At 61.4% G+C, this 57,252-nt stretch carries 50 protein-coding genes and 1 tRNA gene (2 of these 51 only partly in view); 21 read left to right on the forward strand and 30 right to left on the reverse strand.

The window, feature by feature from the left end; genetic code table 11:
* Window positions 1-59 carry the final stretch of a FadR/GntR family transcriptional regulator gene (locus ACO08A_RS04510; RefSeq protein ID WP_319385971.1) on the forward strand. The gene continues 718 nt to the left of window position 1, outside the view, so only the last 59 of its 777 coding nucleotides appear in the window; the start codon falls outside the window, past its left edge; its stop codon occupies window positions 57-59.
* Window positions 60-78: 19 nt separating this feature from the next.
* Window positions 79-1,215, forward strand: a complete 1,137-nt coding sequence (locus ACO08A_RS04515; protein ID WP_422040018.1) for an alpha-hydroxy acid oxidase — start codon at window positions 79-81, stop codon at window positions 1,213-1,215.
* A 9-nt stretch (window positions 1,216-1,224) separates the two neighbouring features.
* Here the strand turns inward: ACO08A_RS04515 and ACO08A_RS04520 are convergent, their stop codons facing one another.
* A complete protein-coding gene (locus ACO08A_RS04520; RefSeq protein ID WP_422040019.1) occupies window positions 1,225-1,923 on the reverse strand; it encodes a type 1 glutamine amidotransferase in 699 nt (232 codons plus the stop codon).
* 415 nt (window positions 1,924-2,338) lie between these two features.
* Between ACO08A_RS04520 and ACO08A_RS04525 the strand changes: the two genes are divergently transcribed.
* Complete coding sequence (locus ACO08A_RS04525; RefSeq protein WP_422040020.1) at window positions 2,339-3,256, forward strand: DMT family transporter; 918 nt, start codon at window positions 2,339-2,341, stop codon at window positions 3,254-3,256.
* A 12-nt stretch (window positions 3,257-3,268) separates the two neighbouring features.
* On the opposite strand, the gene ACO08A_RS04530 is transcribed toward ACO08A_RS04525, so the two are convergent.
* Window positions 3,269-4,159 (reverse strand): LysR substrate-binding domain-containing protein, encoded by an 891-nt coding sequence (locus ACO08A_RS04530; RefSeq protein ID WP_421981551.1) that lies wholly within the window; start codon window positions 4,157-4,159, stop codon window positions 3,269-3,271.
* Between the two features lie 166 nt (window positions 4,160-4,325).
* Window positions 4,326-5,201, reverse strand: a complete 876-nt coding sequence (locus ACO08A_RS04535; protein WP_319385966.1) for a LysR substrate-binding domain-containing protein — start codon at window positions 5,199-5,201, stop codon at window positions 4,326-4,328.
* 265 nt (window positions 5,202-5,466) lie between these two features.
* Between ACO08A_RS04535 and ACO08A_RS04540 the strand changes: the two genes are divergently transcribed.
* Entirely contained in the window at window positions 5,467-5,787 is a 321-nt protein-coding gene (locus ACO08A_RS04540; RefSeq protein ID WP_422040021.1) for a DUF1127 domain-containing protein, read from the forward strand.
* A gap of 83 nt (window positions 5,788-5,870) precedes the next feature.
* Here ACO08A_RS04540 and ACO08A_RS04545 read toward each other — a convergent pair whose 3' ends face one another.
* From ACO08A_RS04545 to ACO08A_RS04560, 4 genes are all read right to left on the reverse strand, one after another.
* The gene (locus ACO08A_RS04545) at window positions 5,871-6,632 is read right to left on the reverse strand and encodes a hypothetical protein (RefSeq protein WP_422040022.1); all 762 of its coding nucleotides are present in this window, start codon (window positions 6,630-6,632) and stop codon (window positions 5,871-5,873) included.
* Window positions 6,633-6,775: 143 nt separating this feature from the next.
* Window positions 6,776-8,149 (reverse strand): glutamate--cysteine ligase, encoded by a 1,374-nt coding sequence (locus ACO08A_RS04550; protein WP_422040023.1) that lies wholly within the window; start codon window positions 8,147-8,149, stop codon window positions 6,776-6,778.
* 159 nt (window positions 8,150-8,308) lie between these two features.
* Complete coding sequence (locus ACO08A_RS04555; protein ID WP_422040024.1) at window positions 8,309-10,075, reverse strand: adenylate/guanylate cyclase domain-containing protein; 1,767 nt, start codon at window positions 10,073-10,075, stop codon at window positions 8,309-8,311.
* Window positions 10,076-10,077: 2 nt separating this feature from the next.
* Window positions 10,078-10,836, reverse strand: coding sequence for a 16S rRNA (uracil(1498)-N(3))-methyltransferase (locus ACO08A_RS04560; RefSeq protein WP_422040025.1), 759 nt, complete (start codon window positions 10,834-10,836; stop codon window positions 10,078-10,080).
* A gap of 198 nt (window positions 10,837-11,034) precedes the next feature.
* Between ACO08A_RS04560 and ACO08A_RS04565 the strand changes: the two genes are divergently transcribed.
* From ACO08A_RS04565 to ACO08A_RS04575, 3 genes are all read left to right on the forward strand, one after another.
* Window positions 11,035-12,735 (forward strand): SulP family inorganic anion transporter, encoded by a 1,701-nt coding sequence (locus tag ACO08A_RS04565; RefSeq protein ID WP_422040026.1) that lies wholly within the window; start codon window positions 11,035-11,037, stop codon window positions 12,733-12,735.
* 50 nt (window positions 12,736-12,785) lie between these two features.
* Complete coding sequence (gene xseA, locus ACO08A_RS04570) at window positions 12,786-14,360, forward strand: exodeoxyribonuclease VII large subunit (protein ID WP_422040027.1); 1,575 nt, start codon at window positions 12,786-12,788, stop codon at window positions 14,358-14,360.
* Between the two features lie 173 nt (window positions 14,361-14,533).
* On the forward strand, window positions 14,534-15,148 hold the full coding sequence (locus ACO08A_RS04575; protein WP_422040028.1) for a DUF805 domain-containing protein: 615 nt from the start codon (window positions 14,534-14,536) through the stop codon (window positions 15,146-15,148).
* A gap of 174 nt (window positions 15,149-15,322) precedes the next feature.
* Here the strand turns inward: ACO08A_RS04575 and ACO08A_RS04580 are convergent, their stop codons facing one another.
* Window positions 15,323-15,766, reverse strand: coding sequence for a hypothetical protein (locus ACO08A_RS04580; RefSeq protein ID WP_422040029.1), 444 nt, complete (start codon window positions 15,764-15,766; stop codon window positions 15,323-15,325).
* 38 nt (window positions 15,767-15,804) lie between these two features.
* Window positions 15,805-16,173: an antibiotic biosynthesis monooxygenase family protein gene (locus ACO08A_RS04585; protein ID WP_422040030.1), complete on the reverse strand. Its 369-nt coding sequence runs from the start codon at window positions 16,171-16,173 to the stop codon at window positions 15,805-15,807.
* 101 nt (window positions 16,174-16,274) lie between these two features.
* Between ACO08A_RS04585 and ACO08A_RS04590 the strand changes: the two genes are divergently transcribed.
* Window positions 16,275-16,721, forward strand: coding sequence for a MarR family winged helix-turn-helix transcriptional regulator (locus tag ACO08A_RS04590; protein ID WP_422040031.1), 447 nt, complete (start codon window positions 16,275-16,277; stop codon window positions 16,719-16,721).
* Window positions 16,722-16,957: 236 nt separating this feature from the next.
* Here the strand turns inward: ACO08A_RS04590 and ACO08A_RS04595 are convergent, their stop codons facing one another.
* From ACO08A_RS04595 to ACO08A_RS04615, 5 genes are all read right to left on the reverse strand, one after another.
* On the reverse strand, window positions 16,958-18,328 hold the full coding sequence (locus tag ACO08A_RS04595; protein WP_421981543.1) for a TRAP transporter large permease: 1,371 nt from the start codon (window positions 18,326-18,328) through the stop codon (window positions 16,958-16,960).
* Window positions 18,325-18,969 (reverse strand): TRAP transporter small permease subunit, encoded by a 645-nt coding sequence (locus ACO08A_RS04600; RefSeq protein WP_422040032.1) that lies wholly within the window; start codon window positions 18,967-18,969, stop codon window positions 18,325-18,327. The genes ACO08A_RS04595 and ACO08A_RS04600 overlap by 4 nt, the downstream gene beginning before the upstream one ends.
* Before the next feature lie 80 nt (window positions 18,970-19,049).
* Window positions 19,050-20,066, reverse strand: coding sequence for a C4-dicarboxylate TRAP transporter substrate-binding protein (locus ACO08A_RS04605; protein ID WP_422040033.1), 1,017 nt, complete (start codon window positions 20,064-20,066; stop codon window positions 19,050-19,052).
* Between the two features lie 228 nt (window positions 20,067-20,294).
* A complete protein-coding gene (locus ACO08A_RS04610) occupies window positions 20,295-21,692 on the reverse strand; it encodes a sigma-54-dependent transcriptional regulator (protein ID WP_422040034.1) in 1,398 nt (465 codons plus the stop codon).
* Window positions 21,689-23,476 (reverse strand): sensor histidine kinase, encoded by a 1,788-nt coding sequence (locus tag ACO08A_RS04615; RefSeq protein ID WP_422040035.1) that lies wholly within the window; start codon window positions 23,474-23,476, stop codon window positions 21,689-21,691. Before ACO08A_RS04615 ends, ACO08A_RS04610 begins: the two co-directional genes overlap by 4 nt.
* Window positions 23,477-23,638: 162 nt before the next feature.
* Here ACO08A_RS04615 and ACO08A_RS04620 point away from each other — a divergent pair, with 162 nt between their 5' ends.
* From ACO08A_RS04620 to ACO08A_RS04630, 3 genes are all read left to right on the forward strand, one after another.
* Window positions 23,639-24,472, forward strand: a complete 834-nt coding sequence (locus tag ACO08A_RS04620) for a universal stress protein (protein ID WP_422040036.1) — start codon at window positions 23,639-23,641, stop codon at window positions 24,470-24,472.
* A gap of 118 nt (window positions 24,473-24,590) precedes the next feature.
* Window positions 24,591-27,320 carry a bifunctional acetate--CoA ligase family protein/GNAT family N-acetyltransferase gene (locus tag ACO08A_RS04625; protein ID WP_422040037.1) on the forward strand — a complete coding sequence of 910 codons (2,730 nt, stop codon included), beginning with the start codon at window positions 24,591-24,593 and terminating at the stop codon, window positions 27,318-27,320.
* Window positions 27,321-27,393: 73 nt separating this feature from the next.
* Window positions 27,394-28,938: an MFS transporter gene (locus ACO08A_RS04630; RefSeq protein ID WP_422040038.1), complete on the forward strand. Its 1,545-nt coding sequence runs from the start codon at window positions 27,394-27,396 to the stop codon at window positions 28,936-28,938.
* Window positions 28,939-28,950: 12 nt separating this feature from the next.
* Here ACO08A_RS04630 and ACO08A_RS04635 read toward each other — a convergent pair whose 3' ends face one another.
* Together ACO08A_RS04635 and ACO08A_RS04640 are read right to left on the reverse strand one after the other, a co-directional pair.
* The gene (locus ACO08A_RS04635) at window positions 28,951-30,618 is read right to left on the reverse strand and encodes a thiamine pyrophosphate-binding protein (RefSeq protein ID WP_422040039.1); all 1,668 of its coding nucleotides are present in this window, start codon (window positions 30,616-30,618) and stop codon (window positions 28,951-28,953) included.
* 398 nt (window positions 30,619-31,016) lie between these two features.
* Window positions 31,017-31,397: a hypothetical protein gene (locus tag ACO08A_RS04640; protein ID WP_422040040.1), complete on the reverse strand. Its 381-nt coding sequence runs from the start codon at window positions 31,395-31,397 to the stop codon at window positions 31,017-31,019.
* A gap of 123 nt (window positions 31,398-31,520) precedes the next feature.
* On the opposite strand from ACO08A_RS04640, the gene ACO08A_RS04645 reads away from it, so the two are divergent.
* Window positions 31,521-33,059, forward strand: a complete 1,539-nt coding sequence (locus ACO08A_RS04645) for an AAA family ATPase (RefSeq protein ID WP_422040041.1) — start codon at window positions 31,521-31,523, stop codon at window positions 33,057-33,059.
* Between the two features lie 11 nt (window positions 33,060-33,070).
* On the opposite strand, the gene ACO08A_RS04650 is transcribed toward ACO08A_RS04645, so the two are convergent.
* From ACO08A_RS04650 to ACO08A_RS04660, 3 genes are all read right to left on the reverse strand, one after another.
* On the reverse strand, window positions 33,071-33,391 hold the full coding sequence (locus ACO08A_RS04650) for an AzlD family protein (protein ID WP_422040042.1): 321 nt from the start codon (window positions 33,389-33,391) through the stop codon (window positions 33,071-33,073).
* Window positions 33,384-34,085, reverse strand: coding sequence for an AzlC family ABC transporter permease (locus tag ACO08A_RS04655; RefSeq protein WP_421981530.1), 702 nt, complete (start codon window positions 34,083-34,085; stop codon window positions 33,384-33,386). Before ACO08A_RS04655 ends, ACO08A_RS04650 begins: the two co-directional genes overlap by 8 nt.
* Before the next feature lie 158 nt (window positions 34,086-34,243).
* Window positions 34,244-35,071 carry a sulfite exporter TauE/SafE family protein gene (locus ACO08A_RS04660; protein ID WP_421981529.1) on the reverse strand — a complete coding sequence of 276 codons (828 nt, stop codon included), beginning with the start codon at window positions 35,069-35,071 and terminating at the stop codon, window positions 34,244-34,246.
* Between the two features lie 180 nt (window positions 35,072-35,251).
* Here ACO08A_RS04660 and ACO08A_RS04665 point away from each other — a divergent pair, with 180 nt between their 5' ends.
* The 3 genes from ACO08A_RS04665 (at window position 35,252) to ACO08A_RS04675 (ending at window position 37,093) form a co-directional block, all read left to right on the forward strand.
* On the forward strand, window positions 35,252-35,818 hold the full coding sequence (locus ACO08A_RS04665; protein ID WP_422040043.1) for a DUF3291 domain-containing protein: 567 nt from the start codon (window positions 35,252-35,254) through the stop codon (window positions 35,816-35,818).
* A gap of 125 nt (window positions 35,819-35,943) precedes the next feature.
* Complete coding sequence (locus ACO08A_RS04670; protein ID WP_422040044.1) at window positions 35,944-36,648, forward strand: pirin family protein; 705 nt, start codon at window positions 35,944-35,946, stop codon at window positions 36,646-36,648.
* Window positions 36,649-36,787: 139 nt separating this feature from the next.
* Window positions 36,788-37,093: a GNAT family N-acetyltransferase gene (locus ACO08A_RS04675; protein ID WP_422040045.1), complete on the forward strand. Its 306-nt coding sequence runs from the start codon at window positions 36,788-36,790 to the stop codon at window positions 37,091-37,093.
* 55 nt (window positions 37,094-37,148) lie between these two features.
* Here the strand turns inward: ACO08A_RS04675 and ACO08A_RS04680 are convergent, their stop codons facing one another.
* Window positions 37,149-37,631: a hypothetical protein gene (locus ACO08A_RS04680; RefSeq protein ID WP_422040046.1), complete on the reverse strand. Its 483-nt coding sequence runs from the start codon at window positions 37,629-37,631 to the stop codon at window positions 37,149-37,151.
* A gap of 187 nt (window positions 37,632-37,818) precedes the next feature.
* On the opposite strand from ACO08A_RS04680, the gene ACO08A_RS04685 reads away from it, so the two are divergent.
* Window positions 37,819-38,013 carry a hypothetical protein gene (locus ACO08A_RS04685; protein WP_422040047.1) on the forward strand — a complete coding sequence of 65 codons (195 nt, stop codon included), beginning with the start codon at window positions 37,819-37,821 and terminating at the stop codon, window positions 38,011-38,013.
* A 113-nt stretch (window positions 38,014-38,126) separates the two neighbouring features.
* On the opposite strand, the gene ACO08A_RS04690 is transcribed toward ACO08A_RS04685, so the two are convergent.
* The 3 genes from ACO08A_RS04690 to ACO08A_RS04700 form a co-directional block, all read right to left on the reverse strand.
* Window positions 38,127-38,203: transfer RNA gene (locus ACO08A_RS04690), tRNA-His, on the reverse strand.
* A 184-nt stretch (window positions 38,204-38,387) separates the two neighbouring features.
* Window positions 38,388-38,903, reverse strand: a complete 516-nt coding sequence (locus ACO08A_RS04695; protein ID WP_422040048.1) for a phasin — start codon at window positions 38,901-38,903, stop codon at window positions 38,388-38,390.
* Window positions 38,904-39,261: 358 nt separating this feature from the next.
* The gene (locus ACO08A_RS04700) at window positions 39,262-39,648 is read right to left on the reverse strand and encodes a phasin (RefSeq protein WP_421981521.1); all 387 of its coding nucleotides are present in this window, start codon (window positions 39,646-39,648) and stop codon (window positions 39,262-39,264) included.
* Window positions 39,649-39,905: 257 nt separating this feature from the next.
* Here ACO08A_RS04700 and ACO08A_RS04705 point away from each other — a divergent pair, with 257 nt between their 5' ends.
* From ACO08A_RS04705 to ftsH, 4 genes are all read left to right on the forward strand, one after another.
* Window positions 39,906-44,801: an ATP-binding protein gene (locus ACO08A_RS04705; RefSeq protein ID WP_422040049.1), complete on the forward strand. Its 4,896-nt coding sequence runs from the start codon at window positions 39,906-39,908 to the stop codon at window positions 44,799-44,801.
* 353 nt (window positions 44,802-45,154) lie between these two features.
* Complete coding sequence (locus tag ACO08A_RS04710; protein WP_422040050.1) at window positions 45,155-46,198, forward strand: Fe(3+) ABC transporter substrate-binding protein; 1,044 nt, start codon at window positions 45,155-45,157, stop codon at window positions 46,196-46,198.
* A gap of 110 nt (window positions 46,199-46,308) precedes the next feature.
* The gene (locus ACO08A_RS04715; RefSeq protein ID WP_422040051.1) at window positions 46,309-47,994 is read left to right on the forward strand and encodes an ABC transporter permease; all 1,686 of its coding nucleotides are present in this window, start codon (window positions 46,309-46,311) and stop codon (window positions 47,992-47,994) included.
* An 88-nt stretch (window positions 47,995-48,082) separates the two neighbouring features.
* Window positions 48,083-49,909 (forward strand): ATP-dependent zinc metalloprotease FtsH, encoded by a 1,827-nt coding sequence (gene ftsH / locus ACO08A_RS04720; RefSeq protein WP_422040052.1) that lies wholly within the window; start codon window positions 48,083-48,085, stop codon window positions 49,907-49,909.
* A gap of 107 nt (window positions 49,910-50,016) precedes the next feature.
* Here ftsH and ACO08A_RS04725 read toward each other — a convergent pair whose 3' ends face one another.
* Window positions 50,017-50,643, reverse strand: coding sequence for a CoA transferase subunit B (locus ACO08A_RS04725; RefSeq protein WP_422040053.1), 627 nt, complete (start codon window positions 50,641-50,643; stop codon window positions 50,017-50,019).
* Window positions 50,644-50,655: 12 nt separating this feature from the next.
* On the reverse strand, window positions 50,656-51,351 hold the full coding sequence (locus ACO08A_RS04730) for a CoA transferase subunit A (RefSeq protein ID WP_422040054.1): 696 nt from the start codon (window positions 51,349-51,351) through the stop codon (window positions 50,656-50,658).
* Window positions 51,352-51,729: 378 nt separating this feature from the next.
* Here ACO08A_RS04730 and ACO08A_RS04735 point away from each other — a divergent pair, with 378 nt between their 5' ends.
* Entirely contained in the window at window positions 51,730-51,975 is a 246-nt protein-coding gene (locus ACO08A_RS04735; protein WP_306141131.1) for a DUF6460 domain-containing protein, read from the forward strand.
* A gap of 9 nt (window positions 51,976-51,984) precedes the next feature.
* On the opposite strand, the gene ACO08A_RS04740 is transcribed toward ACO08A_RS04735, so the two are convergent.
* The 5 genes from ACO08A_RS04740 to ACO08A_RS04760 all read right to left on the reverse strand — a co-directional run.
* Window positions 51,985-52,809, reverse strand: a complete 825-nt coding sequence (locus tag ACO08A_RS04740) for an ABC transporter permease (RefSeq protein ID WP_422040055.1) — start codon at window positions 52,807-52,809, stop codon at window positions 51,985-51,987.
* Window positions 52,806-53,735 carry an ABC transporter permease subunit gene (locus ACO08A_RS04745; RefSeq protein ID WP_422040056.1) on the reverse strand — a complete coding sequence of 310 codons (930 nt, stop codon included), beginning with the start codon at window positions 53,733-53,735 and terminating at the stop codon, window positions 52,806-52,808. The genes ACO08A_RS04740 and ACO08A_RS04745 overlap by 4 nt, the downstream gene beginning before the upstream one ends.
* Before the next feature lie 9 nt (window positions 53,736-53,744).
* Window positions 53,745-54,887, reverse strand: a complete 1,143-nt coding sequence (locus ACO08A_RS04750; protein ID WP_422041714.1) for an ABC transporter ATP-binding protein — start codon at window positions 54,885-54,887, stop codon at window positions 53,745-53,747.
* Window positions 54,888-54,982: 95 nt separating this feature from the next.
* Complete coding sequence (locus ACO08A_RS04755; protein WP_422040057.1) at window positions 54,983-56,077, reverse strand: polyamine ABC transporter substrate-binding protein; 1,095 nt, start codon at window positions 56,075-56,077, stop codon at window positions 54,983-54,985.
* Between the two features lie 149 nt (window positions 56,078-56,226).
* A protein-coding gene (locus ACO08A_RS04760) for a glutamine synthetase family protein (protein WP_422040058.1) crosses the window boundary here: on the reverse strand, window positions 56,227-57,252 show its 3' portion. The gene runs 363 nt beyond the window's last position; the window shows 1,026 of its 1,389 coding nt (coding positions 364-1,389); its start codon lies off the right edge, out of view; it ends in the stop codon at window positions 56,227-56,229.

The following is a 57,252-nucleotide window of genomic DNA, read 5'->3' on the forward strand; positions in this document are numbered from 1 at the left end:
GTGAACGGCTGGCTGAACTCAGGCGCGTCAAACCCCTCAAGAAATCTGCAAGATCCTGACAATCCGGGAGGATGAACCATGACAATCGTAACCGATGTTGCCGACATGCAGGCGCTGGCGAAACGCCGCGTCCCGAAGATGTTCTATGACTATGCGGACACCGGCTCCTGGACGCAAAGCACCTACCATGCGAACGAGGCCGCGCTGCAGCGCCAGAAGCTGCGTCAGCGCGTCGCGCGCAATATCGACAACAGGTCGGTCAAGAGCACCATGACCGGACAGGATGTTTCCATGCCGGTCGCGCTTGCCCCGGTCGGCCTGACCGGCATGCAACATGCGGATGGGGAAATCCTGGCGGCACAGGCAGCAGAAGAATTCGGCGTTCCCTTCACGCTGTCGACCATGAGCGTGTGCTCGATCGAGGATGTGGCCGAACACACGAAGAACCCGTTCTGGTTCCAACTCTATGTCATGCGCGACCGGGGGTTTTCCGAAAGCCTGATGCAACGGGCGAAGGCCGCCGACTGTTCGGCCCTCGTGCTGACGCTCGATCTGCAGGTTCTCGGACAGCGACACCAGGATATCAAGAACGGCCTGAGCACGCCTCCGAAGCCGAAACCGCATGTTCTGCTTGATCTTGCCTTCAAGCCGCGCTGGTGCCTGAACATGCTGCAGACCAAACGGCGTGAATTCGGCAACATTACCGGCCATGTCTCCGGCGTCGACGACATGACTTCCCTTGCGGAATGGACCGCGAGCCAGTTCGACCCGACCCTCGACTGGTCGTCCGTGGAGTGGGTCAAGAAGCACTGGGACCGCAAGCTGATCCTCAAGGGCATCAATGATGTGGAGGACGCCAAGACCGCCGCTGAAATCGGTGCCGACGCAATCGTGGTGTCGAACCATGGCGGCCGCCAGCTCGATGGTGCCCTTGCCTCCTATGACGTCCTCGGCGATATCGTCGACGCCGTCGGTGACAAGATCGAAGTCCAGTTCGACGGCGGCATACGTTCAGGACAGGACGTTTTCCGCGCGGTCGCGATGGGCGCCCACGGCACCTATATCGGCCGTGCCTTTATCTATGGCCTCGGCGCGATGGGCAAACCGGGCGTCACCAAGGTTCTGGAGATGATCCACAAGGAGCTCGACGTGACCATGGGTCTGTGCGGGGAGACCGACATCAAGGACGTCGGCCGGCACAACCTGGTTCTCTAGTCTCTGCGATCAAAGGAGCGCGAGCCATGCTTCGGTAAGAGCTGCTCCGATCCGGTCCGCCTCGCCGGCGTTCAGCCTCGCTTCTTGCTCCATGCGCTCCGGCCAGTCTGGCGTATGGGGCAGGATCTCGTCCGCGAGGTGATGCGACCAGCCGGTGACGTCCTCAAGTGCGGCTTCGAAGTGAAACTGGATGGCATAGGTCGCACGCCCCATGCGGAATGCCTGGATGGGCGTCATCGCGCTGCTTGCCAGATGTACCGCACCCTCGGGCAGCGACACGGTGTCAGTGTGCCAGTGGAACAGCGGTCCGCCCTCCCCCAGCATCCTGAGCACCGGATCGTTCCGCCCCGCCGCCGTGGGTGACACCTGATGCCAGCCGAACTCGATCGGCCGCGCCAGAATGTTGTCCGCGCCGAACGCCCGGCCGATCAGCTGGCAGCCGAGACAGATGCCGAGCACCGGACGGTTTGCCTCATGAAAGCGCCTGATCAGCGCGCATACGTCCGGCAAGAACGGGTACTGCGCATCGGCGAGGGCATCCTGCCCGCCTCCGAGCACCACCAGGCCGCTGTGGTGTCCGGCACTGTCCGGCACGGTCTCTCCCGCGTAGGCCCTGACGACCCGGTATGCGATCCCCATGGCGTCCGCCTTCCTGCCGAACGCCGCAAGATCGGCCTTCGGATAGTTCTCAATCACGAGCAGAGGCATCTTCTGAAACAGCTCCGTACGGGGCGTCCGCGTTCGAATCGACAAGACGTTATACCAACCTCAATAAGTAAGAACCTGTTCGATGGTTTTTTTCAGGTTCGCCGGCAAGGAGCGGTGCGCGGGCCGGCCTGGGTGTCCGGTCAAGCGACGCGACGCAGGCCGGCGGGCCTGAAAAACCACCGGAGGCCGCGCCATGAGAGTGTGCCGCCGCGTTGCGCATCTTGGCCGATGCCCCACATCGCGCTGCGACACGCTCCTTACGGAACACTCTCATGTCACGGTCGAACAGATTCTTACTTCTTAAGGTTGGTATTAATCATCTGCAGCTGTGATGAAAACATCAAAAACAATCATTTGCGCTGAACCGGGTGCCACGCCAGATTCCAGACAAGAATTTTCAGGACATGGTGTTTTCATGAGCGTCGCTTCTTCCGCGATCAGCCGCGACCCGAACGGCTTTACGGCCACTGACTATGGTCTTTATGCCGTGACGGTGCTCGCCTGGGGTTTCAGCTGGATCGCCATGAAAAGCCAGGTCGCGACCGTTGTTCCGGAAGTGTCCGTGTTCTGGCGGTTTGTTCTTGCCGCATCGATCATGATGGTCTGGGTCAAGTTCCGGGGGCACACACTTTCCTTCGGTTGGCGCGAGCACATCAGGTTCGCGGGCCTCGGCGCGCTTCTTTTCTCGACCAACTTCACGCTGTTCTACTACGGTGCCATGCAGATACCCTCCGGTCTTCTCGCGGTCATCTTCTCAACGGCATCGATCTTCAACCTGTTCCTGAGCCTGGTCCTGTTCGGTCAGCGCCCGAATCTGCTTGCCCTCGCCGCGGGCTTTCTGGGCTTTGCCGGAATTGCGTTCATGTTCTGGCCGAAATTCGCGGATGCCGAGTTCAACACACACGCCGCCGTGGGACTGGGCATGTGTATCGCGGGTACCTTGTCCTTCTGCTTCGGCAACATGGTGTCTGCGGACACGCAGAAAGAGGGCATCGCCGTTGCGCCGGCCACCGCCTGGGGAATGGTCTATGGGGCTTGTTTTCTGGGCTTGTTTTCGGCGCTTCGCGGCCAGAGCTTTGCCGTTGAGTGGTCCTATTCCTATTTCGGCGGGCTGGTGTTTCTCGCGATTGTCTCGTCCGTGATCGCCTTTGCGTCCTACCTGACGCTGCTCGGCCGGATCGGCTCCGCCCGTGCGGGCTACGCCACGGTCATGTTTCCCGTCGTGGCGCTCACGCTGTCGACGATCTTCGAGGGCTATCAGTGGACCGCCATTGCGGCGCTTGGCCTCGTCTGCGTGCTGGGCGGCAACATCATGATGCTCAAGGCGCGCTGAGGCGCTCCAGGATTATTCCGCAGCAAGCTGGGCGGCGGAGGTGCCGACATTTCCGATTGCCGCGATCAGGTGATTGCACAGGGTATCGTGCATCGCTTCACGCGCTGCGTCCGAGCGCAACAGCGCAATGTCGCAAGAGGGGAGCGTCGGGAAACCGTCCCGTTCATCCAGAATACGCATTCCATCCCGGATCGCGCTTTCCGGGAACACGGTCACGGCCAGTCCGGCCTGAACCGCGCCGACCAGAGCGGCAGCGCTGGAACTCGTGTAAGAAACGCGGTAACGCCTGCCCGCCCGGTCCAGGGCATCCATGGACATGCGCCGCCAGCCGCAGGAGGCTGGCCCCAGCGCAAGGCGGACAGTGTCCTGCGTGTGCGCGCAATGCTGCGTGGACGTCACCCAGTAGAGCGGTTCGCGGCGAATGATCTCGCCCCTGAGATCCATTGTGTCGCTCGACGTGGTGATCGCCACGTCCAGCGTGCCCTCGCGGATGGACTCGGTCAGTTTGCTGCTGCCCGAGCACTCGACCTGTACCTCGATCGACGGGTTCAACCTGTTGAACGCCGCCAGCACCTGGGGCAGGAGGCGGTCCGCGTAGTCATCCGGCACGCCGAGTTTCACGTGGCCGACTTCCTTCTTGCCGTTGAAAGCAGACAGGGTCTCGTCGTTGAGCAGGATCATCCGGCGGGCGAACTCGACCAGGCGCTGACCGTCTTCCGTCAGGCGCGACTGGCGGCCGTCCTTGATGAAAATCGGTTGGCCGACGCGTTCCTCCAGCCGCCGCATCTGCATCGAGACGGCCGACTGGGTCTTGTGAACGGCTTCACCGGCCTTGGTGAAGCTGCCCAGCTCGGCAATCGCTAAAAACGTGCGGAGCTGATCAATGTCCAACGCGTGATTCATCGGAATACTCCGCGGTTCAACCACATATCAAGCGGATGATTTGAGATTCGAATTGATTTGGCAAAGATACATCAAAATTTCTTACATTACAAACGGAATTTCCGCGCCTCAACTTAGGCAGAATTCATTTAAGATACTGAATTAATTTTATTTTCTGAACTACACGTTACTCGGCCGCGTGGGGCACCGACAGGTTGTCGAGCGACGAAACAATGTGCTCCACGAGGGCATCGGTCACGCGCGAGCTGTTATGCCAGGAACGCATGATGCCGATTTCACAATCCGGCAGTTTCGGAAAACCGTCGGCTTCCGTCAGCACACGCATGCCGGACCGAAGGGCACTTTCCGGCAGAACGGATATGGCGAGACCTGCCAGCACGGCAGCGCCGACCGCCGTCGAATTCCAGCTCGAATACAGAAGACGGTGCTCGCGCATCTGGTCGCCGAGCGCATTGATCGCGGCTTTGCGCCAATCGCAGGTCGCACGGCCAAGCGCCAGCGGCAGCGGCGATTCGTTTTCTATGGCGTGACGTGCGGACGCAACCCACAGGAGCGGTTCGCGCCTGACGAGGTCGACGTGTTTGCGCCCCTTCTTCTGGACGTGGGTGATGATCGCAACGTCCAGTTCGCCCTCGCCGATCATGTCGGCCAGATTGGGGGTCGGCGCACACACGACGCTAACCTCCGCCTTGGGATTGGACCTTGAGAACCGCGCCAGGATTTCAGGCAGGAACCGATCCGCATAATCGTCGGGAGTGCCGAGACGTACGAGGCCGGCAAGTTCGGTGTCGTCGAACGCGGCAAGGGTTTCGTCGTTCAGCTGCACCAGCCGCCGCGCATAGTGAAGCAGGCGTTCTCCGTGCTCGGTCAACCGGGACTGCCGCCCCACCCTGACAAACAAGGGTTTGCCGATCCGTTCTTCCAGCCGCCGCATCTGCATCGAAACGGCAGACTGGGTCTTGTGCACGTTTTCCGCGGCCCTGGTGAAACTGCCGCTCTCGGCAATGGCAACGAATGTCCGCAGCTGATCAAGATCGAGCATTAGCCCCCCAATGATAAGAGATCGTCATGTTTATCATGACATCCATTCGAAGGTGAAATGATTATTCTCCCAGACCCCATCACGCGGCGGATCTCCGGCGCGACCTGCTCACATCACACATTCTGATCTATTCCATCACAAACATTCGTTGGATTTATGTTTGTGGAATTGGCATCTTGAGGATGTTCCTCAAACAAGGATCGCCACAACTGGCGCGGAACAAGCTGCCGACACTTCCGTCGGCCGCTCACAGGAGACTTTTGCCATGACGCATTTCGCAAGCATCCCCTTCGTCGCTCTTCTCGGGCAGATGGCTGCCCGTGCATGGCGTGTGTTTAACAACCGGCGCCACGTGAACGAACTCACGCACTGGTCCGACGAACAACTCAAGGACATTGGCCTGACGCGGAGCGACGTTCGACGCGCGTTGGCCGAACCGTTCTATCGAGACCCGACATCTGTTTTGAGCACCACAACGACATTCGGCGGCGCTTTCAATCTCAGCGCAGCCAATAGCGTTCTGGAGAAACAGCCCCTTATCCTGATCGACGGACACAAGGGAAAACCAGGACAGATCGCCGCCTGAGTTCTTTCTGCGTCCCCGGATTTGCAGCCCCTGTCGGCAAGCCTTGCTGACGAAAACTGACCCGCCCCCCGGCGGGTCTTTTTTTATTTGTTCTCGTCGAGATCCCGGGCTGCTTTTTCAAAGAAACTGTCGAAGGCCCTGAACTGGTTCGACTGGAAGTCGCGTCCGGCCGCCATCCAGCTCGAGACCATTTCGTCGAATTCCGACGCCTGCTCCTCGGCTACGTCGTCGTCTTCTTCGGGGAGATCTTCTTCCGGCTCCGGGTCCGCGACGTGTTCGGCCGGTTGGCTGACAACGCTTGCCGGTTGCAGGAAGGATCCCCAGAACGCCGTCATCGCATCGGCATAGCCCTGCATGTAGTCGACCGGCGTCGGCTGCGGTTTCGGGCGCCCCCGGGCAAATCCGCGCAGATAGGCATCCAGCAGGTTCCGTGCCTCGCCTTGCAGGAACGGGCGCGCGACTTGTCCCATCGCGAGCGTTGCGGCAACGGGCATCATCTCTTGTATCGCATCGCTCTGAAGGCCGGTCAGACCCGAGATCTGCGCGGCCAGCGCGTTCTGGACGGCCTCCGGACCGAAGAACGGCGTCAGCGCGGTCCCGGACGCGTTCTGCATGAAGCTGGAAAAGGGCGAATCATCGCCGGTTCCGAATGACGAGGGCACACCGGGGAACTCGGCAAAGCCGGGCACGGCGCTGCCGAAATAGCGGAAGCCGTTCAGGGCCGCCGGCAAGAGCTGCTCCATGACCTTGCTCAGATCATCGTTCGACCATCCGAAGCGTTCCCTGACATCTTCGGACAAGGAAAAAACGTCAAATGGAGGCATCCCCATATCGCTGCCAATCATGGCATTGCTCCCCTCGGACCCGGGCAAGGCCTTGAGACAAAAGGCCGTCCCCAAGAAGAGTGGCCTTTTCGGGAGGTCAGGTCAATTGATGCCTTTCGCCAGACCGGATGAACGAACAGATTTCGTTTGCCGGCAGCGTCCGTTCAATAGGCGTATTCGCGGAAAACCTGGGTGATATCACCGTTCCAGGAGCCTTCGTAGCGCTGCAGGAGGATGTCGGCGGGGCACATGCCAGCCGCCAGGCCCTCTTCCAGGGGTGCCAGGTGAACGCGCTCGTCGAGATCACCGTCACTCAACCGGTTCCGCCGCTTCAAACCTTCCATCGACAGCGCGAGAACCTGCTTGGCGACATCGAGAACGGTGCCACTGCGGAAAGGCGTCTGCAGCGCGGTCCTCGGAACGCCGGCGCGCAACGCCGCACGTTCTTCCTGCGTCCAGTCCCGAACCAGTTCCCAGGCCTGATCGAGCACGCCATCGTCATAAAACAGACCGACCCAGAGCGCAGGAAGCGCGCAGATACGGCGCCACGGGCCGCCGTCGGCGCCGCGCATCTCGATGTATTTCTTGAGCCGGACATCCGGAAACAATGTCGACAGGTGGTTGTTCCAGTCGCCAAGGCTCGGCGTGGCGTCCGGCACCCGCCCCTCCAGAGCCCCGTTCATGAACTGGCGGAAGGTGGTATCGGTCACGTCGTAATAGGTGGTGCCGCGCTTGACGAAATACATCGGAATGTCGAGCGCCCACTCGACATAGCGTTCGAAGCCGAAACCGTCGTCGAACGCGAAGGGCATATCGCCGGTCCGGTCCTGGTCGGTATCGGTCCATATCTGCGCGCGGAAGGACTTGAAGCCGTTGGGCCGGCCGTCCGTGAACGGGGAATTTGCGAACATCGCGGTGGCAATCGGCTGCAAGGCCAGCCCGATGCGCATCTTGCGCACCATGTCGGCCTCGGACGAGAAGTCGAGATTCACCTGGATGGTCGAGGTCCGGTACATCATGTCGAGGCCGAGAGTGCCGACCTTCGGCATGTAGTTGGTCATGATGTCGTAGCGCGACTTCGGCATGCGCGGAACGTCTTCCCGCGTCCAGGTCGGCGTCATGCCGATCCCGAGAAAGCCGACACCCATGGGCTCGGCGATCTGGCGGACATGCGCCAGGTGCTGATTGGCCTCACGGCACGTCTGGTGAAGGTTCTCAAGCGGTGCGCCGGACAGCTCGAACTGGCCACCCGGTTCAATGGAGATCGCGCCGCCGCCCTCGTTGTCCGCAAGACCGATGATCTTGCCGGCGTCCTCGATCCGCTCCCACTCGAGCAGCCGTTCCATGCCCTCCAGAACCGCCTCGACACCATTGGCGCCTTCATAGGGAATCGGCGAGAGCTGCTCCAGGCAGAAACCGAATTTCTCGTGCTCGGTGCCGATCCGGAAACTGTCTTCCGGTTTGCATCCCGCCTCAAGGGTCGCTGCCAGATCGGCAACAGTTTCAATCGGCGTGGTATCGACCGTATCGCGGGCCATGAGGCAGTCCTAAATGTCTGCGCGGGTTACCGGGAGGAATTCGAAATCGACCTGGATACCGCATTGATCCGGCGCGTTTTTCGCTAAACGCCCTCGAGCTTGGGTGATTTAGGAGGCTTCATGGAAGAATGCAAGCAATGAAACCCGATCCCGGTTGCTTCACGCGATTCTGAACACGGTCAGCGGTTCGTCCCGGCCACGCAGCTTTACCTTTCCAAGGCTCATGCCGCCGTAACCTTCCGGAATCTGCGCGACTGTCTCGCCACTCGCCAGGGCGATCACGCGGGCGCTTGCATCGACTTCCTTGCCGTGTTCCTGGAGCCTGGCGGCAACATTCACGGCATCACCGATGACAGTGTAGTTCATGCGGGCGGTCGTTCCGATGTCCCCGACGACCACCTTGCCGGTATGCACGCCGATCCTGACCCGCATGTCCTCACTGCCGGAGGCATTGATCCGTTCGGCCAGCTTGGCAACGGCGCGGATCGCCATCGCAGCATGATCCGGCTGATCGGACGGAGCGCCCCAGAACGCCATGACGCCGTCGCCGAGGAACTTGTCGATCGTTCCGTCACTTTCGGCGATCGCCTCGGACACCGTCTCGAAATATGTGTTGAGATAGTTGGCGGTCTCCTCCGGCGTCAGATGGGAAGCCTTTCCGGTAAATCCTGCCAGATCGGCGAAGACGATCGTCATCTCCCGCAGCTCGATGTTGCGCGAACGCGTCATGCCTTCCTCGATCAGACGGGACACAAGCTCGCGGGGCACATATTTCGCAAACGCGTTCAACGCGCCGACGGAGCCGTTGAAGGCCTGGTTGACGTCATCCAGTTCGGCAAGACGGGAGCGCGGCAGACGCTGCGCTTCGTCGAAATTAAGTTGCCGGAGTTCGGCAGCCGACATGGCCAGGCGTGTCAGCGGTCGGCCCAGCATGCGGCCAACCAGGAAAGACAGGATCGCGCCAACGATCAAGACGCCGAGAGCCACGTAGAGCACGACCCAAGTCTGGTCGAGAACCGCTCCGAATTCATCTGCCCGGTAGAGCGTGCCGACGATCCAGCCGCTGGCCGGTCCGCTCGTGACCTCGCCGTATATGGCGGTGTACATGCCCCCGTCAGCCGGAAACAGTCTGCCCTCAATGCCTTCACCGAGCTCTCGCCCGCGCGGCTGATCGTGCCAGAGCAGGCGGAGCGGTGTGCCGCTCAGGCCGCCAAGATCCGGAAGGACCGCGCCGGGAGACGCGGCAAACCGTTCCTCCGGCACACCGTCAACCGCGATTGCCCTGTCCGGACCGGCGAGGAGAAAGATCCGCTGCCGCTCATCCCAGGACATTTCGCGCGCCAGCCGGGCAAAAACCGTTTGCGGAAAATATCCGAGAAGGATCTGGCCGTTTCCAAGGTCGATTTCCAGTTCCCGGACCGCGGTTGAAAAGCCTTGCCGGTATTTGAACTCCGACCAGTTGGCCTCCGGCAACCGGTCGGCGGGCGCCTCGTCCAGGACTGCGCGGCCGAGATCAAGCTTCACACCCTCGGGAAGCAGTTCCAGATACGGCGTCAGGTCGGAGGACGTCATCCGGCGTCCCGACTGTGCGGCATGACTCGCGATCGATTGGAACAGGTGTTCCTGGCGCGTGAAGAAATTGTGCAGGACTTCCTCGTGCCCCTTCAGCACGGCACGCGCCTGTTCGTTCAGGAGCCGTTTGGCGATGTTGCGGTCGGAGGATGCCAGAAACGCGATGATGATACCGCACAAGACCACGAGGGAAACGGAGAAGACGAGACCCAGAGCGATGCCGACGGGCAGGCGAAACGGTTTGGCCGCCGCAGATGGTTCCGACTGCGCAGCGATGTCCCCTTGCAGATGTTCCGTCAGCCCGCCGGCGCCGTTGTCGGCTTTTTTGTCCGGCAGGCGCCTCTCCGGCCCCATTTCTATCTCCAGTCACCCACCGTCGCCTGAATGATCGTCAAGGCCGCGACGGCGGCGGTATCCGCCCGCAGGATACGCGGGCCAAGCGGGATCGCGGTCACGAAGTCGAGGGCCCGGAGCTGCGCTCTCTCGTCTTCGGAAAAGCCTCCCTCGGGACCTACTATAACAGCAAGCGGCTGGGGCCCCGCCTCTTTCATCTGCGCGAGCGTCAACAGCGGATTGTGCGTTCCCGCCGCCTCGTCACAGAACAGAAGGCGCCGGTCCGGGTGCATGTCGGGCCATTCGGCCAGCACCTCCCTGAGCGGCTGGGGACCGACAACTTCGGGGATGGAAAGGACACCGCACTGCTCGGCAGCTTCAATGACATTGGCTTCCATGCGTTCCAGGTTGATGCGGCTCGACTGGGTGTGCTGCGTCATGACCGGCTGCAGGCTGCCGACGCCCATTTCGACTGCCTTTTGCACCATGTAGTCCAGCCGCGCATGCTTGAGCGGTGCGAACAGATAGATCAGGTCATTGTGCGCAGTCTGTTCGCGCGTGCGCTCCATGATCTGAAAGGCGCATTCGCGGCGGCCGCTGCTGGAAATCTTCGCCAGCCACTCGCCGTCGTTGCCGTTGAACACCAGGATGTAATCGCCATCCTTCATCCGCAGCACGTTGATCAGATAGTTCGCCTGACCCCGGTCGGCCTCGATCCGGGCTCCTTCAGCGAGAATGTGCCTCAAGAACAGCCGCTGCATCTTGAACTCGTATTTTCCCATTGTTTTTAGTACGCCCTCGAATGTGAGTGTTTCAAGGCGGAAGATCCAGCCGGGAGCGAACTGCACATATTTCGATTGGAAGGACAGGGAAGCAGGGATACGATTTTCACAAAGCGCAGGGGGACGCGCGGCTTTAGCTCCTTGTCTTTCAGAACGTATCGCACCCTGCCCTTCATGCGCGCAGCCCGGATCGATTGCATGGACTTGAAAGTGACCAACTGGTGCCTCGCAGGCCTGCTTCCGCTCAGGACATCACGATTGATCCCCGAAATTCTGGCAGGTCTCACGCTTGCGACGATCGCGATCCCGGAAGTCATGGGGTACACGAAGATTTCCGGGACACCCGTGATAACCGGTCTCTACACGCTGCTGGTGCCCATGGCCCTGTTCGCGCTGTTCGGATCTTCGCGCCATCTCGTCGTCGGCGCCGATTCGGCTACGGCCGCGATCCTTGCGACGGCCATTGCAGGAATGGCCGCGACAGGCAGCGCAGACTATGTCGCCCTTGCGGGCCTGCTGGCACTCATGGTTGGCGTTCTCCTGATGGTCGCGAGTGCTGCACGGCTCGGCTTCATGGCCGATTTCCTGTCGCGAACCGTGCTCACGGGGTTCCTGACCGGCGTCGGGATACAGGTTGCCGCGCATTCGATTGCAGGCATGGGCGAGGTGAAACTGCCGGATGCGGGCGCTCTTGCGCTATGGCAACACCCCGCTTCGGTGCCGGCGCATGTCAACGTCTACGCCCTTGCCGTTTCGCTTGGCGTGCTGGCCGTCATTTTCGGCCTCAAGCTGTTCTTCAAATCGATTCCGGGGGCCATCGTCGCACTGGCTCTTGCCACGTTCGCGAGCTGGCATTTCGATCTGGCATCGCATCTTGACGTCGTCGGGCGCGTTCCCGCCGGCCTGCCGGAATTTTTTCTCCCGGACGTTGACTGGTCGCCCGGTCTTGTCCTGCAGCTCGGGCCGACCGCACTTGCGATGCTCGTGGTCATTCTGGCTCAGAGCGCGGCAACCGCGCGGGCCTACGCGACCAGATATGACGAGCCTCTTGCAGAAAGCGCCGACCTGCGGGCGCTCGGGCTTGCGAACCTGGGTGCGGGTCTGACCGGGACCTTCGTGGTGAACGGAAGCCCGACAAAAAGCAAGATGGTGGAAAGCGCCGGCGGCAGATCCCAGCTTGCGATGCTCGTCACGGTGCTTGTCGTCCTGCTGGTCCTGCTTTTCTTTACCGGCCTGCTTGCCTTTCTGCCGGAAGCGGCCCTTTCCGCCATCGTTTTCAAGATCGGCCTCGATCTCATGGACTTGGACGGGATGAAGAAAATCTACAAGGAGCGGCGTCCGGAATTCTGGGTCAGTGCGGCAACCATTCTTGTCGTCGTATTCGCAGGCGTCGGTCCCGGCATCGTACTTGCCATCGTCTTGTCGCTTATCCTGCATACCCGGCACGGCTACCGCCCGGTCAATGTGCTTTTGACGCGCGCAGCCCCGGACGGCTGGAGCGCCAGTCCGTTGGCGACACGGGCACGCGCGGCGCCCGGCCTGATGATCTACCGTTTCACGCACGGAATGTACTATGCCAATGCGGATCGCATGGCGAGCGAGGTCAGAGAACTGAGCGGCCAAGACACGCCCGGTCTCAGGTATTTCTGCATGGACACCTCCTGTGTGGACGACATCGACTTCACCGCGCTGGAGACACTCAAGACGCTGCAGACGGAGCTTGAGGCAAGGCACATCGAACTCCTCTTTGCGCACATGCTCGATGATCCGACCGCGCACAGCCGTCTTCAGTTGATCGCGGCGTTCGGCGAGGGAAAGGTATTCGACACCGTCGACGCCCTCCTTGCCCATGTCTCGGCATCCCCAACTGCATTGTTCGACGAAACTCCCGCACCTTGACCCTTGTCTCGCGAGCGGCCACTTTCAGAACGAACAGAGGAATCACCCGCGTGAGCGAAACGCCATCCAACGTCGCCGAGTTTTCCGTTTCCGAGATCTCGTTTTCCATCAAACGGACGATGGAAGACACGTTCGGCTACGTGCGCGTGCGCGGTGAACTGGGGCGGATCTCCCGACCAGGCTCCGGGCACATCTACCTGGACCTGAAGGATGACCGGGCGGTCCTGTCCGGCGTGATCTGGCGCGGGGTTGCCTCGAAGCTGAAGATCCAGCCCGAGCAGGGCCTCGAGGTGATCGCCACGGGCAAGATCACGACGTTCCCCGGCCAGTCGAAATATCAGATGGTCATCGATGCGCTTGAACCGGCAGGCGCCGGTGCGCTGATGGCCCTCCTGGAGGAACGCAAGAAGAAACTCGCGGCGGAGGGCCTGTTCGCGGAAGAACGCAAGCGGCCGCTGCCGCCGATGCCGCGCGTCATCGGTGTGGTGACCTCGCCGACGGGTGCCGTCATCCGGGACATCCTGCACCGGATAGCCGACCGGTTTCCGCTGCACGTGCTGGTCTGGCCAGTGCGGGTTCAGGGAGAAACGTCCGGCGCGGAAGTCGCCAACGGTATTCGTGGTTTCAATGCGCTCGAAGACGGCGGTGCCCTGCCGCGGCCCGACGTTCTGATCGTCGCACGCGGGGGCGGCAGCATCGAAGACCTGTGGGGCTTCAACGAGGAAGCCGTGGTCAGGGCGGCGGCGGAGAGTGCGATCCCGCTGATTTCCGCCGTTGGTCACGAAACCGACTGGACGCTCATCGACCTTGCTGCCGATGTGCGCGCGCCGACACCGACCGGCGCGGCGGAGATCGCGGTGCCGGTCAAGGCCGACCTGATGGCGATGGTGGACGACCGGTCGAGGCGCCTCAATTCCGGGCTCGTCCGTTTCGTGACAGGCCGGCGAACCGAGCTGAGGGCCGCCAGCGCGGCTCTGCCCGCCCCGCAGGACCTGCTCGCCCTGCCGCGGCAGAAATTCGATTCCCTGGCAAGCGGTCTTGAACGGGCTCTCATCGTCAGCACCCGGAACCACCGGTCAGGGTTTGAAGGCCTGGCAAGCCGCCTGTCGCCGCTTCTTCTGTCGCGGCTCAGCACCAAGGCGCGGCAGGATCTGGAGCAGGCCGGAGACCGGCAGCAACGCGCGCTCTCCGTGGCGATCGGGCAGAAGCGACAGGCCTTCGAGGCGCAGGCCGTGCGCCTGACACCCGCGCGCCTGTCACAGCAGACGACCCTGGGCAGGGAACGCATGGCCGGTCTCTCCGAAAGGCTCGACCGGGCCTATCTTGCCCGCGTCACCCAGGAGAAATCGAAGCTCGACGGCCTGCAGAAACTGCTCAAATCGCTGTCCTACAAGGACGTGCTTGCACGCGGCTATGCCGTCGTGCGGGATGAGAGCGGGCACCCCGTCCGCTCCGCGGCGGCCATCGCGCCCGGCGCCCTGATTGGCATTGAACTGGCCGACGGACGCATCGCTGCCGTTGCAGGGGAAAAGGACGCGAAAGCCGCGCCGCGCAAGACCAAGCCCAGGGCAAATAAAACACCGCCGCCCAAGGTCACTCCGGAAGATCAGGGCGATCTCTTCTGACAGAGAACAAATTCAAACAAGAAATTTTACAGAAACCGGCAAGACAAGATTAAACACGGCGCTTTTATTCTTTTGGCTTAGCATTCGTTTAACCAGTTCCCTTACCCCTATCTTAAGTTGTCCTGCGTATATTGTCCGCAATCTTGCCATAGGCTTTTGTACGGGGCAGTCAAATGCAGCGCAAACAATTCGGAAAGCGCGGAGCTCATCAATCCGTTCCGCAATTCGGTGACCGGCAAACCAGTTATGCGGGCGCGGCGATGCCGGCCTATGCCGGCGCAGGCGGAGGTGCGGTCTATACCGACGATGGCGACAGTTTTTCCATCGGCAAGGCGCTCTCCGGCTTCCTCTCGATCTTCTTCAGCTTCCACGGGCGCATGGGCCGGATGGAATACTGGACAATCGGCACCGCGCGCTGGGTCATGGACATCATCCTGCTCGTGACGCTGTTCATGTCCCAGTTTTCCGAGCTGCAGCAGGTCATGGCGCTGGAGGGCACGGTCCCGGAGGACGAACATGCGCAGATGGTTTTCGGCGCCCTGTTCGGTTCAACAACCGCACTGATCTGCATGGGATTGTTGCTGATTTCGACCGTGTCTTATTGGTCGATCCAGGTGCGGCGCAGTCATGACCGGGATGCATCGGGCTTGATGCTTCTGATCATGTTCGTGCCGATTATCGGCGCATTCTATGCCATCTGGATCTTCATCGCCAACGGGTTCTTCCCGGGAACGCCCGGACCGAACAGGTTCGATACCGCGCGCAGCCAGGCGCATGTCTTCGACTGACCCAGAGCGGGCGCACTCCTAAAATGCGGATGACCGCTCTCGGTCGCCCACAAGACGCTGATCTATTGATGCTTTAGGTCAGCAAAGCGAGACGAAGCTGGCATCCAGCGCGAAGCTCGCATGCCAGCTTCTTAAAGCTTTCAAGGCCGCGAAAATTCGTTCACGGTATCGGTCTCAACGTGAACGACCGAGTTTCCCGGTCAGTTTCAGGCCATCGCGAATGTTCAATCCCATCATGGCAAGGTTTGCCGCACCGGCGATCAGTTCAACTCCCTGCAGGACGTAAAAGGTGCCATCGAATTCGTCAGCGGCGGCCTTTTGAGCCAAGACCCAGGCGACCGGAACCAGGACCAGCAAACCGTTCAGTGCAATGATGGGCATACGTTTCTTCTTGGCTTGCGTCAGCGCATCCTTTCGTCTCCTGCCCATTGCCATCCCCGAGCTGCCGACGATCGCCATCGCAGGAACAAGAACGAGCATACCCACGAGGATCAATCCTTTGACGGCTGCAACCGACTCGTGGCTTGCGAACACTTCGCTGATCACGGTGGACGTCCAGAAGAGGAAGACCATCAAAAAGCCGATGCCGCCTGCTATTGCGTGAACGCGTTTTTTCAACTTCGTTCCTCCTATTCGATTCTTCGCGGAGAGTTCACTCAGGCCGTGCAGCAATTTGTTACGGCAATTTTTTCGAACAGATGCGGCGCCGTGACAGCGCTCGACGGATAGTGGCTCAGCGCATTTTGAAATTCCGGGTTCGAGAATGCCGTTCGGAAGTCGGCTACCGAGTCCCAGATGGCGTAATTCAGGTACATGCTGCTTTCGCCAACCGCCTTGTGCAGTTGCGTGCTGATGTAGCCCGGCTGCTTCTTCATCCAGAGCGCATCTTGTTTCCAGGCCTCTACCAGAGCTTCCTGATCAGCAACATCAACAGTGAACAGGTTGACCAAGACGACCGGCCCGGCGCCAACGCCCAGTTGTTGTTCAATCGAAAACTCGGGATCGAGAGGTTTGAAGTTGACCATCCAATTTGTTCCTTGAGTGATTTTGATATTTGACAATATGTTGTCAATTTAAATTCATTAAGCAATTTGACAACGCATTGTCAATGCAATAATCAGTCGACATGAAAAAAGAGAAATGGACAGAGTCCGGAGAAGCAGTGACGGCGCTGATCCTGGACGTGTTTCGATTGAACGGTCGACTACAACTTGCCGGGGACCGGCTTGTTGCGGAGCTCGGATTGACAAGCGCACGCTGGCAAGTCCTTGGAGCAATCGCATATGCCGAGAGGCCGGAATCGGTGGCGTGGCATGCGCGCACCATGGGCGTTCACCGACAGGGCATTCAACGGATCGTGAATGAACTGGAAAAGGAAGGAATTGTCGAGTTCCAGCCAAATCCTCATCACAAACGAGCGCACCTCGTCACACTGACCGCAAAGGGCCAAAACCTGTTCGAAGCCGCAATCGCGTTACAAGTCCCCTGGGTAAATGATCTCTCCAAAGGCCTCTCGCCAGCTGACCTCGCAACCACGCGAGAGGTCATCAGTCTCCTGAAACGGCGGCTGTAAGAAATCTCAAGGTCCGGTCGTCCAGGCTCCGCTTTCACAACGTCGAAACGACCCGGTGGTCCTCACCAGCGGGCTTATGACGGTACAGCGACACGACCTCTGGTCAGTTCGCGCGGCGATGGGCGAACGTTCCACCCCTGAAACGAGAATGCCGCTGGAAGAGAGGACCTCCAGCGGCATTTTTCTGGTCAAACCGGCGATGCGGGTAACATCGCCCGCGTCTTCACCTCCCCGCTTCAGCCCATCAAGGAGGGCAGGATCGTGATGATCGAGGGGAATGCCAGCAGACCGGCAATGGTCAGGACGTCGGCAACAAAGAACGGAATGCAGCCGCGGAAGACTTCCTGGACCGGTATATCCGGCCGCACGCCCGAGACCACGAAACAGTTCAGTCCTATGGGTGGCGTGATCAGACAGAGCTCCGCCATCTTGACCACCAGGATCCCGAACCAGATCGCGCAGGCCTCGCCCGACATGCCGAAGGCACTGTCCGCGGCCGAAACACCCTCGCCGCCGTTCAGGGCGATCACCGCCGGATAGACGACCGGAAGTGTCAGGATCAGCATGCCGATCGCATCCATGAACATGCCGAGTACGGCATAGGCGAGCAGAATGCAGATCATGACGATCCAGGGCGAGTATTCCAGTCCGACGATGAAGTCACGGAAAGCATCGGGCAACCCGGCAAAACCCAGGAACCGGACATAGACGAGAACGCCCCAGATCAGCGTGAAGATCATCACGGTGAGCTTCGCGGTTTCGTGCAGAGCCTGCCCGAGCTGCTTTGCCTTCATGCCCTTGGCAAAGGCAACGACGAGAACCACGAACGCGCCCAGCGAGCCGGCTTCCGTGGGTGTTGCCAGTCCGAAGAAGAACGAGCAGAAGATGATCGCGACCACGGCAATGATCGGCAGCGTTCCGGGTACGCTCTCGAGCCGTTCGGCCCAGGTGAACCCCTTGACCGCCGGTGCGTCGCCCCGCCAGGCCGACACCGCCACGATGATCGCAACGTAGATCAGTGCGGAGAAGACACCGGGCAGGAACCCGGCGATCAGCAGCTTGCCGACCGACTGCTCAACCAAGATCGCGTAGATCACGAGGATGGCGGACGGCGGGATGAGCGAGGCGAGCGTGCCGCCCGCGGCAACGACGGCCGCCGACAGGCGCTTTGAGTATCCGGCGGCGAGCATTTCGGGAATGGCCACGCGTGCGAACACGGCGGCGGTCGCGACAGATGCACCGGACACGGCGGCAAAGCCTGCCGTCGAAAAGACGGTTCCGACCGCCATGCCGCCCGGCAACCAGCCAAGCCAGCGCTTTGCCGCTTCGAACAGCTGCTTGGTGAAGCCGGCATAAAACGCCAGGAAGCCGATCAGGATGAAGGTCGGCAGCACGGACAGCGCGTAGGTGACGGACTTGGAATGCGGGATCGTGCCCGCCATCTTGAGGGCGACGAAAAAGCCGCGTTCGAATCCCATTTTCATGGAGAAGTGAATGATCAGGCCGACAAGGCCGGTGAAGGCGGCGGCGAATGCGACGCGCACGCCGAATATGACCAGGACGAGCAGGACGCCCGTCATGAGAAGGCCGACTTCAAACGGGGTCATTTGGAGCCCTCCCCTTCCGTGTCTTCGCCGAAGGCTTCCTCGATTTCATGCTGGGCGACTTCCTCGACCTTCTCGATGACCGGAACCGCCACGGGCTCGCGCGAGGGATCGGCAACAAGGCGAGCATAGCCGTAGATCTGCAGGAGCAGCCGCAGGAGCAGGACACTGAGGGCGACCGGGACAACCAGTTTCGACGGCCAGGTCGGCAACCGGATATCCATCGTGCTGTCACCGATGTTCCAGGATCTCTCGAAGTGGTACCACGCCCCCCAGATCAGCAGCGCGACGGTGAAGGCAATCAGGATCACGCCGAGCATTTCGCAGATGTAGAGCGCACGCCCGCGAAGCTGGCCAAGCACGATCTCCATCCGGATATGCCCGCCGACACGCTGACAGTAGGCGACACCGGCGAACGCAAAAATCGCCATGGCCTGTTCGGTAATGTCGATGAAGCCGGGGATCGGGGTGTTGAACAGGAGACGTCCGAACACCTGCGCCACGGCGAGGAAGATCAGCGCGATGATCGAGAAAGCGGCGATCAGGTTGAACCCGTTTTCAACATGGGCCAGCAGCCCGCTGAAACGGATGTAGGTCGTCGGTCGCTCCTCACCGGAACGTCCCGCAGGATCAATTGTCATCATGAATGTAAAGCCCCGGGTCAAGGCTCTCCGGCGGTCCTGAAAACGCCGGAGAGCAATTGGTGCAAACCAGGTCGGCCGGTTTATTCGGCGATGGTTTTCTTGACCATGTCGAGCAGTTCCTGAGCCGGTAGGCCGGCGGCTGTCTGCTCTTCGATCCAGGCGTCATGGATCGGCCCGGCCTTTGCGGCAAAGGCGCTGAGTTCGTCGTCGCTGAACTCAACCTCGACGATGCCGCGCTCCTTCAGCTCCGGCCACCACTTGTCGTAAACCTTGGCGTAGGTCGCCAGATAATGGTCGAGAGCCGGATCGACGGACGCGTCGAGGGCCGCCTTGAAGTCATCCGGCAGGGCCTCGTAGGCCTCCACGTTGACGACGACCGGGCAATGGACGGTGCCCGGGTTGAGGTTCTTGGTCCACCAGTCCGCGACTTCAACCACCTTGAACGACAGATGCGCGTGCGGCGCAAAGCCGGCGGCCTGAACGGTTCCGGAATCGATTGCCTGGTAGGTTTCCGATGCGGTGACCGATGTCGGCACGGCGCCGGCAGCTTCCATCAGCTTGCCGAGACCGCCGAGTGCGCGCACGCGCATACCGTCGAAGTCGGCAACCGACGCCGGCACTTCACCCTTGCCGGCGAAGTTGTATTGCGGCATCGGCGAGGGCATCAGCAGCTTCGCGTTCCAGCGGCCGAGATCCGCCTGAACAGCCGGATGGTCGTACAGTGCCTTGGAGACCTTGACCTCTGTTTCAAGGTCATTGACGCCCAGGAACGGCAGTTCCAGAACCGTCAGGGTGGGGTTCTTGTCGGCGTGATAGGACGCGCAGAACTGCGCCATTTCGAACGCGCCGAAGGAAATTCCGTCCAGGTTCTCGCGCGACTTGGACAGGGCGCCACCGTAATGCAGCTTGATCTCGAACTTGCCGTCCGTTTTGGCCGAAACCTGTTCAGCCAGCTTTTCGACGTGCTCGGTAAAGGCGCGGCGCTTGCCCCAGAGCGACACGTTCCAGGTTACGTCTGCAGCGAATGTTTCTGTGGCAAAAATAGCTGTAAGCGCGACCGCGGAAACTGCGGTTGCGGACTTCAAAGAGAAGAGCATGAAATCCTCCCAGAGATTGTGCTCATTATCCTTGGACACTGAACCCGCGCGCGTTTCGACACGCGAACCCGTTCCAAGTCAAACAGCTTAAAGCATGCTCCGTGCCAGTCACGCGCAAATAAGGGAATTCGGCGGATTTGAAGGGTTTTTTCCCAGAGACGTAGCGTCAATTCGGCGGTCAATCGGCAAAAACTTGCCGATCGCTGCGGGCTGTCGGCAAGTTTCCGCTCAACCTTCCGGAATGTCCGTCATGCCCGTCTGATCGCGCGTCAGGCCATGGCGGGTCATCTTCTCGTTGAGTGTCCGGCGGGGAAGGTTGAGCTCCCTGAGCACATCTGCAACGCGTCCCTTGTGCCGGCGCAGCGCACTTTCGATCAGGTTGCGTTCGTATTCGTCCATCAGCGCCTTCAGGCCATCCGAACCCTTGGGTGCGGCAAGCGCCTTGTGGCCGGTGACCAGGATTTCCAGCGGCTGCGGACTGACGCCCGCGTTCAGGACGAAGCGTTCGGCCGCGTTGCGAAGCTCGCGGACATTGCCGGGCCACGGGTAGGTCTGCAGGAAAGCTTCGTCGCGCGCGGAGACATCCGGTGCATTCAGGCCGTACTGGGCAGCCAGCCGGTTCACGAACGTGTCGAACAGCAGCAGGCTGTCGCGCCCACGCTCGCGCAACGGCGGCACGTGGAGTTCGATGGCATTCAGGCGGAACAGCAGGTCTTCCCGCAACCGCCCGGAGCTGACAGCCTCGCGGGGGTCGAGGTTGGAGGCACTGACGAGACGAATGTCGACGTCGACCGATCTGGCACCGCCGATCCTGTCGACTTTCCGTTCCTGGAGCACACGGAGCAGTTTGGGCTGCAGCGCGAGCGGCATCGATACGATCTCATCCAGGAAGAGAACGCCTTCATGCGCCGTCTCGATGCGGCCGATATGCTGCCGGTCAGCGCCCGTGAACGCCCCGGCCTCGTGACCGAACAGCTCCGCCTCGACCATCGCCTCGGGCAATGCAGCTGCGTTGATCGCGACGAAAGGGCCGTCCTTGCGGTTGCTGAAATCGTGGAGCGCCTGGGCGATCACTTCCTTGCCGGTTCCCGTTTCGCCCGTGATCAGAACGGCCGCATCGGTCCTGGCGAAATGCAGGATCTGCTGACGCAGCGTATGCATCGCCGGACTGTTCCCGATCAGGCGGCTTTCAAGGCCGGCGCCATCCGACAGCTGTTGCTTGAGCGCCCTGTTCTCTATGACGAGCGCCCGCTTGTCCGCTGCACGGCGCACGACCTCGGCGATGTGATCCGGATCAAACGGCTTTTCTATGAAGTCATAGGCACCGGCCCGCATTGCCTCAACGGCCATCGGCACGTCGCCGTGGCCCGTTATGAGCACGACCGGCAGATCCCCGTCGAGCTCGCCGATCCGGCGCAGGAGAGACAGGCCGTCCTCGCCTTCCAGCTTGACGTCAGAGACGACACAGCCGTCAAACTCGGGGGACAGCCTGGACATGGCCTCGTCAGCCGTCGCCACCTCCACGGTGGCAAATCCGGCAAGCCGGATCCATTGCCGCAAGGCGGCCCTCATGGAAGGATCGTCGTCGACGATCAGAACCTTGCGGCTGTCCTGTTGTCCCGTCATTCTGCGGCTTCGTTTTCCAGATCGAGTGGCGGATTGGTCCGGGCCATGTCGCTGTCCACGGCGGGAAGTTTCAGCTCGAACACCGCTCCCTTAGGCGTATTCGCCCTGACGGACAAGCTGCCGCCCAGGTCGTCTGCAAGGCGCATGGAGATCGCGAGCCCCAGCCCCATGCCGCCGGAACTGGTCTTGGTGGAAAAGAACGGGTCAAAAATGCGCTCCAGAAGATCGTCGGGAATGCCCGGCCCGTTGTCGGAAATCCTGAGGACGATCTCGTTGCCGGCAGCTGCGGCCTCCAACTTGACATGTCCGTCGTCTTCGCCTGCCGCGGCATCGGCGCCGTTGCGCAACAGATTGACGAGGATCTGTTCGACCCTGAGCGGTGCCGTCTCGACATCGAGATCCGCCTCGGGCAGGTCGAGTTTCAGGACAACCCCGGTTTCCTCGAACCTCGGACGGGCAATCTTTTCCGCCGCCTTGACGCTGTCCCGGAGATCGATCTTCTCGATGCGGCTTTCGCCCGGACGCGCAAACCGCTTCAGCTCCTGGGTGAGGCTGGCCATGCGGAGCTGGATGGAATCGATCTCTTCGAGATTCTCCACGGCCGTCGTGGTGTCGCCCTTGTCCAGGAACTTGCGCGTACCGGCGACGAACATCCTGAGGGCGGCAAGCGGCTGGCTCAGTTCGTGGACGACGGCCGCCGACATTTCCCCGACAGCCGCGAGCCGGTTGGACCGGGCCAGGCCGCGCTGCGCTTCCAGCAGCTCGCGCTCGACGCGCCTGCGTTCCTGGATCTCGCCGACAAGGCGCGAATTGAGTTCCTTCAGATCCGCGGATTCCTGCCGCAACTGAACGGACGTCTTGCGCAGGCGCCGACCGCGCAGCACCAGGAGGATGATCGCATAGACCAGGCACAGCGCGACGGCGGCGGTCCAGATCGGCAGGACGCTCTTGCGGGTCTCTTCCAGCGGAACCAGGAAGTGAAGCGTCCATCCGAGCAGACCCACATCGGCCGCGTTGTGCCGGAACACGTTGCCGTCGATGGTGAGCAATTTGCTCATGCTGACGGGCTGATCGCTGACAGGGTCGAGGTCCTGGGTAGCGTATTGACGGGTCGTGTCGATCGTTTCCCGCACGGCCGACGGCAACTCGGCAAGGGTTCTGTAGCGCCACTCCGCCCGGCTGGAGAGAAAGATCACACCGTTTTCGTCAGAAGCGAAAACCGTCTCCCCGCCTTCGGCCCAGGCCGCCTCGAGCGGTCGCATGTCAACCTTGACGACGGCGACGCCCGTCGGCGTGCCGGAAACCGGGGTCGGGCGCGACAGGAACAGGCCCGGCTCCCCGAGGGTCGCGCCGATCGCGAAGAACTGCCCCTCCTCGCCCTCGATCGCGGACTTGAAATAGGGTCGGAAGGCATAGTTGCGGCCGACAAGGGAGAGCTCGTCGCGCCAGTTGCTTGCTGCCAGTGTCGTCCCCTCGCGGTTCATCACGTAGAGAAGATCGGCTCCGGAGTTGTCTGCCATTTCCTGAAGGAACCGGTTCGCCGTTTCATCGGGCCTGCCGGTGGCCAGGGCGGAGGTTGCCCTCGGGTCGCGGGCGATCATGTAGGGAAGATAGCGGTATTTCTGGTATTCGCCGAGAATCGTCTGGCGATAAAGGGTCAGCCGTTCCGCAGCCTTGCGGTCGACGCCGTCCTCGTCCAGATCCATGAAGAGCTGGACGAGTACAAAGGCCGCAGCCAGAAACACAAGAGGCGGCAATGCCAGAAAGAGCCAGCGTTTCGTCATGCTCACCTTATCGCGTATTTTTCCTGCGCGCGCCAGCCGGCCGCTCGCGAGCCGGCCGTTGCGAAAGAAAATGATTGATACGGGTCAAGGACGCGGTTCAAGTGGTCCCACTAGATTGTTTTCAGTGACCTGGCGCTGAAACCGCGGCCCAAGGAGGGACAAATGCCCATCAAAGACATATTGACCATTCTCGACCTTTCAGGCGATCAGCCTGCAGCGAAATACGCATTGGAGTTCGGCCGCACACATGATGCACATGTCACCGGGCTCGCCCTTGCATTTGAACCCGTCGTCCCGGCATTCGCCGCAGCACCCATGCCCGTGGATTACATGCAGGCCGCCCACGAACAGGCGATCGCCGCTGCCAACGAAGCCAAGAAGGACTTCGACGAACTTGCCCGCCTCGCCGCCGTCAACAATGAAGGCCGTATCGCGGAAATCCTGACCGGAGGCCCCCTGGACAGCGTGCTGGTTCACTGCAGGCCCACCGATCTTGTCGTCATCGGCCAGACCAATCCGGACCGGCCCGAACCGATGCGGGAACTTCTCATTGAAACGGTTCTTTTCGAAAGCGGCGTCCCGGTTCTGCTCGTTCCCTATATCGGCAGCAACGCCTTCCAACCCAAGAACGTGCTCGTCGGCTGGGACGGCAGTTCGACGGCCACACGGGCGATTCACGCCGCGCTTCCCGTTCTGGAGAAAGCCGACAACATCACTGTTCTGGTGATCGAAAAACGGGCGCAAACGGATCAGGGCCAACCCGGCGCGGAGGTTGCCAACTACCTTGCGCGGCATAACATGAACGTCACGGTGGAAGTTGTCACCAATCCGCAGACGGGTGTCGCCGACGCGGTGCTCAACCAGGTGTCCGACAACGGCCACGACCTGGTCGTCATGGGCGGTTACGGGCACAGCCGCATGCGCGAATTCCTGTTCGGCGGTGCGACGCGTGAAATCCTTGAAGCGATGACGGTTCCGGTGCTCATGGCGCACTGAGCCGTTGTGTCACGGCATCCACCCGCGGATCGGATGAAATCCGGCCCGCGGGACACTTTTTTTGTCTTAAAACTTCGCTAGGCTGCGAATCCGCCGTTTTGTGAAAAGGCCCTTTTCCGTGACCATTCGCAATCTTGAAGGTTTCTTCTCGCCTGCTTCCATTGCCGTGATCGGCCCGTGCCGGCATCCCGGCCCGATCACGGCAAGGCTGCTGGACTGCCTGCGCTCCTTCGAGCCCGCTCATGCGGTTCATCTCGTCGGGATGGAGACGGACCTCACCATCGAAGGGCACAGGGTCGACTCGCTGGACGACTTGCAGAACATGCCGGACCTGGCGATCTGGCTCGGCCCGGCCGGGGACCTTCCGGAAACCATCGAAAAGCTCGGGGCAGGAGGAACACGCGCCGTTCTTATCCCCTCACCGGGTTACGAATCCTGGCCGGAAGATCTGATGCAGGCCTGCAGGGAAGCGGCGCGCAAGTTCAATCTGCGCCTGATCGGCCCGGGAACGCTCGGGATCGCCGTCCCTTCCTCCAATCTGAACGCGCTGCTCAGTGCGGAAACCCCGGCGCGGGGCGACATCGCGTTCTTCTCCCGGTCCAGCGCCGTACTGAATGCAACGCTTTCCTGGGCAAAGACCCACAATACGGGGTTTTCAGCGGTGGTGTCGCTGGGTGCGCGCATCGATGTCGACCTCGGCGACCTGATCGACTATTTCGCCCAGGACTACCGCACACGCTCCATTGTGCTGCACCTGGAAGGGATCGCCTTTCCCCGGAAATTCATCTCCGCAGCCCGGGCGGCTGCGCGCAGCAAACCCGTGATCGTCATCCGGTCAGGCAAGAGCCTGGATGCCGGGGGATCAGGCCGTACGCATGCCGGGCGGCTGGCAACCACCGATCTTGTTTATGAAACCGTTTTCCGGCGCACCGGTCTGCTGCGCGTCTACGACCTCGACGAGATGTTCGAAGCGCTCGAAACGCTGTCCCATATTCGCGTACCGAGATGCAACGAGATCGCCGTGATCGCGAACGGGCGCAGCCTTGCCAGCCTGGCCGTCGACCGGCTGCAGGATCTCGGCGGACAGTTCGCGACGCTGAGCGCCGACACCAGAAAACAACTCGAACCTGTCTGCCGTGCCGCTTCGGACAATGACGTTACGGCCGCTGCGGGCGGCTCGGTCATTCTCACGGAGACCGTCACACCGGAGGACATCTCGTCGGCCATCACCACGGTGCTCAAGGATCCGTCCGTCGACGGCGCGATCGTGCTCCAGGCGGCCAGCGCGTTCACCCCCCTGAAATCCATTGCCGAAGCGGTCATGAACGCCTCGGCGACGGACAAGAAACGGACGGGCCGAAAAAAGGCGCTTGTCACCGGCCTCATCGGCAGCGACGGCACGATCCGGGCGGAGCTGACGGCCGCGAAGATACCCAACTATGCCAGTCCGGCCGAGGCGGCACGCAGCCTCATGCATCTGGCACATGATGCCCAGGCACGTGAATTCCTGATGGCGGTGCCGCCGAGCCTGCCGGCAAGCTTTTCGCCCGATGTGACGCTTGCGCGGACCATCGTCGAGGCGGCGCTCGCCCAGGACCGGAGCTGGCTCAACCCGGAAGAGGTCTGCGACGTTCTGAAGGCCTACGATCTGCCGATCATGGAAACCCGCATGGCCGCGTCGGCCGAGGAAGCGGCGGAGTTGTCAGCCGGTTTCTTCGAGGCGTCCCGACACTGTGTCACAAAACTCGTCTCCCCCGATCTGCCGTTCAAGTCCCGGATCGACGGCGTCCGTCTCGGACTTGATAACCCGGACGCGGTGCGCTCGGCTGCGCAGGAGCTGATCGAAAACACGCAAAGAGATTATCCGGGTGCTGCGATCGCGGGGATCTCGGTTCATCCGATGTTAGAGGATCGCCACGGAATGGAACTGTATCTCGGCCTTGCCGAAACCCGCGAGTTCGGTCCGGTGCTCGTGTTCGGCCATGGCGGAACTTCCATCGAGGAGAGCCGGGACATCGCGCTCGAGCTGCCTCCGCTCGACCTCAAACTGGCGCAGGCACAAATCGACCGCACCCGGATTTCAAAACTCCTATCCGGCGGCCCCTCCCGGCCTGCTCTCGACAAGGAGGCACTCGCCGAGGCCCTGGTCAAACTGTCGCAGATCACCATAGATATTCCGGAGATCCAGGAGCTCGACATCAATCCGATCGTCGCGCTGCCGTCCGGCCTCATTGGCCTCGATGCGCGCATGACGCTCGGCCACCCTGAAAAGCGCCCGGGGAGAGCGGGTGCCTCGCGTCTTGCCATCGCTCCCTATCCCCAGGAATGGGAACAGACGCTTACGCTAAAGGGCGATCGCGCTATCTTCGTGAGACCGGTCAGGCCGGAGGACGAGGAGCTTTTCAGAGCGTTTTTCGAAACCATCACGCCCGAAGATCTGCGGCTTCGTTTCTTCGCCCCGGTGAGAGATTTCAGCCATCGGTTTCTGTCGCGGCTCACCCAGCTCGACTATGCGCGTGCAATCGCGTTTGCTGCCATCGATCCGGCATCCGGAGATCTGCTCGGCGTCGTGCGCCTTCACGCCGATCCGGATCACCAGACCGGGGAGTATGCGGTGATGGTCCGCTCCGACCTCAAGGGCGTCGGCCTCGGGTGGGCGCTCATGAAGCTCATCATCCGCTACGCCAGGGTGGACGGGATCCAGACCATCAAGGGTGAGGTTCTGAAGGAAAACACCTCGATGATCTCCATGTGCCAGGCGCTCGGTTTCACCGTTGGGACGTCACCGGATGATCCGGGCATCGCGCTGGTGACGCTGACCGTCGGAGACGTTCCGGCCGACGATTGAAACTGTCTCTCGATTTTCGATCGAGTTCTGGCTTAGTCTGGGAGCGCGCGGCGCTGCTGGAAGGGGGATCTATATGGACAGCAAGGCAAAGCGGATCCTGGGAGCGGTTTCGATACCCTCCTTCATGATCGGCACGGACTTTACCGGAGCCATGCTACTGGTGACCCCGATCGAACAGGAATACTCGGTCGACATCACGACGACGCAATGGGTCCTGAACGCCTATGCCCTCACGCTTTCCATGGGGCTGGTTGCGGGCGGGCGCCTAGGAGACCTGCTCGGGCACCGCCGCTACGTTCTGATCGGCCTCGGCATCTTCTTCCTCGCCTCTCTCGGCTGCATTCTCGCGCCGGATGTCAACACGCTGATCTTCGCGCGCGCGGCCCAGGGCGTCGGGTCGGCCCTGATCTGGCCCTGCATTCTTGCCCTGGCGGCCACTTCGGTCGAGGAAGACGAACGCGGCAAGGCCATGGGCATCCTCATGGGGACGGTCGCGGCCGGAAACGTGCTAGCGCCGTTCATCGCCGGATCGCTCTCCGCACTGGGGGACTGGCGCGGTTTCTTCGTCTTCAACGCCATCTTCGCGGTCATCGCGGCCGCGCTGATCTTCCGTTTCATCGATCGCGAAAAGGACCATGCGACCAACGAGGCCGTCGACGTGACCGGCATGGCCGTGCTTGCGGTCGCGGTGTTCTGCCTGCTGTTCGCCCTGGATACGGGTGCCGACAACGGCTGGCTATCGGTTCCCACCCTGTTGCTCCTGGGCGGTTCCATCGGGTTTTTCGTCGCCTTCCCCCTTGTCGAGCAGCACGTCAAGGACCCCATGATCCCGCTTTCGATGATGCGCAATCACCAGTTCGTGCGAACGCTCGCGCTCAACGGCCTGCCGGCCGTCGTCCTTTTTCTTTGCCTGCTCTACCTGCCGCAATACATGCAGAAGGTGCTCGGGTGGTCGATCTTCTGGAGCTCGATGGGCATGTTGCCGCTGGCGGTGGTGCTGGCGACGATGAACCTGCTGGTCGGCAACTACTACAACGCGATCGGGCCACGAAAACTGATGGCAGCCGGCAATGCCTGTCTCATTCTCGGCTGCGTCCTGATGCTGTTCCTGGAAACGTCCTGGGGCTACCTGGCGCTTGTTCCGGTGATGCTCGTTGTCGGGCTTGGGGGCGGGCTGGTCTTCGGACCGGCGGGAACGGCAGCGGTCAACGCGGTCGGTGCCAAGGGCGCGGGGCTTGCCGGCGGTCTTTCCTTCATGTTCCATCTCGGGCTCGGCGCGATCGGCATTGCCTGCGCGACGGCGATGATGTTCATCGCGGCAGTCCGTAAGGTCGAAGCGGTCACCGCTGCGGCCAGCGTCACCCTGCCGGCAGGAGATGTGCGCGTGCTGGCCGCCGGGACGCTGGAAGATCCGGCGGTCAAGGCGATCACGGGGCGCTTTTCGGGCAATGAAGCAGATGCAGTCGTGAACGCGGTGCGCGAGTCCTTCGCCACAGGTCTCCACGCAGCCTTCTGGTTCGGCCTCGCCGTTGCCATTGTCGGCTTCATCGTCGCGGTCAGCATCGACGAGAGCAAGCTCAGAACCGACGCCCCGGAAGAGGAAGCCGCCGAGATCTGAGCGCAAGTCCCGTCAGCGATGTGTTTCGGCCGCGCTGCGCAGCTGGCTCAGCGTCGCCGCGGGGGTGATCGCCTCCGGATCGAGCATCAGATGCAGGATGGCCGGTTTGCCGGATGCGCGTGCGGCCACAAAGGCGGGGCCGAAGTCCTCCGCCGTTTCCACGCGCGCACCAAACGCACCGTAACTCTGCGCCAAGGCGGCGAAGTCAGGATTGATCAGCCGTGTTGCCGACGGGCGGCCGGGATAGGTCTTTTCCTGGTGCATCCTAATCGTGCCGTACATGCCGTTGTCGATGGCGAGCACGATGATGTTGGCGCCGTCCTGGCAGGCGGTTCCGAATTCCTGCATCGTCATCTGAAGACAGCCGTCGCCGGCAAAACACACCACTTCCCTCTCCGGAAACATCAGCTTGGCGGCAACCGCGGCCGGCAGTCCGTAGCCCATGGAGCCCGATGTCGGCGCCGCCTGCGTGCCGTACCGGCGGAAGCGATGAAAGCGATGCAGCCAGGTCGCGTAATTTCCCGCCCCGTTGGTACAGACCGCATCCTCCGGCAGGTTCTTCTCCAGCCAGTCCATGACAGCCGACATCTGCAAACTCCCGGGGATCTCGGGACGAGCGCCGGACCAATCCAGATAATCCCGATGCGCATCTTCCGCCGCGCCTGCCCAGCCGATCTCGTTCGGCGGCTGCAAGCCTTCGGCTGCCTTGCAGAAGGCGGTTGGACTGGCGTTGATCGAAAGATCGGCCCGGTAGACGCGTCCGAGTTCCTCTGCGTCCGCGTGGACATGCACGAGCGTCTGTTCCGGGGATGGAATGCCCAGAAGGCTGTAGGACTGGCTCGGCATTTCGGAAAGCCTGCCACCCGCCAGAAGCACGAGATCCGCGTTCTTGATCCTGGCGAGCAGTTTCGGATTGATCCCGATGCCGACGTCACCCGCATAATTCGGGTGGAGGTTATCGAACAGCATCTGGCGCCGGAAGGAACATGCCACCGGGAGCTCGAACCGCTCCGAGAAGCGCGTGAAGGCGGCGACCGCGTCTGCCGACCAGCGGCTTCCGCCCAGAATGGCAATCGGGCGCTCGGCGGCCCACAGGCGCTTCTGCAGGTCCGCCATCTGCGTCAGTCCCGGATAGGTTTCCACCTGCTCCCACGCGGGCGGCTGCGCGACCGCTGCCGTGTCGACAAGCATGTCCTCGGGAAGCGCGAGTACAACGGGGCCTGGCCGGCCCGAGGTCGCCACGTGAAACGCCCGCGAAAGCATTTCAGGCACCCTGTCGGCCTGATCGATCTCGGCGACCCATTTCGCGATACCGCCGAACATCTGGCGATAGTCGATTTCCTGGAACGCCTCGCGCTCGCGCATGCCGCGTTCGATCTGGCCGATGAACAGGATCATCGGCGTGGAGTCCTGCGCGGCGATGTGAACGCCGGCCGACGCGTTGGTCGCGCCCGGACCGCGGGTCACCATGCAGATGCCGGGTTTGCCGGTCAGTTTGCCGTAGGCGTCCGCCATCATCGCGGCCCCGCCTTCCTGCCGGCACACGGTCACGGGAATGGACGCATCATGCAGCGCGTCGAGCACGGCGAGATAGCTTTCGCCGGGCACGCAAAAGACCCGTTCAGCTCCGTGCCGTTCCAGCGCGCCCACCAACAATTCCCCGCCGGTTTTACGGTCCATGTCACCCATCCTGATGCTTTCGAATTCCACCAGTCATTCTATAGCGTAACAAACAGGCTGCTGTCAGAGCGTGAAATCAGATTTATTTGAAATAGGTTCATTCCAGAATGGATTGATACTGTTATGACTGCCTTCAATCGACCGCCCTTGAGAGAGATGGTCGGTGCAGCCAAACTCCCCCGCGTCATGCCATGGCGTGACCATGGCATCCATGCCGTGACGGCGCCACTCGACAGGCTTCCCGTGTGGAGAGCAATCGGCATGGATTGCAGGATCAAGTCCTGCAATGACCGACTGAGGAGTGGCGACCGGGAGACAAAACCTCCCCACCCGGGCTTGCGACGTCCCGGGGAGGGAACGCCCTGCGGAAGAACAAATGGCTGCCAGGTCCTTACCCGTCAGACGGGCAAGACCGTGACGACCTGGAACGTGTGCATGTCGCCGTCTTCGTCCTTGATGGAGACGTATTCGCCGGGATTGAAGGTGTGCGCACCGAAGCGGTAGCCGGCTTCGTCGTCATCATCGCCGTCGATGTCGTAGTGGAAGGCCCAGGACCCGCCGGGTCGATGGATCAGATGACCGATCTCCTCTTCCTCGGCGCCCCAGAAACGGCGCACACGGCAGTGATCGCGTTCCTTCTTCCAAAGCGTCGCGTCGATGTGACCTGTTTCGTCAAGCGGTGCCGTGAACTCGTATCCGTGTCTTGCAGATCCTTGAGGAAAGTCCCGGGTCCTTGCGAGATTCAGCCTGATCTTTCTCAGCGCCGGATAGTCAGTCATCGATTCCTCCTGTAAAGAACGTGCACCCATTCTTGCCAATTCCCCCATGCGCACATTGAGAAGAATCAAACCGCAAGGCCATCGCATGGGGCAGAGTCGGCACGCGTCATCACAGGAACGGCCATGGATCAATCGCAGAACAGCGTGTTTCATTTCTTCGAGGAGATGGGATCGCATGCCCCGCAGCAGCCCGGCTTCGAACGGATCGATACCCATGCCAACGTGATCTTTCTGATCGGCGACCGGGCCTACAAGATGAAACGCGCGGTCCGGTACCCGTTTCTCGACTATTCTACGCTTGCGCTGCGCGAAGCGGCCTGCAAGACGGAAATCACCTTCAACCGGCCAAACGCACCGCAAATCTACCGGGAAGCCGTCCCGGTGACCCGGGCCGCGGATGGCCGTCTTGCGCTTGGCGGGACCGGCGAAACCGTGGACTGGGTTGTGGTGATGAACCGCTTCGAACGCCGGGGGGAACTCGACATCCTCGCTGGCGAGACGCGGTTTCCCGATGACCTTTCCGACAAGCTGGCTCGGATGATGGTGGCCGCGCACGCAGCCGCGCCCGAACGTTCGGGCATCGGCTTCTTCGACGAACTGGCGAGCTATGTCGACCAGAACGAGGCAGCCTTTCACGAACATCCGGATCTTTTTCCGGTCGACGAGGTGCGCCATCTCACGGAACAGTCGAGACATCTGCTTGCCACGCTGCGCGAGCTCATCCTGAAGCGCGGCGAGAAGGGGCTGATCCGCCGCTGCCACGGCGACGCACACCTGCGCAATATCGTGCTGATCGACGACGAGCCGGTGCTGTTCGACGCGGTCGAGTTTTCAGACGCGATCGCAACGGGCGACGTGCTCTACGACCTTGCCTTCCTGCTCATGGATCTTTGGGAGCGCGGACAATCCAGATCAGCGAGCCGTGTCTTCAACAGGTACCTGGACCTGAGCCGGCTCGACACGCATGCCGAGGGGCTTGCCGCGCTGCCGTTCTACCTGATGATGCGGGCGGCGATCCGCTCGAAAATTGCGGCAAGCGCGGCGCTTGCGCAAAGCGACCCTGCGCAGAGCGATCTGCACAAGACCCTCGCGCAAACCTATTTCGGTTTTGCGCAGTCGTTTCTGGAACCATCCCGGCCGGAACTCGTCGCGATCGGCGGGCTCTCGGGCACCGGCAAAACCACCCTTGCCTACGAGCTGGCCCCCGACATCGGACGCGCGCCCGGCGCCCGGGTTCTCAGGACGGATGTCATGCGCAAGCGGCTGCTTGATATTCCGGAAGACGAGGCCGCTCCCAGGGACGCCTACACGCTGGAAGCCTCGCGCCGCGTCTACGCGGAAATCGACAACGCCCTCCAGAGCGTCCTTGCCGCCGGGCACTCCGCGATCTTCGATGCGGTCTTTGCAGCAGAGAGCGAGCGCGACAAGATCAGGCGGATCGCCGGCAGCATCGAGGCGGGGTTCACAGGGCTCTGGCTGACCGCGCCGGGCGAAACGCTGAAGGACCGGGTCTCCCATCGCACCGGCGATGCATCAGACGCGACCGCAGACGTCGTCGACACGCAACTGGGTTACGACATCGGCACGATGACCTGGGCGGAGATCGATGCGTCCCAAAGCCCCGAACACACCGCCGAATCTGCGCGCGAGGAACTTCCCTAGGACCCGAAGGGTTACATTCCACCGGCGCGCAGCGCCGCAGCGGCCGCGGCCGCGCAGAAGACGGCGATATATTCCTTTTTCATCCTGAGCTGGGCAGCAACAGCGACGATGATGCACAGACCGACGACCAGTCCGCCCTGCAGGATGATCGGCAGGATCGTGGAGACAATGATGGCGCCGGGCAGCGCTTCCAGCCCGCGCCGGATCCTCGGCGTGACGTGGACACGTCCCATGATCCAGTAGCCGCCGGCGCGGAGCGCGTAGGTCACCATCGCCATGCCGAGAATGGCGGCCAGGATCATGGTATCGGCGGTAAAGGCGCCCTCAGTCATCGAGATAAGCCCCCGCGATTGCCCCCGCGAACGCGCCGGTAAAGATACCCCAGTACCCGCCGAAGACCGTCCAGGTCACCCAGGCAACGCCACCGGCGATCGCCCAGCTCCAGGTTTGCCGCCTGCCCTTCCATAGCGGCACAAGCAGCGCTGCAAAAAAGGCCGGAAGAACCAGGTCCAGTCCGAAGGTCTTCGGATCGGAAATAAGACTGCCCGCGAAATATCCCGGGATCACCGACAAGGACCAGACCGACCAGACGGTCAGGCCGCTGCCCAGATATATGCCCCAGTCACGCTCCCCCTTGTCGTATTGCGCCAGGGTGAGCAGCCAGTTGATGTCGGTCAGGAAAAACAGGGCCGGGTAGGTCTGGTGGCCGGGCAGCTGCCCGAGCCAGGGCCTGAGGCTCGCGCCGATCAGCAACATGCGCATATTCACGGCCGCGGTGACACCGATCATGGCAAGCAGGGTGCCCTGGTCCAAGGGTTCCTTGAAAATCTCCATCGCAACAAACTGACTCGCGCCTGCATAGACCAGCGAATTCATCAGGAGCGTTTCGAGAAATGTCAGGCCCTTTTGCGCCGCGACGGTGCCAAAGACGGCACCGAACACGATGATGCCGGGGAAGACCGGCACGCACATGAGAGCGCCCTGCACGCAGCCCTTCAGGCTGAGGGTGACATTTTTTTCAAGCATTTTCGACCAAGACGCGTTTGGAACAGGCCCGTATGAGGCAGCTCACTATCGCGGGAATTTCGATTGCGGACCAATGAAAGCTTTTGATCCAAGTATAACGGACGTTTGTGCCTGGGCCAGCCGGCAAACCCGGGTACCGGGCCGACTGGCTCCGCAGCCTAGAAGAAAACGTCGTAGATCATGCGCAGACCCGTGAAGCCGAGGAACAGCGCGAACACGAGTTTCAGCTTCGACGGGTCGATGGCATGGGCGATCCTGGCGCCAAGAGGTGCGGTTAGCGTCGACGCCGGTATGATCAGCAGGAAGCCGATCAGGTTGACGTAACCCAGAGACAGGGGCGGCCGGCCGTCGAGATCAAAGCCGAAATAGATCGACAGCAGGGTTCCGGGGACCGCGATGATCAGGCCGATCGCCGCTGCAGTGCCGACGGCCTTGCGGATCGGATAGTTGAACAGTGTGAGCGTCGGCACGCCGAGGGTTCCGCCACCGATTCCCATCATCACCGATATGCCGCCGATCAGAAAACCGAGAACTTCACGGAACGGCGATCCGGGCAGTTTCTCGGCAAGATGCGATCCCTCTTTTCGAAAGATCATATTTGCCGAAACGGCAAGAGCGACAATGCCAAAGACCAGGGTCAGGGCGCCGCCCGAGATATTGCCCGCAAGCGTCGCACCTGCCAGAACACCCAGCGCGATGGCCCACCACCAGCGCTTGAGGAGATCCATGTCCACGCTGCCGCGATTATAATGCGCACGCGCGGAGGACGCACCCGTTGCCAGGATTGTCGCCAGCGATGTTCCAACCGCGACATGCATCAGGACGGATGGATCGATCTTCAGCGCCGTGAACATGTAGTAGAGAACCGGAACAATCACGATCCCGCCGCCAACGCCGAGCAATCCCGCGATGATACCCGCCACCACACCGGTGGCCAGGAGTGAGACCGCCAGCAGGCCGAGCGAAACGAGGCTGAGATCTTCCAACTTTACGTCCTTTCAAAAGCCGATGAACCGGATCACCGGCATGCAACCCGTTGCTTTTAGGACAAGCCGGACCGGTTTTGCCAGCCGGATCTCGTAACAAATGGTTCCGATCCTCAAAGAAGCGCTTGATGTCCCCCCGGTTTGCGGACAGTGTGCAACGCTGAGGGATCGGGAGGAGACATGTCAGAACACTGGCTCGCGCTATATACATTCGCGCAATTCCGCACGCGTGCGGACGATCCGGTCAATGACGAATTCTTCAGCAGCGAACCGGTGATCTGGGCCGCGATGGAACGGGCCGACGGGTTCATTGCGCGGGCCGGATACGAGGACGAACCGGGCACGGAGATCTGGGGCGAACAGGTATTCCCGAAATACTGGACCGACAACGGCGATGGCTGGGCCCCGTCGACGATCTCGCTCTGGCAGAACCTGGAATCCGCGCTGGCCGCCGTCTACCGCGGCGTTCACGCCGACATCATGCGTCTCGGGCACCTTTTTCAGAGCGATACAGCCGACTATCCGCCCTATGTCCTGTGGTGGGTGCCCAAGGACCACCAGCCGGACTGGGACGAGGCCGTCGAACGCCTGGAACTTCTCGGTGATGACGGACCGACGGCGGATGCCTTCACGTTCAAGGCCGCCTTCGCCCCGAACGGCAAACCGGTGACCGTGGACACCGACCGGTCCCGCGCCATCGCGGAACACAACCGCCTGCGTGCCGATCTGCCCAAATCCGTTCAGTAGGGATTGTTCAAAAATCGATGACTAATCGTCAAATTTCCAGGCGATTGTCAGAACATGCTTTCATAACGATCTTAGGCCCAACAGCGCACGGTACGCCCGTGCAACAGTTGGGAAAGGATTGACACATGAACCAGATCTTACGTCCGTCGGACGCCCGCGGCGATGCCGATTTCGGCTGGCTGAAAAGCAAGCACACGTTTTCGTTCGGCTCCTATTTCGATCCGAACCATATCGGCTTCGGCGCCCTGCGCGTGATCAACGAGGACCGGGTCGCGCCGTCCGGCGGGTTTCCGACCCATCCGCACCAGAACATGGAGATCATCTCCTATGTCGTCTCCGGCGGCCTGGAGCACAAGGATTCGCTCGGGACCGGTTCGGTGATCCGTCCGGGCGACCTTCAGCGCATGAGCGCGGGCACCGGCGTGCGCCACAGCGAGTACAACCACTCGGCCACGGAGCCCGTGCACTTCCTGCAGATCTGGATCGTGCCGGAGGCCGACGGCCTCACGCCAAGCTACGAGCAGAAGGCGTTTGCGGAAAACGAGCGCCAGGACACGCTCCGGCTGATCGGCTCGCGCGACGGGCGCGACGGGTCCGTGGTCATCCATCAGGATGTGGACCTCTATGCGTCGCTTCTTACCGCAGACAAGAGCGTTGCCTTCGACATCAAGCCCGGCAGGAAGGTCTGGCTGCAGATCGTCAAGGGTAAGATCAGCGTCGACGGCCAGGCGCTTGCCGCCGGTGACGGGCTTGGCCTTCTCGATGCGGGCACGATCAATCTGGCCGCGCAGGAAAACGCAGAATTTCTGCTTTTCGACCTGACTGCCTAGTGTCAGGGAGGGATTTCCCTCCCTGATCTCCCGGCCAATTACACCGATATCCCGGTCTCCCCTGCCCGTTTCAAACTGATCCGGGCCGGGGAGACCACCCGTAGACTTGACGAGCGGGGGCTCGCACCAGGAGGCAGGAATGTCCGGAACGTCTTCTCCATCCATCACCCAAGAGCGCCAGGGCGCCAAGGGACGTTACGTCGCGCTGATCGACGGCATCGAGGAACCCGCGGAGCTGACATATTCCATCGTCAACGATCACCTGATCATCGCCGACCACACGGGCGTGCCCGACGCCATGCGCGGCATGGGTGTCGGCAAGGCGCTGGTGGAACGTCTTGTCACGGATGCGCGCGAAAAACAGATCAGGATCGTTCCGCTGTGCCCTTACGTGAACGCGCAACGGCAGAAACATCCCGAATGGGCGGACGTCTTCCAGGGCTAGGCTTCGGAGACCCGGCCTGTTCGCCGTGCTCCGACAATCGGGGCTATCCTCATCATCAGCCTTGCGGTGGCGCGTCCGTCTGCACGGCATTGCAGCCCCGGACGGACAGGAGCGTTTCGGTGAGGGTCTCGCCGGCCTGCCTGAAGGCCGCCTCCGTTATGTCCGGGCCGGCAGAGCCCAGTCTGTCCGCTGCCGCCTTCAGACCGCTCAAGGTGCGGTTCAATTCCGCGACCTGCATGGTCAGGGCGCGATCATCGCGGACCCCGGCCGTTTCCAGCTGGCCGACAAGCGCGGCAACTCTGCCGTCAACCGACTGCAGGCGCTCCTTCAGCGCCGCCGGCGTCATCTCCAGCTTTGAGAGCGCGGCCTCGGTGACCGTTCCGGCAATCCGCTCGCTCGCCTGATCGACGCGGTTCAGCACCACGATGACCAGCACGCACGCGACAATGACGAGAAGGGCCGTCGCGTTGATGACGGCGAGCAGCAGCTGTCCGGGCAGGCGTTTCAGGCGGGTGGAAAGGGTCGGTGCGGCGGTCATGCGGCTTTTCCTCGATTGACGACGAGGGCTTTGCGCTGAACGGCCTTTAACGTCGCTGCCCCCTCTGGTCCATGAGGACGGCAGGCCATGCCGCTGTCAATATCTGCAATTTTAACGAGTGCACTAAGCTGGACCAAACGCTTGACTGTTAGAAGAACCCATTCTTCCACAAACGGGTTCGCTGACCATGAGACTGTCAAACATCGCCATTTCAATCGTCTGCGTGTATTCCGCCTCGGCGCTGATGAAACTGGGCAACGAGAAGTACGAATTGGTCAAGGCCGATTTCGGCATCGCCGGCCCGCTTTTCATTCTGGCGACAGGAATCTTTCTCGTCATCCTCGGCATCGTGGTGTTCTTCCGCGCATTCCGGAAGGCGTGAAGCGGGGATTGCGGGCCGGCTCTACCCGCTCAGGTGCGCGGCAACAGGTCGTGCGCAGCCCGCACGGCAAACACGCAGGGTCTCTTCAAACAGCAGTAGACATTTTTTGGGAATGGTACAGACGAGTGGATTCGAACCACCGACCTTCGGAGCCACAATCCGACGCTCTAACCAACTGAGCTACGTCTGCAAAGGTCTTGAAGTGGCGCGGACGATACTCGCCCGGGACGCCATTTGCAAGGGCGTCTTCTAAACCCGTTTCCCATTGCAGGCAAGCGCGAATTTTCGGAAAAACGGGGTTGTTGAAAAGCAAAAGCCCGGGGCAGAACCCCGGGCCGAATAGCGTGCCGCATCCGATGTGCGGCGCAACCTGATCAGTTGACCTTAATGTCCTTGAAGGATTTTTCCATCGCTTCCTTGACCGGAGCGGAAACGTCGGTGCCGAGCTTGGTGGCCAGCTCCTGCATTTCCTTGGTCTGCGCGCTCAGAGCGTCGAACTGCTGGCGTGCGAACGTGGACTGAAGTTCGATGGCTTCAGCAACGGTCTTCACGGACATGATGTCCTTGATGAAGTTGAAGGTCGCATCGGCGTTGGTCTTTGCAGCGTCGACAGCCTTGTGGTTGAACTCGACAACGCCCTGGCGGGAGGTCTCGAACGTATCTTCCATCAGGTCGGTCGCGTCTTCAGCAGCGGTCTTGACCTTTGCGTATGCTTCGCGTGCGCTCTCGATGCCTTTTTCGGTGACTTCGCGGAATGCAGCCGGAACTTCCATTTTCGGCATGGCGAAGGCTTCGAAATCCGGGAAAGCCGGTGCAGCAGCCGGAGCGGCCTTGGCTTTGGTTGCGCGGCTCTTGGGAGCAGCTTTTGCAGTCGTGGTTGCTTCTGTCATGATCTCATCTCCTTGTGTCCGGATGCGATCACTGGTGCAAATTCAATCCGCCGGATCGTGTCGCCGGCGAACCCTGTCGTCATCCGCAGACCCTACATAGTGCATCTTTTGCTGCATTGCAATATTTTTTTGCACTGCACAATAAAACTTCCGTTGGGTCCGGCTGGAGTTTTGAAAGGCTGGGGGCGACCGGTCCCTGCGCGCGTCCGCTTCGGACGGGCTGATCGCTGCTCCCGGAGACACAAGGTCTATTGCGCCACACCCGGCTCGGAGCCAGCGGCAACCGGCCCCGGGTGACTGGCAGGTCCAGAAACAGGCCACAGGGCCGGCGCGTGAGACACCGCCCGGCGCGTGGCGCCTATTTCTTCTGGGCGGCCTTTGCGGCGTCCTGAACGGCCTTCGTGGCCGAGTTGGAGAATTCGCGCGCCTGCTCGCCGAGGGCTTCCATCTGACCGCGGAGGTAGGTCTGCTGCAGCTTCATCATGTCCTCGACATTGTCGGCCTTGACCAGTTCCTGTGCGAACTTGAAGGCCGCGTTGACATGCTCTTCCGCGTAAGTCAGCGCCTTCTTGTTGACGTCGGCCGCGCCCGCCTGCACGGCGTTGGCGCTGTCTTCGACATTGGTGACGGCCTTGTGCGTGGCGCCCATGAAATCGTCGAACGCCTTGCGCGCCTGGTCGACGCTCTTTTCCGCGAATTCGCGCATTTGCTCGGGGACTTCAAAACCGGTCTTGTCAGTGCTCATGTCAGCGCTCCTCGGATGACGGACGGGCCCGTCCGCCTCTTCTCAGTAATTACCTTGCCAAAAATTCGTAACATGCAGATGGCAATCCGGCAAACAAATGGGGACAGATTAACCACGCCTTCATGTAAGTCCTTTAGCAAACTTGCTTTACATGGACGACGCTAAGCTTTGCTTGTATTAACAGAGTGTTTATGCACGCAGGCAAATTGGAAACAGCCTCGCCAAAATTCGGTATCGCCGACCATCGGAGCAACACCATGGACAATCAGACCCAATCGTTCCTGGAACTGTGTGCCATGAATGATCTGGTCCAGCTTGCCGCCGACAAGCGGGCGGCTTGGCTGTGGTCTGCCGATGGCTCCCGGATCCTGTGGTCGAACGCCGCCGGCGCCGCTTTTTTTTCCGCGCAGTCCGTCGCTGATGTCTATGCACTGACCGCGCTGGAGCGCTCGCCTGCGCGTCCGCATATCGCCCGCATCGCTGCGTCGGGCCTGACGGACAGGTTCAGCATCGACCGGCTCCGGTTCTACCGTGGCCTCCGGGTCATGCTGCTGACCTGCCAGTGCAAGCGGGTCGATCTGGGCGACGGCGAGACCGCGGCCCTGATCGTGTGCAGCGACAAGGGACTGGCCCTGACCAAGGAGCCGATCCCGGCCTTTGCCCATCTTCTGCGCTCGGCGGGCTCGACCGTGTTTCTGGTTTCGGAGGGCAAGACCGACGAGTCGCACGGTGTCCTGGAAGGCACGCCGGAGACCCTCAGCCTGCCCGAAGGCCAGAAGGTGCTGATCGGCCACCTGGAACTGAATGGCCGCAGCCATGACGGCGGGATGCTGCAGATCCCCGCGGGACCGCAGATCTACGTGCTGAGTGATGACGCTCTGGAAGAGACCCATGCGGACGAGACGGATCTTCCTGGCGAAGACGGCCCGGCGCTCGAAGATGCGGCACCCCTCGCGCCTGCCCTTGCCTCCGCAGTCCCGGACGAAGCGCCCGCTACCGAAACGGATGCTACTGAGACCGCAGCTGAGACACAGCCCGGGGAACCGGAAGAATTCGACGCTGTCGAAGAGACCGCTGCGTCCGCAGGACCGCAGGAAGATGCCGCGCGGCAGGATGAAGATCTTGCCGACGCAGAAGACGCCGAAGACACGCCGGACGCGGATGCCGAAGCGCAGGAAGAGATGGCAGCGGATGACGCGCGCGCCGATGCGGCAGAAGATGATGCGGACGTCGAAACGGCCCAGGACGTGGCGAGCGACGGCGCGGAGACTGCGGCCGGGCCGGAGGCAGACGCTGGCGGCGCGGCGGAGGAAGACCAGACTGCACCGGATGGCGAAGATGCGCCGGCGGCCGCAACGGCCGACGATGCGGCGTCTACCGAAGCGGAAGAGACCGGGGACGGTTCCGAGGCACATTTCGTGTTCCAACCGCGGCGGCGGCCGGTCCGGTTTGCCTGGAAGATGGATGTCGACCAGCGCTTCACCTTTCTCTCGGACGAATTTGCCGAGGTGCTCGGCCCTGACGCCACCGATATCGTCGGATGCACCTGGCAAGACGTGTCCGATGCGTTCGGTCTCGATCCGCGCGAGCAGATTTCAAGGGCGCTGGACAGACGCGACACATGGAGCGGCAAGACGGTCGCCTGGCCCGTGACCGGAGCGGCGCTGCGCGTTCCCGTTGACCTGGCCGCTTTGCCTGCCTTCGACCGAAACAGGAAATTCGAAGGATACCGGGGTTTCGGTGTCTGCCGGACATCCGACGCCGTGCCGGATCCTAGCGGGTTCATTCCCATGCCGTTGCAAACACCCGACAACGCGGCAGCCGAAGAAGATCTGCAGCAGTCCGTGGACGACGACGCAGATGCGTCCGACATGCCGGATGCCGTTTCGGACCCGATTGAACCGGCCGGCGAAGAAGAAGACCACGGCGACCATGTGCCGGAGAGCGAACTTGCAATCGAAACAGGGGAAGAAACCGGCGCCGAGCAGGACGAAAGCCAGCATGAATTCGTCGAGCCCGGGACGGACGAACCGGATGCCGAAGGTGCGGAACACGACGCTACACCGGACGCTGGCGACAGCCTTGAAGACGAGGTCGCACAGGAGCCATCTCCCGCCTCCGGTATGGATGACGCTGCTGCGGAAGAAACCCTGGGTGTTTCCGGCGACACGGACGCCGGCGCCGAAGAAGACGTGAGCGCCCTGGAAGAGCCCGACGCCAAGGCAGCTCGGGGCGACACGGAAGAGACGGGCGACGCCGATCGTGTCTCCTCGTCACAGGACGAACCTGCCGCTTCTTCAGATCATCGGGAGGAAGAGCCGACCGGGTCCCCGGACGAGAATTCCGGAGAGGGTCATGAAGATCGAGACGGACAAAGCGCCGCAGACCTGACACCCGCCAAACCGGATTCCCTTGGAGGCAAGACCTTCCTCGGAGCCAGCGCGGCGGCGCTGGTCGGGTCGCTTGCAAGGTTCAAGGGCAAGAAGACACCTGCCGCCGCTGCGGCGTCCAACGACCAGGATGATATCCCGCAAGAGATACCGACTGAAGACATCAGCCTGTCGGAAGACCTGAAGAACGCCGCAGCCGCTCTCGATGCCGGTCTCGATGACGACCTGCCCGCGATTGACGACAGCGAAACCACCGGAGACGAACCGGCGCCGTTGGAAGAGCATGACGCGACCGCCCCGGACATGGTTGCCGATGAAAGCGGCGAACACAGTCCTGAAGACGTATCCGAACCGGCACCGGCGGCAGAAGGCGATGCGTCGCCCGCCGAGGATGGGGCAGATTTCCCGGAGGCTGCTTTCAGCCACGAAAACGGAGACTACATCGCGGAAGTTTCGGTCTCCGAGCAAAACGAAGACCTGCCGGATGAGCGCGCGCCTGAACCAGATGCCGACGGGACGGAACCCGAAGAACCGGTCGGGATCGCCGGTTCGGCTCCGCTGAAACCTGCGGAAATCGAAAAAGCGGTCAAGACGCTGGCCAAATCCTACAAACCGCCGGAACGCCGCTCGCCGGACCTGTTCGATGAGACAGCCGACGCAACGACTGCAGACGAGGCAGTGGCCGATCCCGCGTTGGGCGCTTCCGAAGACAGTCCCTCTGAAGAAACGGGCGTTGAGGCAAACGCGACGCCTGCGGAACAAGAAGACGACACGGCGCTCTCATCGGACGATGTGCAGGACGAGCCGTCCGTCGCAGAAGCCGCTGAGCAAACCGGCGAAGACCCGTCAAGCGCTCCGGACGACGAAAACGAAGACACCGACCAGCCCAGCGCCGACCTTCTGCCGGAGACCGAGGAAGATCCCGCGCTCGACGAAGAGCGCGAGTTTTTCGAGGAAACGGCCGCCTTCGAGCACGAGGAGCGCGCCGCGGAAGCGGAAGGCGCTGTTGCGGATGAGGCCGAGCCGACCCGTAAGACCGGTGAAGTCATTCCGCTTGCGACCGCGCGTCCGCGTGTCGTTCCGGTCGATACGTCCGGCCTGTCACGCCCGGAACGCCAGGCGTTCCGCAAGATCGCTGAAGCGCTCGGAGCACGTCTCGAAGGTGATCTGGAGGACTTCGAAGCCCCGGACCCGGAGGACGCGGACGTTGTGGGCGATCTGCCGCCGGACGTGCCGGAAGCCGGACCGATCGATCCCAGCCTGCTCGACCGTCTGCCGATCGGAATTGCGATCGTCCACGACCGGGAAGTCCTTTACGCCAACAAGGCGCTTCTTTCCATGCTCGGCTACACATCCATTGCCGCGCTGTCCGAGGCCGGCGGGCTCGAAGCGCTCTTCATCGACGATACCGATGAATTCGCCGACGCCGTCGGCGTGGATGGCGAGGTCGACGAAGCCATGAAGGTGCGTCTTGCCGACGGCGGTGTGCTCACCGTGGACGCCCATATGCATTCCGTTCCTTGGAACGGCACCCGCGGCCTGATGATTTCCATCAGCAAGCGCGAGACGAAACAGGTCTCCGCGGCGCCGACGCTCTCGTCGCCCAACTTTTTCGCCGAGGTCCGCTCCGAGCTGGACAATGCGCATGACCAGATCGCCGAAATGGACACGATCCTGGAAACCGCCACCGATGGTGTGCTGGTGCTCGACCAGCATGGCACGATCGTGAAGGTGAACGGGTCCGCAGAGGCGCTGTTCAGCGCCAACCGCGCCGACATGATCGGTGCACCGTTCACCCAGTACCTGGCCCCCGAGAGCCACCGCGCAGCCATGGACTATCTCGACGGATTGTCGCGCAACGGGGTCGCCAGCATCCTGAATGACGGCCGCGAGGTTCTCGGACAGGTGCCGGCCGGCGGGCTCATTCCGCTGTTCATGACCATGGGCCGCATTACCAACCGGGACGACGATGCCAAGTACTGTGCCGTCCTGCGCGACATCACCCAGTGGAAGACCGCCGAGGAAGAACTGACCCAGGCCAAACGCCAGGCAGAGAACGCCAGTTCCCAGAAATCGGATTTCCTGGCCAAGATCAGCCACGAGATCCGCACACCGCTCAACGCGATCATCGGTTTTTCGGAAGTCATGATGGAGGAGCGGTTCGGCTCGATCGGCAACGACCGGTACAAGGACTACCTGAAGGACATCCGCACGTCCGGATCTCACATCATGAGCCTTGTCAACGATCTGCTGGACCTGTCCAAGATCGAGGCGGGAAAGCTTGACCTGAAATTCACGGCCGTCTCGACCAACGACGTGATCAATGAGTGCGTCGCGCTGATGCAGCCGCAGGCGAACAGGGAGCGCGTCATCATCCGGGCCAGCCTTCCCGATTCCGTGCCCGATGTCGTCGCCGACCAGCGATCGCTTCGGCAGATCGTGCTGAACCTCCTGTCCAACGGCATCAAGTACAACAAGTCCGGCGGCCAGGTGATCCTGTCGACGGCGCTGGAAAGCAACGGCGAGGTTGCGCTGCGGGTTCGCGATACGGGCACCGGCATGACATCGAAGCAGCTCAGTGCAGCCCTGGAGCCGTTCCGGCAGCTGCACACTTCCAGCCGCGGCGGCGGCACCGGCCTCGGGCTGCCGTTGACCAAGGCGCTTGTGGAAGCGAACCGCGCAAGCTTCCATATCGATTCGACGCCCGACCAGGGAACGCTTGTCGAGATCGTCTTCCCGACCCAGCGGGTTCTGTCGGAATAAAGCCCACCGAACCTCTTGCGCCGCCGGTCGCAGTCCGCGGCGCGCGAGACGCGCTCCCCGTAGGTTCCCGTTTCAATGAAACGGAAAAGACGTCCTGTTCACGTTTTCGTGAACAGCATGGCAAGCATATGCCGGCGGGTGGCTCCGAATAAAAGTAGAGGCATAAACTCCTGTTTTCCCTTTCCTTTTGAACACTATAGTGGAGCCAAAAACTCCAGTTAGTTTTGAATCATTCTAAAGTATTGATTTTATTATATTTATTGACTTCTTTTCACCCTGACGACATATTCCACATCAATCGCTGCGGCGCTTCAGCCGGGGCGGCATACCAACCGGATCTCTGGGAGAGTTCTATGCGTTCCACCCTTCGCGCCCTGACCGGCGTTCTGGCCATGACCACCGTCACCTTTGCCGCTGCGCCGGCAATCGCGGCAGACGAGGTCAATATCTATTCCTACCGTCAGCCATTCCTGATCCAGCCGCTGCTGGATGCCTTTACGGCTGAAACCGGTATCAAGCCGAACGTGATCTTTGCGTCCAAAGGTCTCGGCGAACGGATCGCGGCCGAAGGCGACAACTCTCCCGCCGACGTTCTCTTGACCGTCGACATCGGCCGCCTGGACGGCGCCAAGCAGCTCGGCATCACACAGCCTGTCGTTTCGGATGTGGTCAACGAGAACATCCCCGCACAGTTCCGCGACCCGGAAGGCCACTGGATCGGCCTGACCAACCGCGCCCGCATCATCTACGCCTCCAGGGACCGGGTCGACCAGGACAGCATCACCTATGAAGAACTCGCCGACCCGAAGTGGAAGGGCCGCGTCTGCACCCGTTCCGGTCAGCACGTCTACACGATCGGCCTGATCGCCTCCATGGTCGCCCATCACGGTGCGGAGAAGACCGAGGAATGGCTTGCCGGTGTCCGTGACAACCTGGCGCGCAAGCCGGCCGGGAACGACCGGGCGCAGGTGAAGGCGATCTACGCCGGCGAATGCGACATTTCCATCGGCAACACCTATTACATGGGCAAGATGGAAACCAACGACAAAGAGCCGGAACAGAAGGAATGGGCCAAGTCCGTTCGCATTCTCTTCCCGAATGCCGACGAGCGCGGCACACATGTCAACCTGGCCGGTATCGTTCTGGCGAAGAACGCACCGAACAAGGACAACGCGGTCAAGCTGATCGAGTTCCTGTCCTCCGCCAACGCGCAGAAGATTTATGCCGAAACCAACTTCGAATACCCGGTCACGCCCGGCGTCGAGGTGTCCGAGCGAGTCAAGGGCTGGGGCGAGTTGAACCCGGATGATCTTTCCCTTGCCGACATCGCCGAAAACCGCAAGACCGCCAGCGAGATCGTCGACAAGGTCGGTTTCGACAACGGGCCTGCCTCCTGACCGCGTCGACAAGATAATGCCGAAAGCGCCGCAATCTGCGGCGCTTTTTGCATTCCGTGCAGATTCCCGATAGAGGTTTCCGCGAGCCACCACGAACAAACAGATTATACTTGCTGCGCACCCCCTCGCTTACCCTGACCGACCGTTTCTGGCAGATCGCCGCGATCGCGATCACGGGGCTCGTGTTGCTGCCGATTGCTGCCATCGTCTGGATCGCGCTCAGTCCGACAGGTGATCTCTGGGGCCAGCTGCTGCGCACCGTTCTGCCCGGCTCGCTTCAGACCACCCTGTTGCTGATGGCAGGTGTGGGCGTCATTACGGCAGCCGTCGGCGTGGGCACCGCCTGGATCGTCACCATGTGTGCGTTTCCGGGCCGCAAGATCCTCGATTGGGCGCTCCTCGTTCCGCTCGCGGTCCCGACCTACATCGTCGCCTTCGCCTATATCGAGATCCTCGACTATACCGGCCCGGTCCAGAGCCTGATCCGGTCCCTCTTCGGATTCAAGACCTCACGCGAGTACTGGTTCCCGGAAATCAGGTCACTGGGGGGCGCCGTTTTCGTGATGAGCGCGGTCCTCTACCCATACGTCTACCTGACGGCGCGGGCGAGCTTCCTGATCCAGTCGGCGTCGATGCTGGATGTGTCGCGGACGCTCGGGGCGTCCCCCTACGGCCTTTTCTTCCGGATCGCGCTTCCCCTGGCCCGCCCGGCGATCGCCATCGGCGTGTCGCTTGCGCTGATGGAATGCCTCAACGATATCGGTGCGGTGACCTTCTTCGGCGTCAGAACGCTGACCTTCTCCGTCTATGATGTATGGCTGAACAGATCCAGTCTGAGTGGTGCGGCGCAGCTTGCCCTCGCCATGCTCGTGATGGTGCTGCTGCTCATCTGGCTGGAGCGGCTCGGGCGGAGCAGGCAACGTTTCGACGCGGGGGGCAGTTCTAAACAGCGGGCGCCGACACGTTTTACCCTGACGGGCTTCAGGGCCGGCCTGGTCTTTGCCGTCTGCTTTCTGCCGATCCTCTTCGGGTTCGTGATCCCCGGCCTGCTGCTTGCGGACCGTGCCAGCAGGCGCCTCGATACGCTGCTAACCCCAGGATTCCTCGAAACGGTCTGGAACAGCTTCAGCCTTGCCGCTATCGCCGCACTGATCACCGTCGTCATCTCCGTCGCGCTTGCCTATGCCCTGCGGATCAACAACAAGGGCCCGCTTAAAGCAGCCGTCAGGCTGGCATCGGTCGGCTATGCCATCCCCGGAACCGTGCTTGCGATCGGGATCCTGATCCCGCTGGCGACATTCGACAACGCGCTCGACGCCTGGATGCGCGACACCTTCGGCATCAAGACCGGGCTGCTTCTGCTCGGTAGCGGCACCGGTCTCGTCTACGCCTACGTGGTGCGCTTTCTCGCTGTTTCCTACGGCCAGGTCGAAGGCGGCTTCGGGCGGATCACGCCGCACCTGGACATGGCCGCAAGGACTCTGGGACGAAATAGCGGGCAGACCCTCACGCAGGTTCACATTCCGCTTCTGAAGCCGATCCTTTTGTCGGCGGCGCTGCTCAGCTTTGTCGATTGCATGAAGGAATTGCCCGCGACGATCCTGCTGCGCCCGTTCAATTTCGAAACGCTGGCCACGACCGTTTTCGAGGCGGCTTCGCGCGAAGCCTTCGAGGAAGCCGCTTTGCCGTCCCTCGCCATCGTTCTGGTCGGCCTGATCCCCGTGATCTACCTGGCCCGGTCGAGCGCGGCGTCGTTCCGCACGAAGATGTCGCAGCGGACGCAAGCCGCCGCCTGACGCCAGTGCGCGTCTGCACCTTGACAGGGTGAAACCAAATCGTCCCAATGGCGGCATCGGCCGCATCGCTTTCGAGACAGGTTTTTGCATGGAAAAGAAACATCAGATCAATCTCTGGTACGCCTTCATCGCCATGATGCTCGTGCTCATGTTCCAGAGCTGGTGGACCACCTACAAGACGGTCGAGGCGATCCCCTACAGCCAGTTCGAGACCTATCTCAAGGACAAGAAGATCGAGGAGATCTCGATCCGGGAAAACACCATCGAGGGGAAATTCAAGGAGCCCCTGAAGGACGGCAAACAGTATTTCGTGACGACGCGCGTCGATATCCCGCTCGCCGAGGAACTGACCAAATACGACGTCAAGTTCACCGGTGTGGTCCAGAGCACCTTCGTCCGGGACATCCTGTCCTGGGTGCTGCCCGTGCTGCTTTTCTTCGGCCTGTGGATGTTCTTCATCCGGCGCATTGCGGAAAAGCAGGGTATCGGCGGCATGATGACCGTCGGCAAGTCGAAGGCGAAGGTCTATGTGGAGACCGATGTCGACGTGCGCTTCGACAACGTGGCCGGTGTCGACGAAGCCAAGCGTGAACTGAAGGAAGTCGTCGATTTCCTGAAGGACCCGAAATCCTATGGGCGGCTCGGTGCACATGTGCCCAAGGGCATCCTGCTGGTCGGGCCTCCGGGAACCGGCAAGACCCTCCTGGCCCGGGCGGTCGCCGGTGAGGCAGCCGTGCCGTTCTTTTCGATATCCGGTTCGGAGTTCGTGGAAATGTTCGTCGGCGTGGGCGCGGCCCGCGTCCGCGATCTTTTCGAGCAGGCGCGCAAGTCGGCACCTGCAATCATCTTCATCGACGAACTGGACGCGCTTGGGCGAGCACGCTCCAGCGGCGCGATGGGAACCAATGACGAGAAGGAGCAGACGCTCAACCAGTTGCTGACCGAACTCGACGGCTTCGACCCTTCCAGCGGGATCATCCTGCTGGCCGCGACCAACCGCCCGGAAATCCTCGACCCTGCCCTGTTGCGCGCGGGCCGGTTTGACCGGCAGGTGCTTGTCGACCGGCCGGACAAGTCGGGACGCCTGGCGATCCTCGAAGTCCACATCAAGAAGATCAAGCTCGACCCCGCGACCGACCTTGACCAGATCGCGCAACTGACGGCCGGGTTTTCCGGCGCGGATCTTGCCACGCTCGTGAATGAAGCCGCACTCCTGGCAACACGCCGGCAGGCAGAGGCCGTGTCGCTGCAGGACTTCAACGAAGCCGTTGAGCGTGTCGTCGCGGGCCTGGAAAAGCGCAGCCGCATCCTGTCCGACAAGGAACGCAAGACCGTGGCCTTTCACGAAATGGGCCACGCGCTCGTCGCCGCCAACCTGGAAGGGTGCGACCCGGTGCACAAGATTTCGATCATTCCACGCGGCATCGGCGCGCTCGGCTACACGATGCAGCGCCCGACCGAGGACCGGTTTCTCCTGTCGACGCAGGATCTGGAAAACAGGATGGCCGTCCTGATGGGCGGACGGGCAGCAGAAGAAATCATCTTCGGCGAAATCTCGACCGGCGCTTCGGACGATCTGCAGAAGGTGACGGAAGTCGCCCGTGACATGGTCATGCGTTACGGCATGGAAGCCGGTCTCGGAAATCGCGCCTATGCCACGCAGCGCCAGAATTTCCTCGGCCAGCCCGCGGGCGATGTGGCGGAGGTTTCACCCGACACTCAGCGCGAGATCGACCTGGCGATCAAGGCGCGTGTCGAGACTGCCTTTGCGCGGGCAAAGGAACTCCTGAACGAACACCGGCAAGAGCTCGACGAGGGGGCTGGTCTTCTGCTGTCGAAGGAAACCCTCACCGATACTGACTTTCCAGCGATCCGCCCGATTGCCGAGCGCCGGGAAAGTCAGGCAGCGGAATAGCGCGGATCTGCAGCGGCGGCCTGCCGGACACACAAAAAACGCCCTCAACTCAGTTGAGGGCGTTTTCGTCTTTCCCATTGCGATCCAGCGGATCGCTCCGACGTCCGTCAGACGATCGTTGCCTGGGTCTTTTCCCTGACCTCTTCCAGGCTCACCTCAGGTGCCAGTTCGACAACCTTGAGACCGCCTTCGACAACGTCGAAGACGCCGTAGTTGGTGATGATGCGGTCGACGCATTTCACACCGGTCAGCGGCAGCGTGCATTCCTTCAGGAGCTTCGGGTCGCCCGCCTTGGAGGTGTGATCCATGATCACGACCACGCGCTTCACTCCGGCGACCAGATCCATGGCGCCGCCCATGCCCTTGACCATTTTTCCCGGGATCATCCAGTTGGCAAGATCACCGGTTTCGGCCACTTCCATGGCGCCCAGAATGGACAGATCGATGTGACCGCCGCGGATCATGCCGAAACTGTCGGCAGAGGAGAAGTAGCTCGTCTGCGGCAGCTCGGTGATCGTCTGTTTGCCGGCGTTGATGAGATCGGCGTCGACTTCGTCATCCGTCGGAAACGGACCCATGCCGAGCATGCCGTTTTCCGACTGGAGCGTCACGTGGACGCCGTCCGGGATGTAGTTGGACACCAGCGTGGGAATGCCGATGCCAAGGTTCACGTAGAACCCGTCTTCAAGTTCCTGCGCAGCGCGCTTTGCCATGTCATCACGAGTCCAGGCCATGATGTATCCTCCTCAGGCTGCGCGCGTCGTGCGCTTTTCAATGCGTTTTTCATGATCGCCGACGATGATGCGGTCGACGAAAATTCCGGCGGTGTGGATGTTGTCGGCATCGAGTTCACCGATCTCGACAAGCTCCTCGACCTCGACCACACAGACCTTGCCGGCGGTTGCCATCATCGGATTGAAGTTGCGCGCGGTTTTCCGGTAGATCAGGTTGCCTTCCTTGTCGGCTTTCCAGGCCTTCACGAGGGACACGTCGGACACAAGACCGGTTTCCATGATGTAGGTCTCGCCGTTGAAATCCTTGTGTTCCTTGCCTTCGGCGATCAGGGTGCCGACACCTGTCTTGGTGTAAAAACCCGGGATGCCGGCACCGCCTGCACGAATTCTTTCGGCAAGGGTTCCCTGCGGGTTGAATTCCAGCTCCAGTTCGCCGTTCAGGTATTGCTTTTCGAAGGTCGCATTCTCACCCACATAGGACGAGACCATCTTCTTGATCTGACGCGTCTGCAGGAGAAGGCCAAGGCCGAAGTCATCAACACCCGCATTGTTCGAAATCGCGGTGATGTCCTTCGCGCCGGATTCCCTGAGCGCAATGATCAAGTTCTCCGGAATGCCGCACAGGCCAAATCCGCCGGCCATCACAGTCATGCCGTCAAAGGTCAGCCCGTCCAGGGCGGCCTTTGCGTCCGGATATATTTTGTTCATGTTTCACTCCCAGTTGAGACCGCATGGTGCGTGACGCGCACATTCGCCGCTCGGTTCTTCCCGGTCAAGAGATCTTTGCCGCATTGCAGCGAAAAAGGAGAGGCACGCACAAACGGCGCACTTTCGCTCCTCTTTTTTGAGCTGCCGGGGTCCATTTTGCGGATGAAAATCGACACCGGCAGACCATTCTCTGCGTGTTTCAAACACGTTGCACCGCACCAGGACAAAGCCCGGCGGGTCTGCAACGCCGATCGTTTTCAGCCGTGTTCATGGTTTTTAAAGTCTTAAGATGAAAAATCATCGTGCCGACGCGAGACGCAGAAGACCGGTTCGTGTCGCCCTATCGCCATCGATGAGCACCGAGAGACCCCAGGCGCCGTGTATCCATTCTGGTCGACACTTTTCAGGATCGCAGTGTTTTCCCTGCTCGTGGGTGCAGGGCTGTCCTTCGTCAATGTCTCGGCGGAGGACATTCTCGGATCCGTCGGTCTCAGCCCGCTGGAACTCTGGATCTACATGATCGAGTTCAAGGACTGGGCCGTCCCGAACATGATCCTCGGCGCCTTCATCGTGGTCCCCGTCTGGCTGGTGCTCTACCTGATCCGCCCGCCGCGCGCCGGTTGACGCCTCACGTCAGTTGTCCGCACCAAAGGCTGCCCTTTCATCGCGTTCACGCTGGATCTGCTGGCGCTTGGTGGCCAGTGAAGCCGCAATCACGCCGATGGTCACGAACGCCACCAGGATCGTGCAGACGGCGTTGATCTCAGGTGTCACACCGAGGCGCACCTGGGAGTAGATCTTCATCGGCAGCGTCGTAGCGCCCGGCCCGGTGGTGAAGCTTGCAATCACCAGATCGTCCAGCGACAGCGTGAAGGCCAGCATCCAGCCGGCAATGACGCCCGGCAGGATGATCGGCAGCGTGATCAGGAAGAACGTCTTGACCGGCGGGCAGCCGAGGTCTTCCGCCGCCTCTTCAACGGACTTGTCGAAGCCGACCAGGCGGGACTGCACGACGACCGCCACGTAGCACATGGCAAAGGTCGTGTGCGCCAGCATGACCGTCCAGAAACCACGCGCCGTGTCCATGGCCACGAACAGCAGCAGCAGCGACAGGCCGAGGATGACCTCCGGCATGACCAGCGGCGCGAAGATCATGCCCGAAAACAGCGAGCGGCCGATGAACCGGCCGGACCGCACGAGTACCAGAGCCGCCAGCGTGCCGAGCACGGTCGCGATCGACGCCGACGTGAAGGCGACGCGCAGGGTGACCCAGGCCGCGTCGAGCAGCTGGTCGTTCTGCAGCAGCGAGGCGTACCACTTGGTCGAGAACCCGCCCCAGACCGTGACCAGCCGGCTCTCGTTGAAGGAATAGATCACCAGCAGCACGATCGGCAGGTACAGGAACGAAAAGCCGAGGACCAGCGAGGTGATGTTGAACCAGGTCGGGCCGCGCGTCATCCGTCTTTCTCCGACATTTTCTGTTGCTGGTTCTGGAACAGCACGATCGGGATGACGAGGATCAGAAGCAGGATCACCGCAACCGCCGAGGAGACCGGCCAGTCCCGGTTGTTGAAGAATTCGACCCAGAGCGTCTTGCCGATCATGAGCGTGTTCGAGCCGCCGAGAAGGTCCGGGATGACGAATTCCCCAACGGCGGGAATGAACACCAGGAAGCAGCCGGCGATGATGCCGGGGAGCGACAGCGGCACCGTGATCTTCCAGAAGGCCTTCCAGGCCGGGCAGCCGAGGTCCTCGGCTGCCTCCAGCAGGGTACCGTCGAGCCTTTCAAGGCTGGCGTAGAGCGGCAGTACGAGGAACGGCAGGTAGGAATACACGATCCCGACATAGACGGCGGCATTGGTGTTCAGGATCACCAGCGGTTCGCTGATCAGGCCCAGAGACAAGAGCAGCTGGTTCAGCAGGCCCTCGTTCTTCAGGATGCCGATCCAGGCGTAGACGCGGATCAGGAAGCTCGTCCAGAACGGCAGGATCACCAGCATCAGCAGCGTCGGCCGCCAGGACTGGGGACTGCGTGCCATGCCGTAGGCGATCGGATACCCGATCAGAAGCGTCAGGAAAGTCGAGACGGCGGCAATGGAGACCGACGAGACATAGGACTTCCAGTAAAGGGCGTCCTCCGTCAGCCATACGTAGTTCTCGAACGAAAACTCGGCGAAGCTCTCGGTGAAGGCCTGCCATCCTTCCGACAGATCGAAGGTGGGCACGTAGGGCGGGATCGCGATCGCCGTCTGGGACAGCGAAATCTTCATGACGATCAGGAAAGGCGCCAGGAAAAACAGAAACAGCCAGAAGTAGGGAACGGCGATCAGCAGCCATCCCCCGAGGCTTTTCTTGACCGGAGCGGCGACGTTGTCATCTGCCATACTGCCCTCCTATCGCGTCAGGATCACGCCGGCGTCCCGGTCGAAGGTCAGGACGACATTGTCGTCCCAGTTGATCGGGTTCTCGACCATGCGGGAGATGTTGGCGAAGGTTGCCCGGATGGTGTCGTGATCATCCTCGCCCACCTTGGCATGGATGATCGATACATCCCCGAGATAGGCGATGTCCCAGACGATGCCGCCGATCTGGTTGACGACACCGGGTTCCGTCTCGCCGTGCGCAATGCGGACCTTCTCCGGCCGAATGGCATACCAGACCGTGTCGCCGACAGTCGCCTCCGTCTCCTGGTCGCACTCTATGGCAAAGCCGTCGACGACGGAGACCAGCCGGGTCAGCGATCCGTTTTTCTCCGCAACCTTGGCCTCGATCAGATTGATGTCGCCGATGAAATCCGCGACGAATTTCGAGTTGGGTGCCTCGTAGATCTCCGAGGGCGTGGCCACCTGCACCAGTTCCCCCTTGTCCATCACCGCAATGCGGTCCGCGACGGTCATGGCTTCTTCCTGATCGTGGGTGACGATCAGGAAAGTCATCTTGAGATCTTCCTGGAGCCCCATCAGCTCGAACTGGGTCTCCTCGCGCAGCTTCCGGTCGAGGGCACCGAGCGGTTCGTCGAGCAGCAGAACCTTGGGGCGTTTTGCCAGCGAGCGTGCGAGCGCCACGCGCTGCCGCTGTCCGCCGGACAGCTGGTGCGGCTTGCGCTTGGCGAACTGCTCCAGCTTGGTCAGGCGCAGCATCTCCGCGACACGCGCCTCGATCTCCCCAGCCGGCATGCTGTCCTGCTTCAGTCCGAAGGCAATGTTCTTTTCCACATTCATGTGCGGAAACAGAGCGTAGGACTGGAACATCATGTTGGAGGGACGCCGGTAGGGCGGGATTCCGGCCAGGTCCTGGCCGTCGAGAAAGATCTGTCCCGAGGTCGGTGTCTCGAACCCGGCGAGCATGCGCATCAGCGTGGTCTTGCCGCAGCCGGATCCCCCGAGAAGGGCGAAGAATTCCTTTTCGTAAATCTTCAGGGACAGGTTGTTCACGGCCGTGAAGTCACCGAACTTCTTGGTGACGTTCCGAAATTCGATGAAGGGCGGATGATCCGGGCTTTCCCACGGACTGAACTCCCTGCGCACCGGTCCCATCGATTTTTTCGCCACGACAATCCCTCACCCCTAAGAGACTTGAACAAAACAAAAAACCAGGCCCGGTTGGTGGGGCCTGGTTTCTTTTCGTCACATCACTGACCGCTTTTCACCGATGTCCAGGTGCGGGTCACGATCCGTTGCACCTTCGGCGGATAAGGGGTGGTGGTGTAAAGGTTGCTCACCGTTTCCTCGTCCGGGTAGATCGCCGTGTCGCCGATCACGTCTTCATTGAGGAGCTCCTTGGATGCCTCGTTGCCATTGGCGTAGTAGACATAGTTGGAGGCCTTTGCCATGACGTCGGGCCGCATGATGTAGTTGAGGAACTCATGCGCCTCTTCCATGTTCGGCGCGTCGGCGGGGATCGCCATCTGGTCGAACCACATCTGGGCGCCCTCTTTCGGGATCACGTATTCCACGGTCACGCCATTGTCGGCTTCCGCCGCGCGGTCGCGTGCCTGCAGAACATCACCGGACCAGCCGACAGCCACGCAGATGTCGCCATTGGCAAGCGCGTTGATGTACTCGGAAGAATGGTACTTCTGGATGCTCGGGCGGATGGACTTCAGAAGCTCGCCCGCCTGCTCGATCTCGCCGCGGTCCTTGCTGTCCGGATCCAGTCCGAGATAGTTCAGCGCGGCCGGGATCATTTCCGTCGGAGCGTCCAGCATGAACACGCCGCAATCCTTGAGCTTTTCGATGTTCTCAGGCTTGAACAGAAGGTCCCAGCTGTCGACCGGCGCATCTTCGCCGAGAGCTTCCTTCACCTTCTCGACATTATAGCCGATGCCGGTCGTGCCCCACATGTAGTTGATGGAGTAGGCATTGCCCGGGTCGTATTTCTCGACGCGCTGCTCGATGTCCTTCCACATGTTCGACAGGTTGGACAGTTTGGACTTGTCGAGTTCCGTAAACGCGCCTGCCTGGATCTGGCGGGCCAGGAAGGTGCCGGTCGGAACGACGACGTCGTAGCCCGTACCACCTGCCAGAAGCTTGGTTTCCAGGACCTCGTTGCTGTCAAAGACGTCATAGACGACCTTGATACCGGTTTCCTTGGTAAAGTCTTCCAGGATCGATTCATCAATATAGTCGGACCAGTTATAGACATTCACGGTCCGGTCCTGGGCGTTGGCGATGCCGCTCAAAAGACTGAGGGCGGCGACCCCCGTCAACAAAGTCTTCACAGTCATTTAGAACTCCCCTTCAGAGTTTCAGCGATGGCCGTTTTCGGCCTTGTTCCTGATTGTAAACGGACATTTCCGTTTCGTTCATTGTTCTCGTTTGAACATTGGCGACGCGCCGGTTGTTTGTCCAGCGTCGATTTTGGGCACCAGATGCATCAAAGATAGGTTTGCCGTTCGAGCGACGAAATCTCCCGCCCGAATTCGTTCAGTTCCTCCCGCTTGATCTCCGTCAGCACCTTGTGCATTTCGGCCCCAACGGCCCGTTTCATCAGTTTCGAAGCCTCGAAGGCATCAATGGCCTCGTCCATCCAGGGCGTCAGCCGTTTCTTCCGTTTTTCGTAGGCATTGCCGGTGACCGGTGCCGGCGGTTCCTTTTTCTGCTCGAGCCCTTCCAGCATGCCCGCCAGAATTCCCGTGAGCACGAGGTAGGGGTTGGCATCCGCGCCGGCGATGCGGTGTTCCACGCGCGCGGCTTCCGGGCTGGAGGCGGGCACGCGCAGCGCGACGGACCTGTTGTCGTAGCCCCAGCAGATCGAGGCGGGTGCATAGGACCCGGGCTGCATCCGACGGAACCCGTTGAAGGTCGAGATGAACAGAAGCAGCGCCTCCGGCATGGTCTTCAACAGGCCGTTGATGGCGTAACCGAGGCGCTCTGGCCCCTTGTCGGGGTCCGCAAAGAGATTGCCGTTTTCATCTTCCATCGAGACATGCACATGCATGCCGTTGCCCGGCCATTCCACGAAGGGTTTGGCCATGAAAGAGGCCTTGAGTTCGTGCTTGCGGGCAACGCCGGCGACCAGGCGGCGCAGCAGGACCACGTCGTCGGCGGCCAGCAGCGGGTTGCGTCGGTGATGCAGGTTCAATTCGAACTGGCCAGGCGCGGCTTCGGACACCGCGGCGTCAGCCGGAATGCCCTGCGCTTCACAGGCCTTGCGCAGGTCATCGACCACCGGCAGAAGCGCCTCCAGATCAGACAGCGCATACATGTTCTGGCGTGCCGGGCCGAGATGGGTCGAAAACAGCGGCTTGGGCTGCTCGGTCCAGTCGCCGTCGCTTTCCTCGAACAGGTAGAACTCCAGCTCGAAGGCGCAGGTTGCGGTGACGCCGAACTCGGACTTCAGACGCTCGACCATGTTTTCCAGAACGTGGCGCGGGTCCGCCAGAAACGGCTCTCCGTCGCG

The sequence above is a fragment of the Roseibium sp. genome (assembly GCF_965232425.1).
Taxonomy (GTDB): domain Bacteria; phylum Pseudomonadota; class Alphaproteobacteria; order Rhizobiales; family Stappiaceae; genus Roseibium.

Coding starts and splice junctions, on each gene's coding strand:
- ACO08A_RS04595 (WP_421981543.1), bottom strand. CDS start 18,328: ATGACCCCGTTTGAAGTCGGCCTTCTCATGACGGGCGTCCTGCTCGTC.
- ftsH (WP_422040052.1), top strand. CDS start 48,083: ATGGAAAAGAAACATCAGATCAATCTCTGGTACGCCTTCATCGCCATG.
- ACO08A_RS04540 (WP_422040021.1), top strand. CDS start 5,467: ATGACGCATTTCGCAAGCATCCCCTTCGTCGCTCTTCTCGGGCAGATG.
- ACO08A_RS04565 (WP_422040026.1), top strand. CDS start 11,035: ATGGACTTGAAAGTGACCAACTGGTGCCTCGCAGGCCTGCTTCCGCTC.
- ACO08A_RS04745 (WP_422040056.1), bottom strand. CDS start 53,735: ATGGCAGATGACAACGTCGCCGCTCCGGTCAAGAAAAGCCTCGGGGGA.
- ACO08A_RS04665 (WP_422040043.1), top strand. CDS start 35,252: ATGTCAGAACACTGGCTCGCGCTATATACATTCGCGCAATTCCGCACG.
- ACO08A_RS04640 (WP_422040040.1), bottom strand. CDS start 31,397: ATGACTGACTATCCGGCGCTGAGAAAGATCAGGCTGAATCTCGCAAGG.
- ACO08A_RS04700 (WP_421981521.1), bottom strand. CDS start 39,648: ATGAGCACTGACAAGACCGGTTTTGAAGTCCCCGAGCAAATGCGCGAA.
- ACO08A_RS04530 (WP_421981551.1), bottom strand. CDS start 4,159: ATGAATCACGCGTTGGACATTGATCAGCTCCGCACGTTTTTAGCGATT.
- ACO08A_RS04545 (WP_422040022.1), bottom strand. CDS start 6,632: ATGATTGGCAGCGATATGGGGATGCCTCCATTTGACGTTTTTTCCTTG.
- ACO08A_RS04755 (WP_422040057.1), bottom strand. CDS start 56,077: ATGACTGTGAAGACTTTGTTGACGGGGGTCGCCGCCCTCAGTCTTTTG.
- ACO08A_RS04620 (WP_422040036.1), top strand. CDS start 23,639: ATGCCCATCAAAGACATATTGACCATTCTCGACCTTTCAGGCGATCAG.
- ACO08A_RS04730 (WP_422040054.1), bottom strand. CDS start 51,351: ATGAACAAAATATATCCGGACGCAAAGGCCGCCCTGGACGGGCTGACC.
- ACO08A_RS04710 (WP_422040050.1), top strand. CDS start 45,155: ATGCGTTCCACCCTTCGCGCCCTGACCGGCGTTCTGGCCATGACCACC.
- ACO08A_RS04680 (WP_422040046.1), bottom strand. CDS start 37,631: ATGACCGCCGCACCGACCCTTTCCACCCGCCTGAAACGCCTGCCCGGA.
- ACO08A_RS04585 (WP_422040030.1), bottom strand. CDS start 16,173: ATGGTCAACTTCAAACCTCTCGATCCCGAGTTTTCGATTGAACAACAA.
- ACO08A_RS04675 (WP_422040045.1), top strand. CDS start 36,788: ATGTCCGGAACGTCTTCTCCATCCATCACCCAAGAGCGCCAGGGCGCC.
- ACO08A_RS04515 (WP_422040018.1), top strand. CDS start 79: ATGACAATCGTAACCGATGTTGCCGACATGCAGGCGCTGGCGAAACGC.
- ACO08A_RS04605 (WP_422040033.1), bottom strand. CDS start 20,066: ATGCTCTTCTCTTTGAAGTCCGCAACCGCAGTTTCCGCGGTCGCGCTT.
- ACO08A_RS04655 (WP_421981530.1), bottom strand. CDS start 34,085: ATGCTTGAAAAAAATGTCACCCTCAGCCTGAAGGGCTGCGTGCAGGGC.
- ACO08A_RS04635 (WP_422040039.1), bottom strand. CDS start 30,618: ATGGACCGTAAAACCGGCGGGGAATTGTTGGTGGGCGCGCTGGAACGG.
- ACO08A_RS04575 (WP_422040028.1), top strand. CDS start 14,534: ATGCAGCGCAAACAATTCGGAAAGCGCGGAGCTCATCAATCCGTTCCG.
- ACO08A_RS04615 (WP_422040035.1), bottom strand. CDS start 23,476: ATGACGAAACGCTGGCTCTTTCTGGCATTGCCGCCTCTTGTGTTTCTG.
- ACO08A_RS04600 (WP_422040032.1), bottom strand. CDS start 18,969: ATGATGACAATTGATCCTGCGGGACGTTCCGGTGAGGAGCGACCGACG.
- ACO08A_RS04725 (WP_422040053.1), bottom strand. CDS start 50,643: ATGGCCTGGACTCGTGATGACATGGCAAAGCGCGCTGCGCAGGAACTT.
- ACO08A_RS04705 (WP_422040049.1), top strand. CDS start 39,906: ATGGACAATCAGACCCAATCGTTCCTGGAACTGTGTGCCATGAATGAT.
- ACO08A_RS04560 (WP_422040025.1), bottom strand. CDS start 10,836: ATGGGAAAATACGAGTTCAAGATGCAGCGGCTGTTCTTGAGGCACATT.
- ACO08A_RS04670 (WP_422040044.1), top strand. CDS start 35,944: ATGAACCAGATCTTACGTCCGTCGGACGCCCGCGGCGATGCCGATTTC.
- ACO08A_RS04590 (WP_422040031.1), top strand. CDS start 16,275: ATGAAAAAAGAGAAATGGACAGAGTCCGGAGAAGCAGTGACGGCGCTG.
- ACO08A_RS04525 (WP_422040020.1), top strand. CDS start 2,339: ATGAGCGTCGCTTCTTCCGCGATCAGCCGCGACCCGAACGGCTTTACG.
- ACO08A_RS04740 (WP_422040055.1), bottom strand. CDS start 52,809: ATGACGCGCGGCCCGACCTGGTTCAACATCACCTCGCTGGTCCTCGGC.
- ACO08A_RS04550 (WP_422040023.1), bottom strand. CDS start 8,149: ATGGCCCGCGATACGGTCGATACCACGCCGATTGAAACTGTTGCCGAT.
- ACO08A_RS04630 (WP_422040038.1), top strand. CDS start 27,394: ATGGACAGCAAGGCAAAGCGGATCCTGGGAGCGGTTTCGATACCCTCC.
- ACO08A_RS04535 (WP_319385966.1), bottom strand. CDS start 5,201: ATGCTCGATCTTGATCAGCTGCGGACATTCGTTGCCATTGCCGAGAGC.
- ACO08A_RS04610 (WP_422040034.1), bottom strand. CDS start 21,692: ATGACGGGACAACAGGACAGCCGCAAGGTTCTGATCGTCGACGACGAT.
- ACO08A_RS04650 (WP_422040042.1), bottom strand. CDS start 33,391: ATGACTGAGGGCGCCTTTACCGCCGATACCATGATCCTGGCCGCCATT.
- ACO08A_RS04685 (WP_422040047.1), top strand. CDS start 37,819: ATGAGACTGTCAAACATCGCCATTTCAATCGTCTGCGTGTATTCCGCC.
- ACO08A_RS04645 (WP_422040041.1), top strand. CDS start 31,521: ATGGATCAATCGCAGAACAGCGTGTTTCATTTCTTCGAGGAGATGGGA.
- ACO08A_RS04520 (WP_422040019.1), bottom strand. CDS start 1,923: ATGCCTCTGCTCGTGATTGAGAACTATCCGAAGGCCGATCTTGCGGCG.
- ACO08A_RS04555 (WP_422040024.1), bottom strand. CDS start 10,075: ATGGGGCCGGAGAGGCGCCTGCCGGACAAAAAAGCCGACAACGGCGCC.
- ACO08A_RS04695 (WP_422040048.1), bottom strand. CDS start 38,903: ATGACAGAAGCAACCACGACTGCAAAAGCTGCTCCCAAGAGCCGCGCA.
- ACO08A_RS04750 (WP_422041714.1), bottom strand. CDS start 54,887: ATGGGACCGGTGCGCAGGGAGTTCAGTCCGTGGGAAAGCCCGGATCAT.